The 55667-nt window shown below is 72.1% G+C and carries 54 protein-coding genes (1 of these 54 running past the window's edge); 23 read left to right on the top strand and 31 right to left on the bottom strand.

Going from position 1 to position 55667, the window contains the following annotated elements; genetic code table 11:
* Window positions 1-160 (bottom strand): transposase (locus ACIBW6_RS19380; RefSeq protein ID WP_399061514.1); only part of this gene is annotated, 160 nt, incomplete at its 3' end.
* A 189-nt stretch (window positions 161-349) separates the two neighbouring features.
* Here ACIBW6_RS19380 and ACIBW6_RS19385 point away from each other — a divergent pair.
* The 3 genes from ACIBW6_RS19385 (at window position 350) to ACIBW6_RS19395 (ending at window position 5412) form a co-directional block, all read left to right on the top strand.
* Entirely contained in the window at window positions 350-1708 is a 1359-nt protein-coding gene (locus ACIBW6_RS19385) for an LCP family protein (protein WP_399061088.1), read from the top strand.
* A 260-nt stretch (window positions 1709-1968) separates the two neighbouring features.
* Complete coding sequence (locus ACIBW6_RS19390) at window positions 1969-3666, top strand: LCP family protein (protein ID WP_399061090.1); 1698 nt, start codon at window positions 1969-1971, stop codon at window positions 3664-3666.
* A gap of 87 nt (window positions 3667-3753) precedes the next feature.
* On the top strand, window positions 3754-5412 hold the full coding sequence (locus ACIBW6_RS19395) for an LCP family protein (RefSeq protein ID WP_399061092.1): 1659 nt from the start codon (window positions 3754-3756) through the stop codon (window positions 5410-5412).
* Window positions 5413-5473: 61 nt separating this feature from the next.
* Here ACIBW6_RS19395 and ACIBW6_RS19400 read toward each other — a convergent pair whose 3' ends face one another.
* Window positions 5474-5944, bottom strand: coding sequence for a DUF2690 domain-containing protein (locus ACIBW6_RS19400; protein ID WP_399061094.1), 471 nt, complete (start codon window positions 5942-5944; stop codon window positions 5474-5476).
* A 261-nt stretch (window positions 5945-6205) separates the two neighbouring features.
* On the opposite strand from ACIBW6_RS19400, the gene ACIBW6_RS19405 reads away from it, so the two are divergent.
* The 3 genes from ACIBW6_RS19405 to ACIBW6_RS19415 all read left to right on the top strand — a co-directional run bounded on the left by ACIBW6_RS19405 (window position 6206) and on the right by ACIBW6_RS19415 (window position 8826).
* On the top strand, window positions 6206-6643 hold the full coding sequence (locus tag ACIBW6_RS19405) for a hypothetical protein (protein WP_399061096.1): 438 nt from the start codon (window positions 6206-6208) through the stop codon (window positions 6641-6643).
* Between the two features lie 44 nt (window positions 6644-6687).
* The gene (locus ACIBW6_RS19410) at window positions 6688-7107 is read left to right on the top strand and encodes a spore-associated protein A (RefSeq protein WP_399061098.1); all 420 of its coding nucleotides are present in this window, start codon (window positions 6688-6690) and stop codon (window positions 7105-7107) included.
* Between the two features lie 252 nt (window positions 7108-7359).
* The gene (locus ACIBW6_RS19415; protein WP_399061100.1) at window positions 7360-8826 is read left to right on the top strand and encodes an LCP family protein; all 1467 of its coding nucleotides are present in this window, start codon (window positions 7360-7362) and stop codon (window positions 8824-8826) included.
* A gap of 43 nt (window positions 8827-8869) precedes the next feature.
* Here ACIBW6_RS19415 and ACIBW6_RS19420 read toward each other — a convergent pair whose 3' ends face one another.
* Entirely contained in the window at window positions 8870-9409 is a 540-nt protein-coding gene (locus ACIBW6_RS19420) for an acyl-CoA thioesterase (protein ID WP_399061102.1), read from the bottom strand.
* A 107-nt stretch (window positions 9410-9516) separates the two neighbouring features.
* On the opposite strand from ACIBW6_RS19420, the gene ACIBW6_RS19425 reads away from it, so the two are divergent.
* The gene (locus tag ACIBW6_RS19425) at window positions 9517-10806 is read left to right on the top strand and encodes an LCP family protein (protein WP_399061104.1); all 1290 of its coding nucleotides are present in this window, start codon (window positions 9517-9519) and stop codon (window positions 10804-10806) included.
* A gap of 13 nt (window positions 10807-10819) precedes the next feature.
* Window positions 10820-11551, top strand: a complete 732-nt coding sequence (locus tag ACIBW6_RS19430; RefSeq protein WP_399061106.1) for an SDR family NAD(P)-dependent oxidoreductase — start codon at window positions 10820-10822, stop codon at window positions 11549-11551.
* A gap of 10 nt (window positions 11552-11561) precedes the next feature.
* Here the strand turns inward: ACIBW6_RS19430 and ACIBW6_RS19435 are convergent, their stop codons facing one another.
* Window positions 11562-12743: an acyl-CoA dehydrogenase family protein gene (locus ACIBW6_RS19435; protein WP_399061108.1), complete on the bottom strand. Its 1182-nt coding sequence runs from the start codon at window positions 12741-12743 to the stop codon at window positions 11562-11564.
* A gap of 178 nt (window positions 12744-12921) precedes the next feature.
* On the opposite strand from ACIBW6_RS19435, the gene ACIBW6_RS19440 reads away from it, so the two are divergent.
* On the top strand, window positions 12922-14250 hold the full coding sequence (locus ACIBW6_RS19440; protein ID WP_399061110.1) for a UDP-glucose dehydrogenase family protein: 1329 nt from the start codon (window positions 12922-12924) through the stop codon (window positions 14248-14250).
* A 223-nt stretch (window positions 14251-14473) separates the two neighbouring features.
* On the opposite strand, the gene ACIBW6_RS19445 is transcribed toward ACIBW6_RS19440, so the two are convergent.
* Window positions 14474-14989 (bottom strand): CGNR zinc finger domain-containing protein, encoded by a 516-nt coding sequence (locus ACIBW6_RS19445; protein WP_399061111.1) that lies wholly within the window; start codon window positions 14987-14989, stop codon window positions 14474-14476.
* A gap of 84 nt (window positions 14990-15073) precedes the next feature.
* Between ACIBW6_RS19445 and ACIBW6_RS19450 the strand changes: the two genes are divergently transcribed.
* A complete protein-coding gene (locus tag ACIBW6_RS19450; protein ID WP_399061113.1) occupies window positions 15074-15439 on the top strand; it encodes a VOC family protein in 366 nt (121 codons plus the stop codon).
* Between the two features lie 37 nt (window positions 15440-15476).
* On the opposite strand, the gene ACIBW6_RS19455 is transcribed toward ACIBW6_RS19450, so the two are convergent.
* The 4 genes from ACIBW6_RS19455 to ACIBW6_RS19470 form a co-directional block, all read right to left on the bottom strand.
* A complete protein-coding gene (locus ACIBW6_RS19455; RefSeq protein WP_399061115.1) occupies window positions 15477-16547 on the bottom strand; it encodes a membrane dipeptidase in 1071 nt (356 codons plus the stop codon).
* 123 nt (window positions 16548-16670) lie between these two features.
* A complete protein-coding gene (locus ACIBW6_RS19460) occupies window positions 16671-17858 on the bottom strand; it encodes a dipeptidase (RefSeq protein ID WP_399061117.1) in 1188 nt (395 codons plus the stop codon).
* Between the two features lie 17 nt (window positions 17859-17875).
* Window positions 17876-18418, bottom strand: a complete 543-nt coding sequence (gene purE / locus ACIBW6_RS19465; protein WP_399061119.1) for a 5-(carboxyamino)imidazole ribonucleotide mutase — start codon at window positions 18416-18418, stop codon at window positions 17876-17878.
* The gene (locus ACIBW6_RS19470) at window positions 18415-19554 is read right to left on the bottom strand and encodes a 5-(carboxyamino)imidazole ribonucleotide synthase (protein WP_399061121.1); all 1140 of its coding nucleotides are present in this window, start codon (window positions 19552-19554) and stop codon (window positions 18415-18417) included. The genes purE and ACIBW6_RS19470 overlap by 4 nt, the downstream gene beginning before the upstream one ends.
* Before the next feature lie 171 nt (window positions 19555-19725).
* Between ACIBW6_RS19470 and ACIBW6_RS19475 the strand changes: the two genes are divergently transcribed.
* The gene (locus ACIBW6_RS19475) at window positions 19726-20280 is read left to right on the top strand and encodes a GtrA family protein (RefSeq protein WP_399061123.1); all 555 of its coding nucleotides are present in this window, start codon (window positions 19726-19728) and stop codon (window positions 20278-20280) included.
* 203 nt (window positions 20281-20483) lie between these two features.
* Here ACIBW6_RS19475 and ACIBW6_RS19480 read toward each other — a convergent pair whose 3' ends face one another.
* Window positions 20484-21761, bottom strand: coding sequence for an ATP-binding protein (locus ACIBW6_RS19480; RefSeq protein WP_399061125.1), 1278 nt, complete (start codon window positions 21759-21761; stop codon window positions 20484-20486).
* Window positions 21762-21827: 66 nt separating this feature from the next.
* Complete coding sequence (locus tag ACIBW6_RS19485) at window positions 21828-22505, bottom strand: response regulator transcription factor (RefSeq protein WP_356494430.1); 678 nt, start codon at window positions 22503-22505, stop codon at window positions 21828-21830.
* Window positions 22506-23025: 520 nt separating this feature from the next.
* On the opposite strand from ACIBW6_RS19485, the gene ACIBW6_RS19490 reads away from it, so the two are divergent.
* A complete protein-coding gene (locus tag ACIBW6_RS19490; protein ID WP_399061127.1) occupies window positions 23026-24525 on the top strand; it encodes a peptide MFS transporter in 1500 nt (499 codons plus the stop codon).
* A gap of 79 nt (window positions 24526-24604) precedes the next feature.
* On the opposite strand, the gene ACIBW6_RS19495 is transcribed toward ACIBW6_RS19490, so the two are convergent.
* From ACIBW6_RS19495 to ACIBW6_RS19520, 6 genes are all read right to left on the bottom strand, one after another.
* Complete coding sequence (locus ACIBW6_RS19495) at window positions 24605-25981, bottom strand: hypothetical protein (RefSeq protein ID WP_399061129.1); 1377 nt, start codon at window positions 25979-25981, stop codon at window positions 24605-24607.
* On the bottom strand, window positions 25978-27096 hold the full coding sequence (locus ACIBW6_RS19500; protein ID WP_399061131.1) for a hypothetical protein: 1119 nt from the start codon (window positions 27094-27096) through the stop codon (window positions 25978-25980). Before ACIBW6_RS19500 ends, ACIBW6_RS19495 begins: the two co-directional genes overlap by 4 nt.
* Window positions 27093-27875 (bottom strand): hypothetical protein, encoded by a 783-nt coding sequence (locus ACIBW6_RS19505; protein WP_399061133.1) that lies wholly within the window; start codon window positions 27873-27875, stop codon window positions 27093-27095. The genes ACIBW6_RS19500 and ACIBW6_RS19505 overlap by 4 nt, the downstream gene beginning before the upstream one ends.
* A gap of 206 nt (window positions 27876-28081) precedes the next feature.
* Window positions 28082-28834 carry an LPXTG cell wall anchor domain-containing protein gene (locus ACIBW6_RS19510; protein WP_399061135.1) on the bottom strand — a complete coding sequence of 251 codons (753 nt, stop codon included), beginning with the start codon at window positions 28832-28834 and terminating at the stop codon, window positions 28082-28084.
* Between the two features lie 167 nt (window positions 28835-29001).
* Window positions 29002-29481, bottom strand: coding sequence for an ATP-binding protein (locus tag ACIBW6_RS19515; protein WP_399061137.1), 480 nt, complete (start codon window positions 29479-29481; stop codon window positions 29002-29004).
* Between the two features lie 200 nt (window positions 29482-29681).
* A complete protein-coding gene (locus ACIBW6_RS19520; protein WP_399061138.1) occupies window positions 29682-30053 on the bottom strand; it encodes an STAS domain-containing protein in 372 nt (123 codons plus the stop codon).
* A gap of 252 nt (window positions 30054-30305) precedes the next feature.
* On the opposite strand from ACIBW6_RS19520, the gene ACIBW6_RS19525 reads away from it, so the two are divergent.
* The gene (locus tag ACIBW6_RS19525; protein ID WP_399061516.1) at window positions 30306-31205 is read left to right on the top strand and encodes an RNA polymerase sigma factor SigF; all 900 of its coding nucleotides are present in this window, start codon (window positions 30306-30308) and stop codon (window positions 31203-31205) included.
* 135 nt (window positions 31206-31340) lie between these two features.
* On the opposite strand, the gene ACIBW6_RS19530 is transcribed toward ACIBW6_RS19525, so the two are convergent.
* On the bottom strand, window positions 31341-32192 hold the full coding sequence (locus tag ACIBW6_RS19530) for a helix-turn-helix transcriptional regulator (protein WP_399061139.1): 852 nt from the start codon (window positions 32190-32192) through the stop codon (window positions 31341-31343).
* An 87-nt stretch (window positions 32193-32279) separates the two neighbouring features.
* Here ACIBW6_RS19530 and ACIBW6_RS19535 point away from each other — a divergent pair, with 87 nt between their 5' ends.
* Window positions 32280-33104, top strand: a complete 825-nt coding sequence (locus ACIBW6_RS19535) for an SDR family NAD(P)-dependent oxidoreductase (protein ID WP_399061140.1) — start codon at window positions 32280-32282, stop codon at window positions 33102-33104.
* Window positions 33105-33128: 24 nt separating this feature from the next.
* Here the strand turns inward: ACIBW6_RS19535 and hutI are convergent, their stop codons facing one another.
* The 4 genes from hutI to hutU all read right to left on the bottom strand — a co-directional run bounded on the left by hutI (window position 33129) and on the right by hutU (window position 38683).
* Window positions 33129-34295: an imidazolonepropionase gene (gene hutI / locus ACIBW6_RS19540; protein WP_399061141.1), complete on the bottom strand. Its 1167-nt coding sequence runs from the start codon at window positions 34293-34295 to the stop codon at window positions 33129-33131.
* 91 nt (window positions 34296-34386) lie between these two features.
* Window positions 34387-35739 carry a formimidoylglutamate deiminase gene (locus ACIBW6_RS19545; RefSeq protein WP_399061142.1) on the bottom strand — a complete coding sequence of 451 codons (1353 nt, stop codon included), beginning with the start codon at window positions 35737-35739 and terminating at the stop codon, window positions 34387-34389.
* Window positions 35736-36947, bottom strand: a complete 1212-nt coding sequence (locus ACIBW6_RS19550; RefSeq protein WP_399061518.1) for an allantoate amidohydrolase — start codon at window positions 36945-36947, stop codon at window positions 35736-35738. The genes ACIBW6_RS19545 and ACIBW6_RS19550 overlap by 4 nt, the downstream gene beginning before the upstream one ends.
* A 77-nt stretch (window positions 36948-37024) precedes the next feature.
* Entirely contained in the window at window positions 37025-38683 is a 1659-nt protein-coding gene (gene hutU / locus ACIBW6_RS19555; RefSeq protein ID WP_399061144.1) for a urocanate hydratase, read from the bottom strand.
* A 122-nt stretch (window positions 38684-38805) separates the two neighbouring features.
* Between hutU and ACIBW6_RS19560 the strand changes: the two genes are divergently transcribed.
* The 5 genes from ACIBW6_RS19560 (at window position 38806) to ACIBW6_RS19580 (ending at window position 42555) form a co-directional block, all read left to right on the top strand.
* A complete protein-coding gene (locus tag ACIBW6_RS19560; protein ID WP_399061146.1) occupies window positions 38806-40182 on the top strand; it encodes a diaminopimelate decarboxylase in 1377 nt (458 codons plus the stop codon).
* A gap of 179 nt (window positions 40183-40361) precedes the next feature.
* Entirely contained in the window at window positions 40362-40775 is a 414-nt protein-coding gene (locus ACIBW6_RS19565; protein WP_399061149.1) for a hypothetical protein, read from the top strand.
* Window positions 40772-41539: a transcriptional regulator gene (locus ACIBW6_RS19570; protein ID WP_399061150.1), complete on the top strand. Its 768-nt coding sequence runs from the start codon at window positions 40772-40774 to the stop codon at window positions 41537-41539. Before ACIBW6_RS19565 ends, ACIBW6_RS19570 begins: the two co-directional genes overlap by 4 nt.
* Window positions 41540-41604: 65 nt before the next feature.
* Complete coding sequence (locus tag ACIBW6_RS19575) at window positions 41605-42156, top strand: roadblock/LC7 domain-containing protein (RefSeq protein WP_399061152.1); 552 nt, start codon at window positions 41605-41607, stop codon at window positions 42154-42156.
* A gap of 24 nt (window positions 42157-42180) precedes the next feature.
* Window positions 42181-42555, top strand: a complete 375-nt coding sequence (locus ACIBW6_RS19580) for a hypothetical protein (RefSeq protein WP_399061154.1) — start codon at window positions 42181-42183, stop codon at window positions 42553-42555.
* 55 nt (window positions 42556-42610) lie between these two features.
* Here ACIBW6_RS19580 and ACIBW6_RS19585 read toward each other — a convergent pair whose 3' ends face one another.
* Window positions 42611-43456 (bottom strand): helix-turn-helix transcriptional regulator, encoded by an 846-nt coding sequence (locus tag ACIBW6_RS19585; RefSeq protein WP_399061156.1) that lies wholly within the window; start codon window positions 43454-43456, stop codon window positions 42611-42613.
* Window positions 43457-43558: 102 nt separating this feature from the next.
* On the opposite strand from ACIBW6_RS19585, the gene ACIBW6_RS19590 reads away from it, so the two are divergent.
* The gene (locus tag ACIBW6_RS19590; protein ID WP_399061158.1) at window positions 43559-44329 is read left to right on the top strand and encodes an SDR family oxidoreductase; all 771 of its coding nucleotides are present in this window, start codon (window positions 43559-43561) and stop codon (window positions 44327-44329) included.
* 14 nt (window positions 44330-44343) lie between these two features.
* Here the strand turns inward: ACIBW6_RS19590 and ACIBW6_RS19595 are convergent, their stop codons facing one another.
* The 6 genes from ACIBW6_RS19595 to ACIBW6_RS19620 are packed head-to-tail and all read right to left on the bottom strand — an operon-like array spanning window position 44344 to window position 49676.
* Complete coding sequence (locus ACIBW6_RS19595; RefSeq protein ID WP_399061160.1) at window positions 44344-44778, bottom strand: hypothetical protein; 435 nt, start codon at window positions 44776-44778, stop codon at window positions 44344-44346.
* Window positions 44779-44835: 57 nt separating this feature from the next.
* Window positions 44836-46263, bottom strand: coding sequence for a purine-cytosine permease family protein (locus ACIBW6_RS19600; RefSeq protein WP_399061162.1), 1428 nt, complete (start codon window positions 46261-46263; stop codon window positions 44836-44838).
* Window positions 46264-46274: 11 nt separating this feature from the next.
* Window positions 46275-47219, bottom strand: a complete 945-nt coding sequence (locus ACIBW6_RS19605; protein ID WP_399061164.1) for an ABC transporter substrate-binding protein — start codon at window positions 47217-47219, stop codon at window positions 46275-46277.
* A gap of 11 nt (window positions 47220-47230) precedes the next feature.
* Complete coding sequence (locus ACIBW6_RS19610) at window positions 47231-47908, bottom strand: ABC transporter permease (protein WP_399061166.1); 678 nt, start codon at window positions 47906-47908, stop codon at window positions 47231-47233.
* A gap of 5 nt (window positions 47909-47913) precedes the next feature.
* Window positions 47914-48564 carry an ABC transporter permease gene (locus ACIBW6_RS19615; RefSeq protein WP_399061168.1) on the bottom strand — a complete coding sequence of 217 codons (651 nt, stop codon included), beginning with the start codon at window positions 48562-48564 and terminating at the stop codon, window positions 47914-47916.
* Entirely contained in the window at window positions 48561-49676 is a 1116-nt protein-coding gene (locus ACIBW6_RS19620; protein ID WP_399061170.1) for an ABC transporter ATP-binding protein, read from the bottom strand. Before ACIBW6_RS19620 ends, ACIBW6_RS19615 begins: the two co-directional genes overlap by 4 nt.
* Window positions 49677-49866: 190 nt before the next feature.
* Between ACIBW6_RS19620 and ACIBW6_RS19625 the strand changes: the two genes are divergently transcribed.
* Window positions 49867-51483 (top strand): aromatic amino acid ammonia-lyase, encoded by a 1617-nt coding sequence (locus tag ACIBW6_RS19625; RefSeq protein WP_399061520.1) that lies wholly within the window; start codon window positions 49867-49869, stop codon window positions 51481-51483.
* 153 nt (window positions 51484-51636) lie between these two features.
* The gene (locus ACIBW6_RS19630) at window positions 51637-52497 is read left to right on the top strand and encodes a MurR/RpiR family transcriptional regulator (protein WP_399061172.1); all 861 of its coding nucleotides are present in this window, start codon (window positions 51637-51639) and stop codon (window positions 52495-52497) included.
* Window positions 52498-52815: 318 nt separating this feature from the next.
* On the opposite strand, the gene ACIBW6_RS19635 is transcribed toward ACIBW6_RS19630, so the two are convergent.
* Complete coding sequence (locus tag ACIBW6_RS19635) at window positions 52816-53130, bottom strand: hypothetical protein (RefSeq protein WP_399061174.1); 315 nt, start codon at window positions 53128-53130, stop codon at window positions 52816-52818.
* A 133-nt stretch (window positions 53131-53263) separates the two neighbouring features.
* Between ACIBW6_RS19635 and ACIBW6_RS19640 the strand changes: the two genes are divergently transcribed.
* Complete coding sequence (locus ACIBW6_RS19640) at window positions 53264-55057, top strand: recombinase family protein (protein WP_399061176.1); 1794 nt, start codon at window positions 53264-53266, stop codon at window positions 55055-55057.
* 68 nt (window positions 55058-55125) lie between these two features.
* Here ACIBW6_RS19640 and ACIBW6_RS19645 read toward each other — a convergent pair whose 3' ends face one another.
* Window positions 55126-55667, bottom strand: the end of a protein-coding gene (locus ACIBW6_RS19645) for a cystathionine beta-synthase (RefSeq protein ID WP_399061178.1). Its footprint extends 847 nt past the window's final position; only the last 542 of its 1389 coding nucleotides appear in the window; the start codon falls outside the window, past its right edge; the stop codon is at window positions 55126-55128.

The following is a 55667-nucleotide window of genomic DNA, read 5'->3' on the forward strand; positions in this document are numbered from 1 at the left end:
CAGCCATCGGCTGCATCGACTTCCTGCGGCCGTCCAGCAACAGCCCCCGCAGATATAACGCACCCTTCGCCCGCTGGTCCCGACGCACCAGCGACGCGAACACCTCCGACGCGAACTCCTCCAACCGGCCCCGCACCGCGGCAAGCTCCCCAGCCCTCATACAGCCAGCGAACTACCACCCACCCACCACGACAAGACCACGTAACAAAGCACTACTAGGGCCTGTCCGCCGGACAGGCCCTAGCCCGTTCGGCTCAGCTCCCCCGGCCCGGGGGCGCGGCGGGGTCCATGGTCGTAGAGGCGCCTGTGCGTGCAGGCGTGTCTTCTACGTCGCCATGAGGGGACTCACGTGACCGACCCCGCAGCCCTGCCTCCGGAGCGCGACCGCGGGAGACCGCACGGGCCCGGCGGCGCGTCGCCCACCGGCGCCGGGCGCACCCGGCGGCGCAGGAGATGGCTGCGGTACGCCGCGGTCTGCGCGGCGCTGCTGGTGCTCGTGGCGGGCGGCACGGGCTGGATGGCGTACAGGAAGCTCAACGGGAACATCACGCAGGACGCGGACGCCGCCGCCGAACTCGCCCGCTACGAGAAGGAGCGGCCGAGCGTCCTCGTCGACGGGGCGCAGAACCTGCTGCTCATCGGCTCCGACTCGCGGGCCGGCGCCAACCGCAAGTACGGGCGCAACGACGGCACCCAGCGCTCGGACACCACGATCCTGCTGCACGTCGCCGCCGACCGGAAGAGCGCCACCGCCGTCTCCTTCCCGCGCGACCTGATGGTCGACGTGCCCTCCTGCCGGCGGCCGGACAAGAAGCGGACCGACCCGATGTTCGCCATGTTCAACTACGCCTTCGAGGTGGGCGGTTCGGCCTGCACCATCCGGACCGTGGAGAAGGTCACCGGGGTGCGCGTCGACCACCACATGGTCGTCGACTTCCAGGGCTTCAAGTCCATGGTGAACGCGGTCGACGGGGTCGAGGTGTGCCTGAAGAAGCGGATCGTCGACCCCGACGCGCACCTGCGCCTCGGCCCGGGCAAGCACGTCCTCGACGGCGAGCAGGCCCTCGGCTACGTGCGCGCCCGCAAGAGCCTCGGCAACGGCAGCGACACGGACCGGATGGACCGCCAGCAGCGGTTCCTCGGCGCGCTCGTCAACAAGGTGCAGAGCGACGGCGTGCTCCTCAACCCGGCCAAGCTCTACCCCGTGCTCGACGCGGCCACCTCCTCGCTGACCACCGACCCGGGGCTCGCGAGTCTGCGCGGGCTCTACGACCTCGTGCGGGGCATGCGCGGCATCCCCGCGGACCACATCCAGTTCCTGACCGTGCCGCGGCAGTCGTACGTCTACAACGCCAACCGCGACCAGCTCGTGCAGCCCGCCGCCGACCGGCTCTTCACCCGGCTGCGCACCGACGCGCCGGTCGTCGTCGCCAAGAAGGGCACCGCCGAGGCGCAGACAGAGGGCGAGCGCGCGTACGAGGAGGACGGGTACGCAGAGGGCGGATACGAGGAAGGCGGGGCAGGCGGGGAAGGCGGGTCAAGCGGGGCGGGCGGGTCAGGCGGATACGACGGCGACGGGTCCGCGGAGGACGGGAAGCCCGTCGTCCCCACCCCCGCCCTCTCCGCCGCCGCTGCCTCCGTCTCCGCGAGCCCCTCCCCCGCCCCCACTTTCCGCGGCGACACGGCCCGTCAGGACGACTGCCGGTGAGGCACTCCGGCCGCCTCAGGTAAAGCGAAAGTCATCACTAGGCACATAGGTTCAAAGAAATGAACCTAATTGACCGGTTGTAGGGGAGTGGAATTTGTCACCGCCGTCGCTCGACGCTGAACTGGGCGGATAGTGTGAGCGATCCGGTGCACCCGGCCATGCTGTCCTGGCGTAGTCGCGCACTGCTTACCGACTGACCGGGCGCCCGCTGTTGAGGGGGGCGAGGCGCCGCGTGGCCCCGACGGAGGATGCAGACAACCGTGGACGCGCAAGGCCGTGGGCGGGCTGACGACATCGATCCCGCAGACCAGTGGGTGCTCAACCCTCAGACTGGTGATTACGAACTGCGACTGACCCCTTCCGCTGGGGAGTCGAAGGTGCCGGGACCCCGTCGCACCGGGCCGCGGGGCGGGCCCCGTGACGACCGGCGCAACGAGCAGCGGGACGTGCCGCCGCAGCGCAGGCGGCGCGCGCCGCAGCCGCCGCCCGCGGGGGCGAACCGCCGCCGCTCGAAGACGAAGAAGAAGTCGACGGCCAAGAAGGTCCTGCTGTGGACGTCGGGCGGCGTGGCGTTCGTCGTCCTCGCCACCGCGGCCGGCGGCTACCTGTACTACCGCCACCTCGACGGCAACATCACCGCGCAGGACGTGGTCGGCGCCAAGGACGGCTTCAGCAAGGACGAGGCGTTCAACATCCTCGTCATCGGCACCGACAAGCGCACCGGCAAGGGCAACGAGGGCTACGGCGACAAGGGCAGCGTCGGTCACGCGGACACGAACGTGCTGCTGCACGTCTCCAAGGACCGGACCAACGCGACGGCGCTGAGCATCCCGCGCGACCTGATCGTGGACGTGCCGGACTGCCAGGCCAAGGACCCCGGGACCGGGGAGCTCAAGACGATCCCGGGCACGCCGAACGTGCGCTTCAACACCAGCCTGGGACAGAGCGACCGGGACGCCGGCTGCACGATGGCCACCGTCAAGGCGGTCACCGGGATCACCGTCGACCACTTCATGATGGCGGACTTCAACGCGGTGAAGACGCTGTCGAGCGCGGTCGGCGGTGTGGAGGTGTGTGTCGCCAAGCCCGTCGACGACCCGGACTCCCACCTGCAACTGCCCGCCGGCAAGAGCGTCGTCGAGGGGGAGAAGGCGCTCGCCTTCCTGCGTACGCGGCACAGTTTCGGCAACCAGGGCGACCTGGACCGCATCAAGGTGCAGCAGCAGTTCCTCGGTTCCCTCGCCCGGAAGATGAGTTCGGGCGACACCCTCACCAACCCGGGGAAGCTGACGAGTCTCGCCGAGGCCGCGACCAAGGCGCTCACCGTCGACAAGGGCATCGGGAGCCTGAGCAAGCTCAAGGACATCGCCCTGGAGATCAAGAAGGTTCCGCCGAAGAACCTGTCGTTCCTCACCGTGCCGGTCCGCGACAACCCGGCGGACGGTGTCGTGCACAAGACGGTCATCCTCCAGGAGTCGGCCGCGCCGCAGGTCTTCGACGCCATCAAGAGCGACGTGTCGCTGACCGAGACCAAGAAGAAGCAGAAGGCCGCCCAGGACGCGAAGCTCAAGGGCCCGAAGTCCGCGGCGGCCGACGTCCGGGTCGACCTGTACAACGGCAGCGGCAAGACGGGCGCCGCGCAGTCGACGCTGACCTGGCTGCAGAACAGCGAGGGCGTCGGCAAGTCCAGCCAGATGGGCAACAAGCCCGCGCAGGACAAGACGACGCTGGAGTACTCGCCCGACCAGGCCGACCAGGCCCGCCGGCTCGCCGACATCATGGGGCTGCCCGGTGCGGCGCTCAAGGAAGGCAAGAGCGAGACGAACGACCAGGGGCTGCCCGCGCTCGTCCTGATCCTCGGCAAGGACTTCAAGGGCGCGGGGACGCCCATCAGCGGCGGCACGGCGAAGGTCGACGCCGTCAAGACGACGGCCGACAAGACTGTTTGCGCCAAGTGACCAACCCAGGCCGCCCTTCGACTGTCTAACCAGGAGACAGCGGGGCGGCCTGGTCATGGCCGAGGGGCGGGGAGGGTGGGGCAGGACATGGGGCGAAGCGGTGTGCGCGGGGGCCATGCGGGGGTCGACGCACGGGAGGGTTCGGGCTCCGGTGAGCGGGGCCGGGGCGAGGACCAGCGGGAAGAGGCCCCGGCCGGCGGCGGAGCCGCGCCGCCGGGCCGCGGCTCCCAGGGCCACCGGCGCGCGGCCGGACGGCCCCGGCGGCGCAGGCACCGGATACTGCGCTGGACCGCGGGGATCCTCGCGGTCCTGGTGGTGGGCACGGCGGGCGCCGGCTACCTCTACTACCGCCACCTGAACGGCAACATCAAGAAGGACAAGCTCAACCTCGGCGAGAGCAAGGTCGCGAAGCCCACGCCGAACGAGGCGGGCCAGACACCACTCAACATCCTGCTGATCGGCTCGGACAGCCGGAACACGAAGGAGAACCTCCGCCTCGGCGGGCACAAGGAGAGCGTGGGCGCTCCCCCGCTCGCCGACGTGCAGATGCTGCTCCACGTGTCGGCCGACCGGAGCAACATGTCCGTGATCAGCATGCCGCGCGACACCATGGTGAAGATCCCCAAGTGCACCGCCCCCGACGGCAAGGTCTACGCGTCGTCCAGCTCTCTCATGATGACCAACGAGTCGCTGGGCCGCGGCGGCCCCGGTTGCACCGTCGCCACGTGGCAGGAGCTCACCGGCATCCACATCGACCACTTCATGAAGATCGAGTTCTCGGGCGTGGTGTCGATGGCCGACGCCATCGGGGGCGTACCGGTCTGCGTGAAGGAGAACGTCTACTCGCACACGACCAAGGGCGCGGGCTCCGGTCTCAAGCTGAGGAAGGGCACGACCGCCATCAAGGGGGAGGACGCCCTGCGGTGGCTGCGGACCCGGTACGGCTTCGAGGACGGTACCGACCTGGGCCGCACGCACGCCCAGCACATGTACATGAACTCGATGGTGCGCGAGCTGCGGGAGAACGCGACGCTCACCAACCCCAACCAGCTGCGCAAGCTCGCCGAGCAGGCCACCAAGTCCCTCACGGTGGACGAGGACATCGCCAGCGTCTCCAAGCTGTACGACCTGGCGAAGCAGTTGCAGAAGGTGCCCACCAAGCGCATCACGATGACGACGATGCCCACCGCGCAGTGGCCGCAGAACGTCAACCGGGTGATCCCCAAGGCCGACGACGCCGAGCAGTTGTTCACGATGGTCCGCGACGACGAGCCGCTCGACGGCAAGGCGTCCAAGAAGAAGCCGGACCTCACGTCGAAGGATCCGGCCGCCGCCGACGGCGCCATCCCGGTGCTCGTCCGCAACGGCACGGCGGCGGACGGCAGGCCTGCGACACTCCGGCGGGCGACGGCCGTGGTCACGGCGCTCCAGGGCAAGGGCTTCGCCCAGGCCAAGGTGGACCCGCAGAACCAGCCGGAGGCGAAGACCGTCATCGTCTTCCCGAGCGCCGATCTCGAAGGTGACGCGCAGGCCGTGGCGAAGGCCCTCGGGCTGCCGCTGACCTCGGTGCGCAAGTCGAGCGAGTCGTCCGGGGTGACCCTGGTCGTGGGCGCGGACTGGCGCAGCGGCGACACGTACCCGAAGTCCGCGGCGGCCGGTGAGGACAAGGCCCCGGAGTCCTCCCGTCCGCTGAACGGTGACGACACCGGCGCCTGCATGGAGATCCAGAAGGGCTACACCTGGTGACCGCGCCTGCGCCCCGCCGGACCCGGGTCCGGCGGGGCGCAGGCCACTGGCGTGCTCCGGGTCAGTAGGAGCCGGTACGCGTGTTCGCCATGCCCGCCGCCGAGTCGATCGCGGCCTGCGCGAACGAGGTCAGGCCCTTGTCATAGACCATGGGCGTGTAGCACTGGGTCTGCCCCTTGTTGATGGTGCAGCCGTACTGGCGCCCGTCGTTGTTGCGAATGATGTAGGCGTGCGCGCAGTCGTAGCCGGCGGAGGCGTTCCCGCAGGCCGACTGGGTGTAGTCGAGCGTGAGGCGGGCCCAGCCGGTGTGACACTTCAGGCTGTAGCGCATCTCGATGACGCCGAATCTCGAGTTGGCGTTCTTCACGACCGCCGACTGCACCGTCGTGGCGTCGCTCCCGCACCCGGCAGCGGTCGGGTCCTGGCCGTCGTACGTGTACGCCTGGGCACCCCCCGTACCGGCGATCAGGGCGATCCCGAGCCCCCCGGCCACCACACCTGCACGAGCGAAGTTCCTCATCCTGGAACGCACTTCGACCCCTCCTGGACATGCGTGAGTAGCCCGCGGCCGGTCCGCCGCGGACACCTGAGAGTGGAAAGCGCGGTCATCTGACCATCCGCATGCTGCCTGGTCAACTGCCTTTTGCGGGGCGGTAGTCGGGGCCCGGAGCCAGGGTCGCGGAATCGGCCATACCGCAGCGCTATCAAGCCATGCACACGCCAAGATCTTGGTCGGGCGACGGCAGGGTGATGAACTCGCGCCGCCGATCTTCACGCCGTACGAAGGACTTCGATGCGCAAGAAACTCGCCGCTGTGACCGTCTCGGCCCTGGCCATGGTCCTCGCGCCGCTGGCCACGACCGCCGACGCGTCGACCAAGAGCGACGTGGTGAGCACCGCCCGGTCCGCCTGCGGCTCCGCGTACAGCACCACGGTCGCCGCGGCCGACCAGGGAGTGCCCGGCAAGTACTACTGGTACGTCCTGCTCTACAACCCGTCCAACGGCTACAACTGCGCGATGCAGATCAAGGACAGCAAGAACGGCGACTACAACAAGGCGAGTTACATCGGAGTGGGCATCCGCGTCGCCGGCGGCAGCTGGCACGAGGACAAGGGCAACTACACCAAGTACGCGGGCCCGGTCTACGTCCACGCTCCCAACGAGTGCGTCTACCTGCACACGCAGGAGCCCGGCCACGAGTGGTGGAGCAACGCCATGGCCTGCAGCTGACCGCCCCCGCCCTCCCCTCGATCGACGCAGAAGGAGCAACCACCATGCGCATCCGACGTCTTGGCGGCATCGCCGCGACCCTGGGCCTGGCCGCCGCGGGCCTCGCCTTCACGGCCACGCCCGCCGCGGCGGCGACCTACAACGGCGCCTGCGGCTCCGGCTACGGCGTGATCGGCTCCAAGGACGTGGGTTCGGGGGTCGCCTACATCACCTACAACAGCTCCAACGGGTACAACTGCGTGGTCACGGTCAACGACTCGCCCGGTACGTCGAAGTACCTCGACGCCCGCCTGCGGATCCACCGGACCGACACGGTGTGGAAGTCGAACGAGATGGACGCGGGCACGTACAGCAGCTACGCGGGCCCCGTCTACGCCTACGCCAAGGGCAAGTGCATCGACTACGGCGGCGAGGCGGGCAGCAACAGCTACGTCCAGATCGACTACGGCGTGCACTGCGGCTGAGCCGCGCCTGCCGCGGAGCGGGAGACGGCCCTTCCGGGGAACGGGAGGGCCGTCTCCCGCTCCGCGTCCGTCAGGCCGGGGTAGGGCCCGTCGGTTCGGCACCTTCGCAGGCCCGGGGGTGAGGCTCTCGCCGTTCGCGTTACCGCCAACGGGGGACACCGGCGCGCGCCGCCCGGCCCGCTCCCCCGGTCCGCAGATCGTATCGGCCTACGGTGCTCGCGTCCCACGCCCGCCGACGCGGAGGTGCCCCGCATGCCCACGCCGCCCCGCTCCCCCGGCCGCCCGAGCCGATCGCCCCGGCCCCCGGGGGCCGCCCGCCCGGCCGAGCCGCTGCGCCGGCGCAGACCCCGGTGGGCGATGCGGCTGGCGACGGGGTTCTCGGTGACGGTGCTGGCCGCGGCGGGGGTCGGGCACGCGCTCGTCTCCGGCCTGGACACCGGGATCGTCCGGATCGACCCCTTCAAGGACATGAAGAACCGCCCCGCCGCCGGGCACGGCATGAACGTCCTGCTGGTCGGCACCGACGGCCGCGACAAGATCACCGAGGCGGAGCGGCAGAAGTACCGGCTCGGCGGGGCGCCCTGCCACTGCACGGACACGATCATGATCGTGCACATCTCCGCCGACCACGAGCGCGCCTCCGTGGTCTCGCTGCCCCGCGACTCGTACGCCATGATGCCGCCGCACACCGACCAGAACAGCGGCGACGAGCACCACGCGCACCCGGTGAAGATCAACGCGGCGTACGCGGAGGGCGGGCCGCAGCTGACCGTCCGTACCGTCGAGAACATGACGCACGTCAAGATCGACCACTATCTGGAGGTCGACTTCACCAGCTTCATGAAGACGGTCGACGAACTGGGCGGCGTCGAGGTCTGCACGGCCCATCCGCTCCAGGACGCCTACACCGGTCTCGACCTGGGCGCCGGTACGCACCGGCTGGACGGCGGCCAGGCGCTGCAGTACGTCCGCTCCCGGCACACGGACGGCGCGGGGGACCTCGGCCGGATGCAGCGCCAGCAGCGGTTCCTGGCGTCGCTGATCTCCCGGACGGCGTCGTCGGGGGTGCTGCTCAACCCGGTCAGGTTCCGCGAGGTCGCGCGCACGCTGCTCAGCTCCGTCCGTGCGGACCAGGGGTTCGGGACGCGGGAGATGGTGGACCTGGCGCGGGCCATGCGGTCGTTCACCCCGTCGTCGTCCGAGTTCACGACGGTGCCGATCGGGGACATCAGCTACGAGGTCGAGGGCATCGGCTCCACCGTGAAGTGGGACCCGGCCAAGTCGGAGAAGCTCTTCCAGGCGCTCCGGGACGACCGCCCGCTCGACGTACACCGCAACCGCAAGAAGGCGACCATCGTCGACGTCTCGCCGCAGCAGGTACGGGTCCGGGTGGAGAACGCGACGATGACGGCCGGGCTCGGGCAGAAGGCCGACGCCGCGCTGAAGGCGACGCACTTCCGGACGACCGGGGCGCCGGTGAACGCGGTGGACCGCACCGCGAAGCGGACGGTCGTGCTGTACGACCCCGGGTGGGACCGGTCGGCCTCCGCGCTGGCCACGGCGCTGCCCGGGGCGCGGATGGTGGCGGTGCCGGGGCAGGGGCCGGTGCTGAAGGTCCGGGTGGGGGCGGACTACTCCGGGGTCCGGCGGGTCCGGGCCGAGGAGACGGATCAGGGGGAGTCCGGGGTGGTCACCGGGGACGAGGTGGCTTGCGACTGAGGGGCGCCCCCCGGGGCGGAGCCCCTCGGCCCGGACCCGGGGATCAGTCGTGGTCGGGGTGCTGGGCGCGGAGTTCCTTGATGGCCCGGCGGCGGGCCAGGCGGTGCTGGCGGCGGATCTGGGCCTCTTGGTAGCGGCGCCGGTCGCGGTCGGTCTCCGGGATGACCGGGGGGACCGTGCGAGGCTTGCCGTCGGCGTCGACCGCGGCGAAGACCAGGTACGCCGAGCCGACCTGCTGCGCAGGCGTCGACTCGTTCCAGCGCTCCGCCAGGACCCGTACGCCGATCTCCATCGAGGTCCGGCCGACCCAATTGACCTGGGCCTTCACGTGCACGAGGTCGCCCACGCGGACCGGCTCAAGGAACGCCATCTCGTCCATGGAGGCCGTCACGGCCGGTCCGCCGGAGTGCCGTCCGGCCACCGCGCCCGCCGCGTCGTCCACGAGTTTCATGATCACGCCGCCGTGCACCGTACCCAGGAGGTTGGTGTCGTTGTGCGTCATGATGTGCGACAACGTCGTGCGGGAAGCCGCGGTGGGCTTGCCCGGAATGTCGGATTCCGTGCCGTGGGCCTGGTCTGTCATGCCACCTACCCTATGCGCGGCCGGAATGTGTCAGCTCTGCAACAGCCATGGCCCGATTCACCGACCGCTCTTGTAAGGCACACAGGGCCGCACGGCACACTTGCCCCATGAGCGATTGGCCCCAGGGGCGGAGCGACCGGCAGGGCGGCGGCAGCCGTGACGGTTATGGCCGTGGCAGCGCGAGCGCACGCCCCGAAGGGGCCCGTGTGATGCCGCACGTGCAGCGGCCCGTACCGCAGCAGCAGCCCCAGCCCGGCTACGACGACGGGTACGACCCGTCGCCCGGCCAGGGCTACGACAGCGGGTACAACACCGGCCAGGTCTACGGCCAGCCCAGCCGCGCCTCCGGCGGCGGTGGCGGTGCCGGCGGCGACGGCTACGGGCCGCCCGCGGGCCGCTCCGCGCGCCCCGCGCCGAACTGGCGCAAGCGCATCAAGTGGACCGCGATCACCGTGGTCACCGTGGTCGTGGTGACGAGCGTCTCCACGTACTTCTGGGCCGACTCCAAGCTCCACCGGGACGTCGACCTGTCCAAGGTCATCGACCGCCCGGAGGCGGGCGACGGCACGAACTACCTGATCGTCGGCACCGACAGCCGCGAAGGCATGTCCGACGAGCAGAAGAAGGAGCTGCACACCGGCTCCGCCGAGGGCAAGCGCACGGACACGATGATGATCCTGCACGTCGGGGGCAACGGGGACACGCTCGTCTCCCTGCCGCGTGACTCGAACGTCACGATCCCCAGCTTCAAGGGCGCCGAGTCCGGCAAGCTCTACCCGGGCACCGGCCGCCAGGTGAAGCTGAACGCGGCCTACGCCGAGGACGGCCCCGAGCTGCTGGTGCGCACCGTCGAGTCCAACACCGGGCTGCACATCGACCACTACGCGGAGATCGGCTTCGGCGGCTTCGCGAGCATCGTGGACGCGGTCGGCGGCGTCGAGATGAACCTGAAGGACGGCTTCAAGGACAAGTGGTCCGGCGCCGACTTCAAGGCGGGCAAGCAGACGCTGACGGGCCAGCAGGCCCTCGCCTTCGTCCGTACGCGGCACGCCTTCGCCGCGTCCGACCTCCAGCGCACCAAGAACCAGCAGGCGTTCCTCGCGGCGCTCGCCCACAAGGTGGCGTCCCCGTCGACGATCATGAACCCGTTCAAGCTCTACCCGACGCTCGGCGCGGGCCTGGACTCCCTCGTCGTCGACAAGGACATGAGCCTGTGGAACCTGGCCTCCATGTTCATGGCCATGAAGTCGGTCTCCGGCGGTGACGGCGACGGCACGTCGATGAACATGCCGACGAACGGCTCGGTCGGCGGCAACCTCCTGTGGGACAAGGCCAAGGTCAAGCAGCTCGTCGACCAGTTCAACAACGACGAGAAAGTGACCGTGACGGGCAGCTGAGGAGACCCCGGTCATGACCACCGCCCTCGTGCTCGGCGCGGCCGGCGGCGTCGGGCGGGCCGTCGTCGCCCGGCTCGCCGCCGGCGGGACGGACGTCGTCGCCGTCGACCAGGACCCGGCGGTCCGTCGACTGCCGGGCGTGGCCGCCTCGTTCGCCGGCGACGCCACCGATGCCGAGGTACTCGCCCGCGCCTTCGACGCGGCGCCCGAACCGCCGTCGGTCCTCGTCCACGCCCTGTTGTGGGAGCTGCGCGCACCCCTCTGCGAGGTGACGTCCGCCCAGTGGCACCGGGTCTTCGACGTGGGTCTCGTCTCCGCGTGGCAGGCCGCCGCCGAGCTGGTCCGGCGCAAGGCCGACGGGGCGGCCGCTTCGGTCGTCCTGGTGGGTTCGGTGCACGCGCACGGCGCCGTGCCCGGCTGCGCGCCGTACGCCGTCGCCAAGGCGGGACTCGGTGCCCTCGCCCGCGCGGCGGCCACCGAGTGGGGGCCTCTCGGCGTACGGACGAACGTCGTCGAGCCGGGGTTCGTCGCCGTCGCGCGCAACGCCCACCGCTGGCAGGACCCCGGTGAGCGGGCCCGCGTCGAGGCGGCCTACCCGCTCGGCCGCCTCTGCTCCCCCGCCGAGATCGCCGAGGTCGTCGCCTTTCTGGCGGGACCCTCGTCCTCGTACGTCAACGGGGTCTGCCTCCCCGTCGACGGCGGGGCGCTGGCGGTCCTCCCGGAGGTCGACCGCCAACGGCCGTGAGGTAGTTGGGTTACGGCAGGTTGCGCGCCATGACGATGCGCTGGACCTGGTTCGTGCCCTCGTAGATCTGGGTGATCTTCGCGTCGCGCATCATGCGCTCCACCGGGTAGTCGCGGGTGTAGCCGTAGCCGCCGAGGAGCTGGACCGCGTCCGTGGTGACCTCCATGGCGACGTCCGAGGCGAAGCACTTGGCCGCGGCGCCCTGGAAGGTGAGGTCGCCCTCGCGGCCGCCCGCGGCGACCCGCTCCGACTTGGCCGCCGCCGCGTACGTGAGCTGGCGGGCCGCCTCGATCTTCATGGCCATGTCCGCGAGCATGAACTGGATGCCCTGGAAGTCGGCGATCGGCTTGCCGAACTGCTTGCGCTCGCGGACGTAGCCCTTGGCGTAGTCCAGGGCGCCCTGGGCGACGCCGAGCGCCTGCGCGGCGATGGTGATGCGGGTGTGGTCGAGGGTCTTCATCGCCGTGGCGAAGCCGGTGCCCTCCTCGCCGATCATGCGGTCCGCGGGGATGCGGACGTTGTCGAGGTAGACCTCGCGGGTCGGCGAGCCCTTGATGCCGAGCTTCTTCTCCGGGGCGCCGAAGGAGACGCCTTCGTCCGACTTCTCGACGACGAAGGCGGAGATGCCCTTCGAGCGCTTGTCGGGGTCGGTGACGGCCATCACCGTGTAGTACTCGGAGACGCCGGCGTTGGTGATCCAGCGCTTCACGCCGTTCAGCACCCAGGAGTCGCCGTCGCGCACCGCGCGCGTCTTCATGCCCGCCGCGTCCGAGCCGGCGTCCGGCTCGGAGAGGCAGTACGAGAACATGCCGTCGCCCTTGGCCAGCGGGCCCAGGTACTTCTTCTTCAGCTCCTCGGAGCCGGAGAGGATGACGGGCAGGGAGCCGAGCTTGTTGACGGCCGGGATGAGGGAGGAGGAGACGCAGGCGCGGGCGACCTCCTCGATGACGATGACCGTGGCGAGCGCGTCGGCGCCGGAGCCGCCGTACTCCTCGGGGACGTGGACGGCGTGCAGGTCGTTGGCGACGAGGGCGTCGTGGGCCTCCTGCGGGAAGCGGGCCTCCTCGTCGACCGCGGCGGCGTACGGCGCGATCTTCGTCTCGGCCAGCGCGCGGATGGCCTCGCGGAGCATGTCGTGCTCCTCGGACGGGCGGTACAGGTCGAACTCCGGGGTGGAAGCCGATCCGGCCAAGGTGACTCACGCTCCAAGCGATGCTAATTACCGTTAAGTAACCCGAATTTTAGGTGCCTGCCCACGCGAGGGATACGTGAGCTGTGCGACAGCGGGGAAGTTGCCCGCTGAAGGCCCTGCGTAAGCCCCGACTATGCTCGATCAGCGCACGCAGCACCCTTACCTCTGGAGCCCCGCTATGGCCCCCCTCAAGATCACCGTGATCGGTACCGGTTACCTCGGTGCCACACATGCCGCGGCCATGGCCGAACTCGGTTTCGAGGTGCTCGGCCTGGACGTCGTGCCCGAGAAGATCGAGATGCTCACGCGGGGCGAGGTCCCCATGTACGAGCCCGGTCTCGAGGAGCTGCTGCGGCGGCACGTCGCCGGGATCGAGGGGTCCTCGGGCCGGCTGCGCTTCACGATGGACTTCGCGGAGGCCGGGAACTTCGGTGACGTGCACTTCGTGTGCGTCAACACCCCGCAGAAGCACGGCGAGTACGCCTGCGACATGAGCTACGTGGACTCCGCCTTCGCCTCGCTCGCCCCGCACGTGCGGGCGGGCGCGCTCGTCGTCGGCAAGTCGACCGTGCCGGTCGGCTCCGCGCAGCGGCTCGCCGCGCTGCTGCCGGAGGGCGTGGAGCTGGCGTGGAACCCGGAGTTCCTGCGCGAGGGCTTCGCCGTCAACGACACGCTCCACCCGGACCGCATCGTGATCGGCGTCGGCAGCGAGCGGGCCGAGAAGCTGCTGCGGGACGTGTACGCGACGCCGCTCGGCGAGGGCACCCCGCTCGTGGTGACGGACTTCCCCACGGCCGAGCTGGTCAAGACGGCGGCGAACTCCTTCCTCGCCACCAAGATCTCCTTCATCAACGCGATGGCCGAGGTCTGCGAGGCCGCGGGCGGCGACGTCGCGAAGCTGGCGGAGGCGATCGGCTACGACGACCGGATCGGGCACAAGTTCCTGCGGGCCGGGATCGGGTTCGGCGGCGGGTGCCTGCCGAAGGACATCCGGGCGTTCATGGCGCGCGCCGGTGAGCTCGGGGCCGACCAGGCGCTGACGTTCCTGCGGGAGATCGACTCCGTCAACATGCGGCGGCGCGGCGCGATGGTGGAGATGGCGCGGGAGGCGCTGGGCGGCGGGGCGTTCCTGGGCAAGCGGGTCGCGGTACTCGGGGCGGCCTTCAAGCCGGACTCCGACGACGTACGGGACTCGCCCGCGCTGAACGTGGCCGGGCAGATCCACCTCCAGGGCGGCCAGGTGACCGTGTACGACCCGAAGGGCATGGCGAACGCGCGGCGGCTCTTCCCGACGCTGGGGTACGCGGAGTCGGCGCTCGACGCGGTGCGGGGGGCGGATGTGGTGCTGCATCTGACCGAGTGGCGGGAGTTCCGGGAGCTGGATCCCGCGGAGCTGGGGGCTGTTGCTTCGGCTCGGGTGATCCTGGACGGGCGCAATGCGTTGGACGCTGGCGCTTGGCGGGGGGCCGGGTGGACGTATCGGGCTATGGGGCGGCCCTCGGCGTAGGGGGGCGTTGTGGGGGGCCTGGTGTGGGGGTGCCCCGGGTTTGGGGTGCGCTCTCGGTCGGGGGCTTCTGAGGTTGCGCGGCTGACTGTTCGTTGTGGCTGGGCGCGCCGTTCCCCGCGCCCCTGACGGGGCTCTCTTCGGCCGGCATCTGATCGTGCGTTGTGGCTGGGCGCGCCGTTCCCCGCGCCCCTTACGGGGCTTGTCTGGCCGTTCCCCGGGGCCCTTACGGGGCTTGTCTGGCTCGGTAGCGGCGCATTTTGGCTCTTGCTCCGCAGACTGACATCGAGCACCAGCGGCCTCGGCCCGCGGGGCTGCGGTCGTAGAAGGCCCACAGGCAGTCCTCGGCCTCGCAGGCCTTGAGGCGGGTCCAGGTGCCCTGCGTGGTGGCCTCCGCGATGGCCGCCGCGATCCTGGTGGGCAGCGGGGCGTCGGCGGTCAGCGGGACCAGGGCCGCCGAGCCGTCGTGGTCGTCGACCGCCACCCGCAGCGGGGCCCGCGCGAGCAGCCGGCTCAGCGGGGTCACCGAGCGGTGCGGCGGGTGGCCCGCGTGGGCCAGGCACGCGGCGCGCAGGGATTCGCGCAGCTCTCGTACGTCGTCGGTCTGCTCGGCGGTGAACCCGAAGCGGGCGCGGTCCGCCGCGGAGTCCAGCGTGTCGGCACCCGTCGTGGTGTCGAGCAGCGTGTTCACCAGAGCCTCGATCAGGGCCAGGCCGCCGGGCGCGGGTGCGCGCTCATTCATGGTTGCGACGTTACCTCTGGTGCGGCACCATGCGGTAACGGCGTTACCGGTTGATGCCCTATAGGGGTAACACGAGGAGAAGTCATGGCCATCGCCAAGCTCGATGTCATCGCCCTGGACTGTCCCGAGCCGCGGGCGCTCGCCGATTTCTACGCGGCGGTGCTCGGCGGCACCCTCGCCGACGACGAGGCGGAGAACGGCTGGGTCGTGCTGCGGACGCCGGGCGGGAAGCTGGCGTTCCAGGAGTCGCCCGGGTACCGGCCGCCGGTCTGGCCGTCGGCCGAGCACGGGCAGCAGCTGCACCTGGACCTGACCGTGACGGACCTGGACCGGGCGGAGAAGGAGGTGCTCGCGCTCGGTGCGACGCTCCTGGACGCCGGGGACGGCACGCGCTCCTGGCGCGTTTACGCCGACCCGGTCGGGCATCCGTTCTGCCTCTGCGCCTGCTGAGCCCGGCACAGGGGGCGCGGCGGGGGCCGTCGGCGGGTCAGCAGCGGGTCGCCGGCGGCTCCTGGCGCTGCCGCGCGGCCCGCGCGGTGAACTCGGTGCCGCGCAGCACCCGTTGGGCGTTGCCCCAGGTGAGCAGCGCGATGTCGCTCTCCGGCCAGCCGCGGTCGAGCAGCTCGGTGACCAGCGCCGGGTAGCCGGTGGCGTCGCCGAGGCCCTCGGGGTGCGGCTCCCCGCTGTCGTGGGTGCCGGAGAGGCCGACGGCGTCGGGGCCCGCGACGCGGCGCACGTGGTCGAGGTGGTCGGCCAGGTCGCGCAGGGCGGGCCCGGTCCGCTCGGCCGAGCAGGGCACCAGGCACAGGCCGCGGTTGGCGCCGAGCACGGTCAGCAGTTCGTCGGAGGCGTTGTCCGGGTGGCCGTTGAGGGCGGCGGCGCCGGAGCGCGTCAGGACCACCGGGGCCTTGGAGATGTCGATGACGCGGACCGCGGTCGCCGCGGACGTCCCCGTCAGGTCGATGAGCATGCCGAGCCGGTTCAGCTCCCGGACCATCTCCTCGCCGAGGGGCGTCAGGCCGGTGTCGTGCGGGGCCCACCGGGCGCCGCTCAGCGTGAGGGCCCGCAGCCCGAGCGCGTGCAGGGCGCGCAGGGTGCCCAGCGAGTCGCCGGCGGCGGCGGCCGGGGCCGGGCCGATGACGACGGCGATCCGGCCGTGCGCGCGGGCGTCGGCGGTCTCGGAGGCGGAGCCGGCCAGCCGCAGGCCCTCCGGGTAGCGGTGCACGACCCGCTTGACCAGGTCGATCTGTTCCAGCGCCGAGGTGACCGGGCGCTCCGGGAGGAGGTGCAGCGCCCACAGCTGGGCGCCGACACGGCCCCTGCGCAGCCGCGGCAGGTCCGTCTGGACGGCGTACTCGCCCGGTCCGAGGTCGTACCAGGGCAGCCGGCTCAGGGTGCCGGGCAGGCCGCAGTAGCCGTCCGCCACGGGATGGTGGGCGAGGAGGTCGAGGGCCGGCTGCGGATCGGGTCCCTGGGACGGGGCTCCGACCGGCGCGCAGGGGGCGTCGAGCTCGCCCGCTTCCGCGGTGGCGTTCAGTTCGTCCTGCAGGTCTGCCATGACACGGCTCCGGCCAGAAGGGTGGGGACAGGCGTCCACCCACCGTGGCACGGGTCCCGGGCCCGCTCGCGGCGAGCGGGCCCGTTCGGGGGACCCCTGCGCCGAACGGGCCCGGGGGCCGGCTCAGCCGTCGAGCTGCTCCAGCGTCGCGTTCGACGGTCCGCGCCGACCCTGGAGGTCGCGGGCCACGTCCTGCGCCGCGCCCAGCACCCGCACCGCGTTGCCCCACGTCAGCTTCGCGAGGTCGGCGGTGGACCAACCGCGGGTGAGCAGCTCGGCGATCAGGTTCGGATAACCGGAGACGTCGCCCAGGCCGTCCGGCGTGAAGGCCGTGCCGTCGTAGTCGCCGCCGATGCCGATGTGGTCGACGCCGGCGACCTCGCGCATGTGGTCGAGGTGGTCGGCGACCGTGGCGGCGGTGGCGACCGGGCGGGGCGTGGACTCCTCGAAGGCGCGGTGCAGCTTCATCGCCTCGGGCGAGGAGTCCAGGTGGTGGAAGCCGTGCGCGCGCAGGTTGTCGTCGGCGGCCGCGGTCCAGTCGACGGCGGCCTGCAGGACGAACTTGGGCACGAAGGTCGCCATCGCCACTCCCCCGTTGCCGGGGAGCCGCTCCAGGACGTCGTCGGGGATGTTGCGCGGGTGGTCGCAGACGGCGCGGGCCGAGGAGTGCGAGAAGATCACCGGCGCCTCGGTGGTGTCGAGGGCGGCGCGCATCGTGGTGGCGGCGACGTGCGAGAGGTCGACGAGCATGCCCTCGCGGTTCATCTCGCGTACGACCTCGCGGCCGAAGGCCGAAAGGCCGCCGACGCCGGGCTCGTCGGTCGCCGAGTCCGCCCACGCGATGTTGTCGTTGTGGGTGAGCGTCATGTAGCGCACGCCGAGCGTGTACAGCGCCCGCAGGGTGGCCAGCGAGTTGTTGATCGAGTGGCCGCCCTCGGCGCCCTTGAGGGAGGCGATACGGCCCTCCGCCCGCGCCGCTTCCATGTCGGCGGCGGTCAGTGCGGCCCGCAGGTCGCCCGGGTAGCGGGCGATCAGCTGGTCGACGCAGTCGATCTGCTCCAGGGTGGCGCTGACCGCCGCGTCGCCGGTCAGGTCGGTGCGCACGTACACCGACCAGAACTGGGCGCCGACGCCGCCGGCTCGCAGCCGGGCCAGGTCGGTGTGGAGGTGCGCGCTCTGGTCGGTGGCGATGTCCCGCGCGTCGATGTCGTAGGTGACCTGCTCGCGCAGCGCCCACGGCAGGTCGTTGTGCCCGTCGACGACGGGGAACTCGGCGAGTACCGCCCGGGCCCGCGCCAGTGCGTCCGTCATACCGCTCGTCCCCTCGCTCACTTGCCGAAGCCGAAGCCGGCGCCGGCGCTCTCGACCTTGTTCCGCAGGCGCTTGCCCTTCTCGGTGGCCTGGTCGTTCAGCTCCTGCTGGAACTCGCGCATCCGGCCGAGGAGTTCCTCGTCGTGCGCGGCGAGCATGCGCGCGGCGAGCAGCCCCGCGTTGCGCGCGCCGCCGACCGAGACGGTGGCGACCGGGACGCCCGCGGGCATCTGCACGATGGACAGCAGCGAGTCCATGCCGTCGAGGTACTTCAGCGGCACGGGCACGCCGATGACCGGCAGCGGCGTCACGGAGGCGAGCATGCCGGGCAGGTGGGCGGCGCCGCCCGCGCCCGCGATGATCGCCTTGAGGCCCCGCTCGGCGGCGTGCTCGCCGTAGGAGATCATCTCGTGCGGCATCCGGTGCGCGGAGACGACGTCGACCTCGTAGGGGATCTCGAACTCGGCGAGGGCCTTCGCCGCCGCCTCCATGACGGGCCAGTCGGAGTCCGACCCCATGACGATGCCGACGACGGGACCGGAGTGGCTCGCGGCGCTCATTCGGTGATCGTGCCCTTCAGGTATCCGGCTGCGTGACGGGCGCGGTCCAGGACCTCGTCCAGGTCGTCGCCGTAGGTGTTGACGTGGCCGACCTTGCGGCCGGGCTTCACGTCCTTGCCGTACATGTGGATCTTCAGCTGCGGGTCGCGGGCCATGCAGTGCAGGTACGCGCTGTACATGTCCGGGAAGTCGCCGCCCAGGACGTTCGCCATGACCGTCCACCTCGCGCGCGGGCGCGGGTCGCCGAGCGGGAGGTCGAGGACGGCGCGGACGTGGTTGGCGAACTGCGAGGTGATCGCGCCGTCCTGGGTCCAGTGGCCGCTGTTGTGCGGACGCATCGCCAGTTCGTTGACGAGGATGCGGCCGTCAGGGGTCTCGAAGAGCTCGACGGCGAGGTGGCCGACGACGTCGAGCTCCTTGGCGACGCGCAGCGCCAGCTCCTGGGCCGCGCCCGCGAGCGCCTCGTCGAGGCCGGGCGCGGGGGCGATCACGGTGTCGCAGACGCCGTCGACCTGCTGGGACTCGACGACGGGGTAGGCGACGGCCTGGCCGTGCGGGGAGCGCACGACGTTGGCCGCCAGCTCCCGGACGAAGCCGACCTTCTCCTCGGCGAGGACCGGGACGCCCGCCTTGAAGGGCTCGCCCGCCTCCGCCTCGGAGCGCACGACCCACACGCCCTTGCCGTCGTAGCCGCCGCGCACCGTCTTCAGGACGACGGGGAACCCGTCGCCCTCGGCGGCGAACGCGGCCACGTCCGCCGCGTCCCGCACGAGGCGGTGGCGCGGGCAGGGCACGCCGAGCGCGGTGAGCTTCGCGCGCATCTCGCCCTTGTCCTGGGCGTAGAGCAGCGCGTGCGGGCCGGGGCGCACGGGGATGCCGTCCGCCTCCAGGGCCCGCAGGTGCTCGGTGGGCACGTGCTCGTGGTCGAAGGTGATCACGTCGCAGCCGCGCGCGAACGCGCGCAGCGTGTCCAGGTCGCGGTAGTCGCCGACGACGACATCGCCGACGACCTGGGCCGCGGAATCCACTGGAGTGTCACTGAGGAGCTTGAACCTGATGCCGAGCGGGATGCCCGCCTCGTGTGTCATACGAGCGAGCTGACCCCCGCCGACCATGCCGACTACCGGGAACGTCACGCCTCCAGGGTATCGGCCGTTCGACCGGCGCCCGCACGGCCTCCACCTTGGAGGTTCCTCCAGGGACGGCGCCGCCGGGCGGCCCGGGGAGCGCTTGGTTAGCATGGCGGGGTCGGTTCTCACGGGCCGCGCGACCACATCGACGGGGACGACGGGGCTGAGGCGACCACTATGAAGGCGACCACCGGCCGACGGCACGGGCGGCGAGCGAGCCGTCCGGGACGCCTGCGCGCGCTGCGGACCCGCTTCGACGCCCTGGGCCGCGAGATCGCCAAGTTCGGTGTCGTCGGCGCCCTGGGCGTCCTCGTGAACTTCGCGGTCTTCAACCTGATGCGGCACGGCACGGACCTCCAGGTCGTGCGGGCCAGCGTGATCGCGACCGTGGTCTCCATCGTCTTCAACTACGTGGGGTTCCGGTACTTCACCTACCGCGACCGCGACAAGAGCGGACGCGCGAAGGAACTGACGCTGTTCCTGCTGTTCAGCGTCGTCGGCCTGGTGATCGAGAACGGCGTCCTGTACGTGGCGACGTACTCCTTCCACTGGGACAGCCAGTTGCAGAGCAACGTCTTCAAGTTCCTCGGCATGGGCCTCGCGACCCTGTTCCGCTTCTGGTCCTACCGGACCTGGGTCTTCAAGGCGCTGCCCGCCCGGGAGACGGTGGCCCGTGCGGAATCGTTCCTGGACGAGCCGGACGCGCCGCCCGTGCACCGCGTCAAGCCGTGAGCCGCAGGCTCAGCAGGCCCAGGGGGCTCTAGGGCCTGTCTGACAATTCCCGTCTGCCCCACGACGCCTGGCACGCACTCTCGCCGCACCGGGCACAAGGCCAAGTACGTCCAGTACGAGGCCTTGCGCCCGGCACGCCGAGAGCACGCACCAGACGCCGCGGGGCCGCCCTCCGGGCGACGACGGGAATTGTCAGACAGGCCCTAGCGGACCGTCTCGGGGTCCAGGTCGTCCGCCGGCTTCTTCAGCGGGGTGCGCGACAGGAACAGGCCGAAGACCGGCGGGGACGCCTGGAGCATCTCGAGGCGGCCGCCGTCGGCCTCGGCGAGGTCGCGGGCGACGGCGAGGCCGATCCCGGTGGAGTTCCGGCCGCTGATCGTCCGCTCGAAGATCCGCGAGCCCAGCTCGGAGGGGACGCCCGGCCCCTCGTCGGTGACCTCGATGACCGTCTGGTTGCCGGTGACGCGGGTGCGCAGGGCGACGGTGCCGCCGCCGTGCATCAGCGAGTTCTCGATCAGCGCGGCGAGGACCTGGGCGACCGCGCCCGGCGTGCCGACCGCCGTGAGGTGCTGCTTGCCGGAGGAGACGATGGCCCGGCCCGCGCTGCGGTAGGCGGGCCGCCACTCCTCCAGCTGCTGCTTGATGACCTCGTCGAGGTCGAAGGTGACGGCCGAACCGGTGCGCGGGTCTCGGGAGTTGGTGAGCAGCCGCTCGACGACGTCGGTGAGCCGCTCGACCTGCGCGAGCGCGATCGTCGCCTCTTCCCGCACCTCGGCCAGGTCGTCGGTCATGGTGATCTCCTCCAGGCGCATCGACAGCGCCGTGAGGGGGGTGCGCAGCTGGTGCGAGGCGTCGGCGGCCAGCCGCCGCTCGGCGGTCAGCATGCGGGCGATGCGCTCGGCGGAGCCGTCCAAGACGTCGGCGACCCGGTCCAGCTCGGGGACGCCGTAGCGCTTGTGCCGCGGGCGCGGGTCCCCGGAACCGAGCCGCTCGGCGGTGGAGGCCAGGTCGGTGAGCGGGGAGGCGAGGCGGTTGGCCTGGCGCACGGCGAGCAGCACGGCGGCGACCACCGCGAGCAGCGCCACCCCCGCGATGATCAGCAGGGTCCGGCCGACCTCCCGGGTGACGGCGGAGCGCGGCTCCTCGACGGTGACCTTCTCGCCCCGCTCGCCGACGGCGGTGTACGTGATGACGTCGCCCTCGGGCTCGGAGCCGAGGGCGATGGGGGCGCGGCCGGGGATGACGACGGTCGCGTAGCGGTCCTCGATGGCGACCTGGTCGGCGAGGATGCCGCCGTTCACCTGCTCGCCGCTGAGCAGCCGGCTGTCCACGATGGAGGCGAGCCGGACCGCCTCGGACTCGACGCGGTCCTGGGCGCTGTTGCTGATGGTCCGGGTCTCCACGATGACCAGGGAGACGCCGAAGACGGCGATCACGACCAGGACCACGGCGAGGGTCGAATTGATGAGTCGGCGGCGCATGCCCCCTAGTCTCCCGGATGCGCACCCGGCGCCCGGTGCGCCGTCACGGGGCGGCGCCGCCCGCGCTCAGCTCTTCTCGAACCGGAAGCCCACGCCGCGCACCGTGGCGATGTACCGCGGGTTCGCCGCGTCGTCGCCGAGCTTCTTCCGGAGCCAGGAGATGTGCATGTCCAGGGTCTTGGTCGAGGACCACCAGGTGGTGTCCCACACCTCGCGCATCAGCTGGTCGCGGGTGACGACCCGGCCCGCGTCGCGCACGAGGACCCGCAGCAGGTCGAACTCCTTCGCCGTGAGCTGGAGTTCCTCGTCGCCCATCCAGGCGCGGTGCGACTCGACGTCGATGCGCACGCCGTGCGTGGCCGGGGTCTCCTTGGGCTCGGCTGCGCCGCGGCGCAGCAGCGCCCGGACGCGGGCGAGCAGTTCGGCGAGGCGGAACGGCTTGGTGACGTAGTCGTCGGCGCCGGCGTCGAGGCCGACCACCGTGTCGACCTCGTCGGCGCGGGCGGTGAGGATCAGGATCGGCACCGTGTGGCCCTCGGCGCGCAGCCGGCGGGCGACTTCGAGGCCGTCCATGCCGGGCAGCCCCAGGTCCAGGACGACGAGGTCGATGCTTCCCTGCAGTCCGGCGTCGACGGCTGTGGGTCCGTCCTCGCGGACCTCGACCTCGTAACCCTCCCGGCGCAGGGCGCGGGCCAGCGGCTCCGAGATGGACGCGTCGTCCTCGGCGAGCAGTACACGGGTCATGCAGTGATGGTAGTCCGCGCCGCGGGACAGCCGCGGGGTGATCGGCAAGAGCGCACCGCGAGGGGAAACGGAACGCTCACCTCCGGGTTCGCCTCCTTGGCCTCTGGGGTGCGATCCTGGGGAACTCCTTCGAATCAGCGCGGCGGTTCCACGGAGGCCTGTGATCCATCTCTCAAGTCCTTCCATATGCACCACTGTCGTGTCGTATGGTGACGGAACGCCTGATGCACTAATGGGGGACCTTAGGAGCGCACTGCGCACCGAAGGTCCCTTTCCTGTGTGAGCTGACCGCGGTCAGCATCGAAAGGAACGACCTGTGGCCGGGCTCCGCACGCGACGACGCGCGCGGGGCGTGGATCCCGGGTCCGCCGTACCTCGTCCCGCGCGACCCTGTCGTACGGGCACATCCCCCCGGGCGTGGGGAGGACGGTAGGACTCCGGTGCCGGCCGACCCCCACCCGGGCGCTCGCTTCACCCCCACAAAGGAAGCGGCGGCGTCCCGAGCGAGCAAGGAACCACCATGGCGTCCAGCCTGACGAAGGAAGCCCCGGCGCCCGTCGCCGGCGGCAAGACCTTCCTTGGCCACCCCCTCGGCCTGGCCTTTCTGTTTCTGACGGAGATGTGGGAGCGCTACAGCTTCTACGGCATGCGGGCACTGCTCGTCCTGTACTTGTCGGCCGCGGTGGTCGACGGCGGCCTCGGTCTGAACGCCGGCACGGCGGTCGCCATCTACTCGGTCTACAACGCCCTGGTGTACCTGCTCGCCCTGCCGGGCGGCTGGCTCGGCGACCGGGTCTGGGGCCCGCGCAAGACCACCGCGGTCGGCGCCGCGATCATCATGGTCGGCCACTTCATGCTGGCGCTGCCGTCGGCCGGCACGTTCTACGGCGGTCTCGTGCTGATCGCCGTCGGTTCGGGTCTGCTCAAGGCCAACATCTCCACGATGGTCGGCCACCTGTACCCGGCGAAGAACGACCCGCGCCGTGACGGCGGCTTCTCGATCTTCTACATCGCCATCAACCTCGGTGCCTTCGTCGCCCCGCTGACGATCGGCACGGTCGGCCAGAAGGTCGACTGGCACCTCGGCTTCGCCATGGCCGGTGTCGGCATGGCCCTCGGCCTGCTCTGCTTCGTCTTCGGCTTCCGCTTCCTGTCCGCCGAGTCGACGGTCGTGCCGTCGCCGCTGTCGGTGGCCGAGCGGACCGCGATCTGGAAGAAGGCCGGCCTGTGGGCCGCGGTGGCCGTCGTGTTCTACGGCGTCGTCGGCGGTGGCGGTCTGTTCACCGTGAACTGGATCCTGTGGCCGCTGACCGTCCTCGGTCTGGTGCTGCCGGTCTGGTACCTGGTCAAGATGAAGCGCGACCGCGAGCTGAGCGCCACCGAGCAGTCCCGGGTCTCCGCGTACATCTGGTTCTTCGTCGTGGCCGCCGTGTTCTGGGGCATCTTCGACCAGTCCGGCTCCACGCTGAACCTGTTCGCCAACGACAACACCGCCAACTCGCTGTTCGGCTTCGACTTCCCGTCCAGCTGGTTCCAGTCGCTGAACTCGCTGTACGTGATGGCCTTCGCGCCGGTCTTCGCCTGGCTGTGGCTGGCGCTGAACCGCCGCGGCAAGGAGCCCAGCTCCCTCTCGAAGTTCGCCAACGGCGTCTTCCTGATCGGCCTGTCCTTCTTCGTCATGATGCTGGCCCAGGCCGCCGCCTCCGGCGACGCCAAGGTCACGCCGCTGTGGCTGTGCGCGGTCTACCTGATCCAGACCATCGGCGAGCTGACGCTCTCCCCGGTCGGCCTGTCGCTCACCACCAAGCTGGCGCCGCAGAAGTACGGCTCGCAGATGATGGGCGTGTGGTTCCTCGCCGTCACCGCGGGCGACTCCGTCATCGCGCTGCTCCAGCTGGTCGGCGCGCCGACCGACAGCCAGTGGTGGTTCGCCTCGCAGGGTGCGCTGGCGGTCCTCGCCGGTGTCGCGGTCTTCATGTTCCGCCGCAAGGTCAAGCCGCTGATGGGCGGCGTGCACTGACCGCACGTCCCCGCTGACGCCGAAGGGGCCCGGCCGCATCGAGAGGTGCGGCCGGGCCCCTTCGCCCGTACCGGGAGGGTCACCTGCCGCGCGCCGCCCGGCGCTTCGGCAGGAACGTGAAGACCGCGCCGCCCAGCAGGATCACCGTGCCGGCCACCAGGCCGAGGGCGCGCAGGGCGCCGTCGTTCGAGGCGCCCGTCTCGGCGAGGCCGCCGCCGCCCGCCGCGGAGCCGCCGGCCGCGCCGCCCGCCGAACCGGAGCCGGACCCGGAGCCCGAGCCCGAGCCGCCGGTCGCGCCGCCCTCCACCGCCTTCGTGTCCAGCTCCAGGGAGACCTCGGTCCTGGTCGGCGTACAGGTGGTCGTCGTGCCCAGCGCCTTCACCGTCAGGACGCCCGGCGACAGGGTCGACTTCCCGTCCGCGCCCGGCTTGTACGTGCCTGTCAGGTCCGGGATCGTCATCGGGTCGCCGGACTTGATGGGCTCCTTGTTCGTCGGGCCCTCGACGTTCACCGTGCCCTTGTCGGCGCCGCCCAGCTTCACCGCCATCGACGGCTTGACCGCGTCGGCCGGGATGTCGGCGGGGCTGTCCATGACGGACGCCTTGAACTTCACGGTGAGGGCGTAGGCCCCGCCGTCCTTCTTGGCGTCTATCTGCACCGGGGACGTGGCGTTCTTGTCGCCGATGGGCGTCTTGCAGGCGTAGGGGATCGACACCTCCTTGCCGGTGAAGTCGCTCTGCCCGCCACCGCCCCCGCTGCCGCCGCCGGCGCCGGCCGTGGTGGTCCCGCCGGCGTCGGTGCCGCCGGTGTCCGTACCGCCCGCCGCGGTGCCCCCGGTGTCCGTACCGCCGGCCGCGGTGCCCCCGGTGTCGGTGCCGCCCGCCGCCGCGCCGCCGGTGCTCGTGCCCGCCCCGTCCGTCACCTTGACCGTCACGGCGGGCGCGACGGCCTCCTTGGGCGTGCACTTGGTGTCGGTGGAGATCGGCTTGCTGACGTTGATGGTGTACGCGTCCGGGGTCAGCGTCACGTCCCCGGCCTTGGTCAGCTTCAGCTTGCCGGTCATGTCGGACAGCACCATCGGGCTGTTCTTGGGGATCGCCGGGTTCTTCCGGGCGCCCTGCACCTTGAGGTCGCCGCTCTGCGCGCCGCCGACCTTGACCGTGCCCGTGGGCTGCACGGTGTCGGCGTCGAGGTCGAGGACGTCGGGGTTCTTCGAGGCGGCCTGGGTGGTCTTCCACACGACGTCGATCTCGTCGCCGACCTTGGCCGTCGCCGGCGCCGTGACGTCGGCCACCGTGGTGCCCTCGACCGGCGGCAGCCCCGAGATGGCGGGCGGCACGCACTCCGTCTTGAACGAGGACCCGGCCGCCTGCGCCGGGACGGCGGCCAGCCACAGGCCCGCTCCGGACAGGACCAGGGCACAGCCGGCCGCACCGGCTCTCCGTTGCCTTCTCACGTGTTTCCCTTCGTCGTTCGGCTGGTGTCGGGCGGTGCGGAGAGCTGCCCGGCCGCGGGCCCGCCCGGACCGGTGTCCGGGGCGAACCAGGGCAGGGTGTCCTGGGCGGGGGCGGCGGTGTCCGCGGGCCCCCGGGCGGGCGCGGCCGGCGCGCGGCGCGGGAGCCGCACCTTCGGCAGCCGCACGGTGAGCTCGGCCAGGTGCTGGGCGCCGCGGTGCCGGCCCTGGCCGTACCGCTCGCGCGGCCGCAGCCGGTCCACGACCGCCATGCCGATTCGGAAGACGGCGGCCGGGACGACGACGCAGAGCAGGAGCCAGAAGAGGGTGACGCCCCAGGGCCTGCCGACGCCCCAGGGCTGCTCGGCGAGGACCTTCCCGCCGTACTTCAGCGACACCAGGTAGCTGCCGTGCGCACCGGCGTCCAGCTCGACGGGGAGCTCGATCCGCGCCTTGCGGCCCGGCGCGATGGTGCCGCGCCACTGCTGTTCCTCGTAGACGGGCGCGAAGACGCCGTGCGCGGTGCCGACCTGGAAGACCGGGTCCTTGACCGGGCTCTGGCCGACGTTGCCCACGGTGAACGTGAAGGTCCGCGCGGGCGGGGCGCCGAACCAGGTGAGCACGCCGCTCGACCCGTCGAGGCGGGTGTCGGCGACCATGGCCAGCTGCCCGGTGCCGGACGCCGCGGGCAGGGCCGCCACCGGATGCCCCGCGACTTTCAGCACGGCGTCCGCCTGCGCCTTCGCGCCGCCGGTCACGGTCGCCACGTGGACGACGCACGGACAGGGCACGGGCGGCTCGGCGACCGGCAGCTTCCGGCTGAATGCGCCGCGGGCGTCGGTGGTGACGGCGCGGCCGTCGGCGTTGGCGCAGGAGTTCGTGCCGCCGATGACGCCGCGCGCGGGGCTGGAGCGGCCGCAGACCAGCATCATCAGCAGCGCCCTCGCCCCCCAGCCGGTGCCCTTGACGGTGACCGAGCCTCCGGTGCCGGCCTGGGACGCGGAGAGGGTGACGGCGGGGGTGTCCGCGGCCCCGGCCCACGGCGCCGCGCCCGCGAGGAGCGCGGCCAGCAGGGCGAGGACGGTCAGCAGCCGCGTGGCCGGTGCGCAGCGGGTCATGACACGCTCCCAGGGTTGCCGGTGCTGGGGCGGACCCGGCGCCGGCGGCGTACGAGGCGGTGGGCGGCGTACCCGGCGCCCGCGAGCGCGGCGAGGGCGGCGCCGAGGGGGGCCCAGGGCACGAACCGGGCGTTCGCCGTCGCCGTGTCCCGCGCGCCGTCGCCGGCCGTCACCGTGACCCGCACCTCGACGGCGTCCAGCGCCGGGGCGTCGCGCCAGGGTTCGCTGAGGCTGGCCCGGCGGCCGGGCGGCAGCCGCACCGGCAGGGTCCTGGCCTTCCGGTCGAGGACGGTGCCGAGGACACCGTCGGCGGTGACCGCGAGGCGGGGCGCCAGCGTGGTGTTGCCGCGGTTGACGACGTCGTACGTGATCCGGTCCCCGGCGACGACCCGTACGTGCTCGACGGTGAGCGCCGCCAGGGTGGGGCCGCTGACCCGCAGGTGGACGCTGAGCCGGGAGGTGTGCCCCGCGCCCTCGGCCACGATCGTGCCCGGGTGGTCGCCGGGGCTCGCGCCCGCCGGGACGGTCAGCGCGAACGGCACCTCGGCGCGGGTGCGGGCGGGGACCCGTACGGACGGCTCGGCGAACACGATCCGGGCGCCACTGGCGCGCAGCCTGATCCGCACGGCCCCGGCACTCGGATTGCTGACGGCCACCTTGTCCTCCAGGACGCTGCCGGGGGCGCCCTCGGCGTAGACGTACGGCCGGGAGCCGCTCACCGCGGCGGGGGCCAGCGTCCAGCGGCCGGCCGCGGCCTCCCCGGCCCCGCCGCCCAGCACGCTCCCCGCGACCAGGGCAGCGGCCAGAAACCGGACCCCGCGGCGGGCTGGCGACCTCCCCGGACTCGTATCCGCCATCAGGTCCCGCCTCGGGACGCGAGGCAGCGGGGCCCGCGGCCGGGCTCCGGGGCGCGAGCGCCGTGGGACCCGGACTCTCGTCGACGACTGCGGCGGCATCGTGGTCGCTCGCGCAGTTCCCCGCGCCCCTAGCGGGGCGCCCCCTGGTGCCGCCGGCTCAGCCACAGGGCTCCACCCGCTCCGGCCAGGAGCACCGTGCCGCCCAGCGTGCCGAGCGCGACCGCCGAGTCCTGCGGGCCGGTCTGCGGCAGCTGCCCGCTGCCGGAGGAGCCCGTCCCGGACCCGCCCGTGCTCCCGCCGCTCCCGCTCCCGCTGCCGCTCCCGCCGGAGCCGCCCGAGCCACCGGAGCCCCCGGACCCGCCCGCCGCCGTCACGGTCAGCTCCAGCGACGGCTTCGGATTGTTGGCGGGCGTGCACGTCGTCGTCGTACCGAGCGCCTTGATGGTGAGGACCCCGGCGGTGAACGTCACCTTGCCGCTCTTCTTCGGCGTGTAGGTGCCGGACAGGTCGCTGATCTTGATGGGGGTGTTGGCGGGGATCGCCGCGGCGTTGGCCGGGCCGGAGACCGCGAGGGTGCCGCTCTCCGCGCCGCCCAGCCTGATCACCGCGCTGGGGTTCATCGCGCCCTTGCCCAGCTCGACCGGGCTGGAGGAGACGCCCTTCTGGAACGACATGGTGATCTTGTAGCCGCTGCCGCTCTTGACGCTCTTCATGTCGATCGGGGAGACGGCTGCCTTGTTCCCGATCGGCGTCTTGCACTGGTAGTTGACGTCCTGCACCGTGGCGTGGGCCCCGGGGGCGGCCATCAGCACCGCGGAGCCGGCCAGTGCCGCGCTGAGCGCGTACGCGGCGGTTCGTTTCTGGTACGTCCGGTACGACACCTCGAGATCCCTTCAGACCGACGTTTGCTGACGGTTCATCAGATGCGGGTGGCTCAAGGTACGCCCGGGGCCTTGCCGAGGGAAGACAAAGAGCACGCCGGATCGGAGACGATCCGGCGTGCTCTTTGCAGCGCGGGGTGGCGGCGGCCGCGACGGGCCGGCCGGGCTCAGCCGGGGGTGCCCAGCTCCGCCCAGACGGTCTTGCCCGCGACCCCGTCCGTGCGGGTGACGCCCCAGTCGAGGCAGAGGCGCTGGACGATGAACATGCCGTGGCCGCCGGGGCGGCCCGCACGGTGCGGGGTGCGGGGCTCGGGCTGGCCCGCACCGTGGTCGGTCACCTCGATGCGCAGCACTTTGTTGTCGAGGGAGACGGTCAGCATGTCCGGGCCCTCGGCGTGCAGGCAGGCGTTGGTCACCAGCTCGGAGACGACGAGCAGCACGTCCTCCGCTGCGGCGCGGCGATCCGCGCTCGGGGCGGGCAGCCAGCCCCACTCGTGCAGCGCTTCGCGGGAGAAATCGCGGGCCAGCGGCACGATACCGCTGGCGCCGGCGAGGCTCAGCGTGCGGACCTGACGGCCGCCGGGAGCCGGGGCGTCGCCCGACTCGGGGCCGTGGTCGCCCGGCGAGTAAGGCCGGGTGGCGCTCATCAGCACTTCACCTCACCGATTTACCAATTCAGCTTCACTTCAGGACTCAGGGTTGCAGGGGCGGTCGGGTGTCTCCTGCCCTGCCGAACGACGAGAACACCCATCGATTCGGTGCGGACCCTGTGACGGTGATAACGCCTCGATCACAGAGAGACAACTGGAGCGTAACTTCTCCGGCCCGGAGCCGCGGGGTCATCCGCTCACTCCGCCGCGAGCGCCGCCGCGAGGTCTTCATGCACCGTGAAGACGGCTTCCGCGCCGGTGATCTCGAAGACCCGCGCCACCACCGGCTGCATTCCGGCCAGGTGGACCCCGCCGCCCGCGGCCTCGGCCTTGAGGCGGGCACCGAGCAGCACGTTCAGCCCCGTGGAGTCGCAGAACTCGAGACGCGCGCAGTCCACGACCAGCCGGGAAACCCCGCTGACCAGGCATTCTTCCAGGGGTTCGCGCAGTAGATCAGCGGTGTGGTGATCCAGCTCACCCACCGGGGTGACGACGGCACTGGAGCCCTCGTGCCGCACCTCCACCAGTAGCCGGCCCCGATGCGCGCTGCCGACTGTCCCGCGGTCCATGACGTCTCTCTCTCGCTGCCTTCGACGTGCCGATTGACGCCCTCGAACACTACGCCTTCTCCACGGCCCCCGGTACCCGAACAACCCCTAAGAATCGGACATTTAGGGGTATAGCGCACTTGCGGCCCGGCGACGAAACCGGGTAGGCCTAGTAAGGACGGAAAACGAACTCGCCGGCTTTGGAGGCGCCGCACTTCCGAAAGTGCACGTATTGGCATCGGCAGCCATATGCCGAGAACGATGGAGGACATCATGTCACCCCGGCTCGACGAGTCGCGTACTGACCTGGCGACGTCGACACCCGCACCGGACCGCCGCTCCGACCTCGAGCCCGACGCTCTGGAAGGACTGGAGGGGCTCCCGGAGATCCCGCCGTTCGCCGAGGTGGGAGCGCTCGACGCCCGCGCCCTTTCCAAGACGCTCTTCGAGCGCCTGGAGTCCCTCGACGAGGGCACCCACGAATACTCCTACGTCCGCAACACGCTGGTCGAGCTGAACCTCGCCCTCGTCAAGTTCGCGGCCTCCCGGTTCCGCTCCCGCAGCGAGCCGATGGAGGACATCATCCAGGTCGGGACCATCGGCCTGATCAAGGCCATCGACCGCTTCGAGCTGAGCCGTGGCGTCGAGTTCCCCACCTTCGCGATGCCAACCATCGTCGGTGAGATCAAGCGCTTCTTCCGCGACACCTCCTGGTCGGTGCGGGTCCCGCGGCGCCTTCAGGAACTCCGTCTCGACCTCGCCAAGGCGGGCGACGAGCTCGCCCAGCAGCTCGACCGGGCACCCACGGTGGCCGAGCTCGCCGCGCGCCTGGGCCTGTCGAACGAAGAGGTCGTGGAGGGGATGGCGGCGTCGAACGCGTACACCGCCAGTTCGCTCGACGCCCAGCCCGAGGAGGACGACTCCGAGGGCGCGCTCGCGGACCGGATCGGGTACGAGGACCACGGACTCGAGGGCATCGAGTACGTCGAGTCCCTGAAGCCGCTGATCGCCGAACTTCCGCCGCGGGACCGCAAGATCCTCTCGCTGCGTTTCGTCGCCAACATGACGCAGTCCGAGATCGGCGACGAGCTGGGCATCTCGCAGATGCACGTGTCCCGGCTGCTGTCGCGCACGCTCGTCAAGCTGCGCAAGGGGCTGACGGTCGAGGAGTGATCCTCCGCTCCACGCCACGGGCCGCCCGCCCGTCGTCCGCAGCGACGACGGGCGGGCGCACTGTTCTCGGCGACGGTCTCCGGCCCGGCCGATGCCGTCGGCCCGTCCACTCGTCCGCCCGTCCGCCCGTCCGGGTCAGCCGGGTACGTCCATCCGCTGGGTGCCGATGACCGACAGCAGGCGCAACGCCTCCTCCGACGCGGAGCCGGGCGTGGCCGTGTAGATGACCACCCGCTGGTCGCGGTCGGCGATGTCCAGGACGTCGCAGTTGACCGCGATGCGGCCGACCGCGGGGTGGTCGAAGGTCTTGCAGAGGGTGGGGCGGGCGGCCACCTCGTGGTCGGCCCACAGGCGGGCGAACTCCTCGCTCCCGGCGAGCAGTTCGCCGACCAGCGCCCGCACCTCGGGGTCGTCGGGGTAGCGGGCCGCCGTCACCCGCAGGTGCTGCACGGACGTCCGGCTGAACTCCTCCGCGTCCGACACCCCGTACAGCCGTCCGCCCTGCGGGTGCGGGCCGAGGAACGTCCTGCGCACGAGGTTGCGGTTCCGGCGGCCGAGCGTGGAGAAGTCCTCCATCAGGGCGGCGGCCAGCGCGTTCCAGGCGATGACCTCGTACGTCGCCGACATCACCAGGGCCGCGGAGGCCGGGAGCCGTTCCAGCAGGTCGACGATGCTCCGCCGGACCTCCCGGGAGGGGCCGGACGCGGGGCCGGGCGGGGTGCCGGCCAGGTGGTGGAGGTGGTCGCGCTCCACGTCGGACAGGCGCAGGGCGCGGGCCAGCTGGGCGAGCACCTCGCGGGAGGGGTGCGGGGCGCGGGCCTGCTCCAGGCGCGTGTAGTACTCGGTCGAGATGTACGCGAGCTGCGCCACCTCCTCGCGGCGCAGGCCCGGGGTGCGGCGGCGCGGTCCCACGGGCAGGCCCACGTCGGCGGGGGCGATGCGTTCGCGCCGGGTGCGCAGGAAGTCCGCGAGTTGTCGTCGGTTCACCCGCCCAGTGTGCGGGGCGGCCCGGGGCGCATCCAGGTACCACCGGTGCCTGGCTGTGGGGGCGCCCCCGCGACCAGGCTCGACGGCATGAACACCACACCGAGCCCCGCCACCCCGGCCCCCGCCCCCTCTTCCTCCCTCTCCCCCTCCCCCTCCGGCCTGCTCGCCGGCAAGGTCGCCTTCGTCAGCGGCGCCGGGCGCGGCATCGGGGCGGCCGCCGCCCGGCTCTTCGCCGAGGAAGGGGCCCGGGTCCTGCTCACGGCCCGGACGGAGAGCCAGCTCCGAACGGTCGTCGCGGAGATCAGGGCCGCGGGCGGCACCGCGGACCACGTCGTCTGCGACCTCGCCGACGGGGACGGCGTCCGGGCCGCCGTCCAGCGGGCGGTGGAGCTGTACGGGCGGCTCGACGTGGCCTTCAACAACGGCGCGACGGGGCAGCCGCCCGGCCCGATGGACACGCTCTCGGAGGCCGACTTCGACGCGGTGGCCGCCGTGAACCTCAAGGGCCCGTGGCTCGCGATGCGGGCCCAGGTCGCCGCCGTCCGCGCCACCGCCGGCCGTGGCGCCATCGTCAACACCTCCAGCGTGGGCAGCCTGCTGGCCAACCCGGCGCTGCCCGTGTACGGCGCGGCGAAGCGGGCCCTCAACAGCCTCACCGCGTCCGCCGCCGTCACGTACGGTCCGGAGGGCATCCGCGTCAACGCCGTCGCGCCGGGCACCACGCTCACGGAGATGCTCCGCGAGTGGGACGACCGCTCCCCCGGCACCATCGACCACCTCAACTCCCAGACCCCGCTGGGCCGCGCGGCCGACCCCCGCGAGATCGCCCAGGCCGCCGCCTGGCTGCTCAGCGACCGTGCCTCCTACGTCACGGGGACGGTCCTGCGGGTCGACGGGGGCATGTGGGCGTGAGGACTCGCCGCCCCGGCGCCGGGGTCAGTTCACCCGCACCCCGCGTCGCCAGACCTCGTCGACCAGTGGGACTCCCGGCCGGTAGGCCAGGTGTACGTGGCTGGGGGCGGCCAGGAGGGTGAGGTCCGCTCGGGCGCCGGGGGCGAGGTGGCCGATGTCCGTGCGGCGCAGCGCCCGGGCGCCGCCCGCCGTCGCGGACCAGAGGGCCTCGTCGGGGGTCATGCCCATGTCCCGTACCGCGAGGGCGATGCAGAAGGGGACGGACGAGGTGAAGGACGAGCCCGGGTTGCAGTCCGTGGAGAGGGCGACCGTGGCGCCCGCGTCCAGGAGGCGGCGGGCGTCGGGCCACTCGGCGCGGGTGGAGAACTCGGCGCCGGGCAGCAGCGTCGCCACCGTGTCGCTGTGGGCCAGGGCGTCGACGTCCGCGTCCGTCAGGTGCGTGCAGTGGTCCGCGCTGGCCGCGTCGAGCTCGACGGCGAGCTGGACGCCGGGGCCGTAGGAGAGCTGGTTGGCGTGGATGCGCGGGTGCAGGCCCCTGGCCTTGCCGGCCGTCAGGATCGCCCGCGCCTGGTCGCCGTCGAAGGCGCCCTTCTCGCAGAACACGTCGATCCAGCGGGCGTGCGGGGCGCAGGCGTCCAGCATCTCGCCGGTGACCAGCTCCACGTACCCGGCCGGGTCCTCGGCGAAGTCCGGGGAGACGATGTGGGCGCCCAGGTAGGTGACCTCGTCCGTGTGGGCCGCCGCGACGCGCAGGGCGCGGGCCTCGTCCTGCGTGGTCAGGCCGTACCCGGACTTCGTCTCGAAGGTGGTCGTGCCCTGGCGCAGCGCCTCCGCGAGGTAGCGGGTGAGGTTCGCCTCCAGGTCGGCGTCGGTCGCGGCGCGGGTCGCGGCCACCGTCGTGCGGATGCCGCCGGCGGAGTAGGCGCGGCCTCCCATGCGGGCGTTGAACTCGGCCGTGCGGTCGCCCGCGAAGAGCAGGTGGGAGTGGCTGTCGACGAAGCCCGGGATCACGGCGGCGCCCTGGGCGTCGTGTGAGGTGTCCGCGGCCGGGGTCCTCGCGCTCGGGCCCACCCAGGCGACCCTGTCGCCCTCCAGCACGAGGGCGGCGTCCTTGATCTGGCCGAGAGGGCCTTCGCCCAGTTCGGGGTTGTTGGTGACCAGAGTTGCGATGTTGGTGATGGCGGTGGTCATAGTTCTGGTTCCTCTTCCCTGAGGTCACGGGGCTCCGCCCCGGGCCGCGCCCCTCAATCGCCGGGGGGCTTGAATCGGGCTGAGCCCCGTGTCAGTGGAGTGCCGCGATCGCCGTGCTCAGGGCGTTCGCCACGTCCCCGACCACGACGTGCGCGCCGTCGCGGACGATCTGGCGACCGCCCGCGATCACGTCCGTCACATCGGCCGCGCTCGCCGCGAACACCGCCGTCTCCGCGCCGAGCCGCGGCGGCGCGCCCGCCGTGCGGACCGAGTCCAGGGCCACGGTCACGAGGTCCGCCGCCGCGCCGGGCTCCAGGACGCCCGCGTCCTGCCGGCCGAGGGCCGCGTGGCCGTCGACCGTGGCCGCGCGCAGCAGCGCCGCCGCCGTCCAGTGGCCCCGGGTGCGCGAGCGCAGGCGCTCGTTCAGCTCCATCGCGCGCGCCTCCTCGAACGGGTCGATGACGGCGTGGCTGTCGGAGCCGAGGGAGAGCGGGGAGCCCGCCTGTTGCAGGGCGACCGCGGGGCCGATGCCGTCGGCGAGGTCGCGTTCGGTGGTCGGGCACATGCAGGTGCCGGTGCCCGAGCCGCCGATGAGGGCGATGTCGGCCGGTGTGAGGTGCGTGTTGTGGACGCCTGTCGTGCGGGCGCTCAACACCCCGTGGTCCGCCAGGAGTTGGGTGGGAGTACAGCCGTGGGCGGCCTGGCACGCCTCGTTCTCCGCGGTCTGCTCGGAGAGGTGGACGTGCAGGGGGGCCTGCCGGTCGGCGGCCCACTGCGCGACCGTCGCGAGCTGGGCGGCCGGGACCGCGCGCACGGAGTGGATCGCCGCGCCGATCCGGGCGTGCGGGCGGTCCTTGAGCAGCGACGCGCGTGCGGCCCAGGCCTCGGCCGTGCCGTCGGAGAAACGCTGCTGGTGGCGGTCGGGTGCTTTGCCGAAGCCCGACGAGAGGTACGCCGTGTCGAGCAGCGTGATGCGGATGCCCGCCTCGTCCGCGGCGGCGATCAGCGCCTCCCCCATCGCGTTCGGGTCGGCGTAGGGGGTGCCGCCCGGGGCGTGGTGGAGGTAGTGGAACTCGCCGACGGCCGTGACGCCGGCCAGCGCCATCTCCGCGTACACGGCCCGCGCGAGCGCGTGGTACGTGTCGGGGGTGAGCCGGTCCGCCACCGAGTACATGGTCTCGCGCCAGGTCCAGAAGGTGCCGGAGCCGACCTGGACCGTGGAGCGCAGTGCCCGGTGGAAGGCGTGGCTGTGGGCGTTGGCGAGGCCGGGCAGGGTGAGGCCGCGCAGGACGACGGCGCCCGGCGGGGGCGCCGCCACCCCCCTGCGGACGGCCGTGATCCGGCCGGTGCCGTCGGCCCCGGACACGTCCACCGCCACGCCCGGCTCCACCGCGGGGTCGAGCCAGGCGTGTTCCAGCCAGTACGTCGTGTGCTCCGCGGTCACTTGCAGGCCAGCCCTTCCAGTACGTCGGCCAGTGCGTGCACGCCCGCCAGGCAGTCGTCCTCGGTGGCGGTCTCGGCCGGGGAGTGCGAGATCCCGGTCGGGTTGCGTACGAACAGCATGGCGGTGGGGACCGACGAGGCGAGGATTCCCGCGTCGTGTCCCGCGCCCGTGCCCAGGACGGGGACCGTGAGGTCGGCGGCGGCCGCCTTCGTGCCGAGGATGCGGGCGAGTTCGTCGCGCAGCGCGTGGTCGAAGTCGACGACCGGGGTGAAGGACTCCCGGGTCAGGGACACGTCGATGCCGTGCGCGTCGGCGTACTCCCGGGCCGCCTGCTCGATGGCGGTGACGGTCCGGTCCAGGGCGTCCTGGTCGGCCGCGCGCGAGTCGAGCCACCCGCGGACCAGGGACGGGATGGCGTTGACGCCGTTCGGCTCGACCGCGATCTTGCCGAAGGTGGCGACCGCGCCCGCGAGCTGTGCCTCCCTGCGGGCCGCGAGCACCGTCTGCGCGTAGGGCAGCATCGGGTCCCTGCGGTCGGCGAGGCGGGTGGTGCCGGCGTGGTTGGCCTCGCCGTGGAAGTCGAACCGCCAGCGGCCGTGCGGCCAGATGGCGCTGGCGATGCCGACCGCGTCGCCGGACAGGTCGAGCGCGCGGCCCTGCTCCACGTGGAGTTCTACGAACGCGCCGATCCGCGCCAGGCGTTCGGGGTCCGGGCCGATCGTCTCCGGGTCGTACCCGGCGCGCTCCATGGCCTGCGGCAGCGTGACGCCGTCGCCGTCCGTGAGGGCGTACGCCTGCGCGCGGGTGAGGTGGCCGCCGCTGAGCCGGGAGCCGACGCAGGCGAGGCCGAAGCGGGCGCCCTCCTCGTCGCCGAAGTTGGTGACGGCCAGCGGCTTGGTGAACTCCGCTCCCCTGCGGCGGAGTTCGTCCAGGGCGGCGAAGGAGGAGACGACGCCGAGGGGGCCGTCGAAGGCGCCGCCGTCGGGGACGGAGTCCAGGTGCGAGCCGGTGACGACGGCGTCCCCCGCCTGCGGGTCGCCGAGCCAGGCCCACTGGTTGCCGTTGCGGTCCAGTTCGTAGGTCAGGCCGCGGGACTCGGCCTGGGCCCGGAACCAGGCGCGGCAGTCGGCGTCGGCGCCGGTCCAGGCGTGGCGGCGATATCCTCCGGAGTCCGCGTGCCGGCCGATGGGACGTAGGTCGCTCCACATCTCCAGGAAACCTGGGGCCGAGGTCACGGGGCTCTGCCCCGGACCCCGCTCCTCGATCGCCGGAGGGACTTGATCAGTCACTCGCCCTCCCGCATCGGGACCCGCACCCCGCGCTCCGCCGCGACCTCGGCCGCGTGGTCGTAACCCGCGTCCACGTGCCGGATCACACCCATCGCCGGGTCGTTGGTGAGCACGCGCTCGATCTTCTGGGCGGCCAGCTCCGTGCCGTCGGCGACGCAGACCTGACCGGCGTGGATGGAGCGGCCCATGCCGACGCCGCCGCCGTGGTGCAGGGAGACCCAGGACGCGCCGGAAGCCGTGTTGACCAGCGCGTTCAGCAGCGGCCAGTCGGCGATCGCGTCGGAGCCGTCCTTCATGGCCTCCGTCTCGCGGTACGGGGAGGCCACCGAGCCCGAGTCGAGGTGGTCGCGGCCGATGACGACGGGCGCGGAGAGTTCGCCGGACGCCACCATCTCGTTGAACTTCAGGCCCGCCAGGTGGCGTTCGCCGTAGCCGAGCCAGCAGATGCGCGCGGGCAGCCCCTCGAAGGAGATGCGCTCGGCGGCCATGTCGAGCCAGCGGTGCAGGTGCTTGTTCTCCGGGAACAGCTCCTTGATCGCCTTGTCGGTCTTGGCGATGTCCTCCGGGTCGCCGGACAGGGCGGCCCAGCGGAACGGGCCGAGGCCCTCCTCGAAGAGCGGGCGGATGTGCGCCGGGACGAAGCCGGGGAAGTCGAAGGCGCGCTCGCAGCCGGCCTTGCGGGCCTCGTCGCGGATGGAGTTGCCGTAGTCGAAGACCTCGGCGCCCTTGTCGAGGAAGCCGATCATCGCCTCGACGTGCAGGCGCATCGAGTGCCGGGCCTTGTCGGTGAAGCCGGCCGGGTCGGCCTCGCGCTCCTTGTCCCAGTCCTCGACGGAGATGCCGACGGGCAGGTAGGCGAGCGGGTCGTGGGCCGAGGTCTGGTCGGTGACGATGTCGATCGGGGCGTCGCGGCGCAGCAGTTCGGGGAAGACCTCGGCGGCGTTGCCGACCACGCCGATGGACAGGCCGCGGCGCTCGTCGCGGGCCTGGACGGCGAGTTCCAGGGCGTGGTCGAGGCTGTCGGCCTTGACGTCGAGGTAGCGGGTGCCGATGCGGCGGTCGATGCGGGTCTCGTCGACGTCGACGCAGATCGCGACGCCCTCGTTCATGGTGACGGCGAGCGGCTGGGCGCCGCCCATGCCGCCGACGCCCGCGGTGAGGGTGATGGTCCCGGCGAGAGTGCCGCCGAACTTCTTCCGCGCCACCGCGCCGAAGGTCTCGTACGTGCCCTGGACGATGCCCTGGGAGCCGATGTAGATCCACGAACCGGCCGTCATCTGGCCGTACATGGTCAGGCCCTCGGCCTCCAGCTTGCGGAACTCCTCCCAGTTGGCCCAGTCGCCGACCAGGTTGGAGTTGGCGAGGAGCACGCGCGGCGCCCACTCGCTGGTGCGCAGGACGCCGACCGGCTTGCCGGACTGGACGAGGAGCGTCTCGTCCGCCGCCAGCGTCTTCAGCGTGCGCACGATCGCGTCGAACGCCTCCCAGGACCGGGCCGCCTTGCCGGTGCCCCCGTAGACGACCAGCTTGTCGGGGTGCTCCGCGACCTCGGCGTCGAGGTTGTTCATGAGCATCCGCAGGGCGCCTTCCTGCTGCCAGCCGAGCGTGGTCAGCTCGGTGCCGCGCGGGGCTCGTACGGGGCGTGGTCCTGACATCGGCGGCCTCCTGGGTGGTTCCTGGGTGCGTCATCGTGATGCGGTTATTCACATCCTGGTCATCTGAATAGAACTAGTCAATACATTCCCAGCGGCGCACTCCGGATGGTTGTCTGGACCACATGGCTTCCAGCGACGTTCCCACCGGTCCGACCACCGTCCTCCGCGCCCTCTCGACCCGCCGTGACCAGGCCGTACGCGCCGCGGTCGAGCAGGGACTCGTCGGTCCCGCGGCGCCCGTCGCCGGGCTGCTCGACGTCACCGGCATCCGCGCGTCCGCCGCCGCGCTGCACGCCGCCTTCGACGCGGTCACCGCGCCCGGCACCGAGGTGCTGCACGCCTTCGCGGTCAAGGCGACGCCGCTCGTGCCGCTCCTGCGCCTGCTGCACGAGGCCGGCATCGGGGCCGAGGTGGCGAGCCCCGGCGAGCTGGCCCTGGCCCGCGCGGCCGGGGTGCCGCCGGCCAGGACCGTCCTGGACTCCCCCGCCAAGACCGGCGCCGAACTGCGCGAGGCCCTGGCCCTGGGCATCGCGGTCAACGCCGACAACCCGCAGGAGCTGGCCCGCCTGGACGCCCTGGTCGCCTCCGCGCCGACCCGCTCGCCGCTCGGCGTGCGCGTGAACACCCAGGTGGGCTCCGGGTCGATCGGCGCCACGGCGACCGCGACGCCGACGTCCAAGTTCGGGGTGGCGCTGCGCGACGCGGGGTCGCGGCAGTGGCTCGTGCGCGCCTTCCTGGACCGGCCGTGGCTGACCCGGCTGCACACGCACTCCGGGTCACAGGGCGTCCCCCTCGACCTGCTCGCCCAGGGCGTACGGGCCGCGTACGAACTCGCCGAGGAGATCAACGAGGCGGCGGGCCGCCGGCAGATCGACACCCTCGACATCGGCGGCGGGCTCAGCGTCAACTTCGACTCGGACGAGCAGACACCGACGTACGCCAGGTACGCGAAGGTCCTCGCCGAGGTGGTGCCCGGCCTGTTCGACGGTCGCTACGGCATCGTCACCGAGTTCGGACGCTCGCTGCTCGCCAAGCACGGCACCCTGCTCGGCCTCGTCGAGTACGCGAAGGAGAGCGGCGGCCGCCCGATCGCCGTGACCCACGCGGGCGTCCAGGTCGCGACGCGGACCGTGTACGCGCCCGCGTCCTGGCCGCTGCGGATCGCCGCCTACGACGCCCAGGGGCGGCCCAAGTCCGGCCCGGCCGTCGCCCAGGACGTGGCGGGCCCCGCCTGCTTCTCCGGCGACCTGCTCGCCGAGAACCACAGCCTGCCGCCGCTCGCGGCCGGTGACTACGCGGCCGCCCTCGACACCGGCGCGTACTACTTCGCGCAGCACTACTCGTACAACTCGCTGATCCGGCCCGGGGTGTACGGCTTCACGGCCGGTGGCGACGCGGACGGTGGGGTGCGGTTCGCGACCGTGCGGGCGCCGCAGACCGTCGAGGAGATCGTCGCGGAGTCGGGCGGCGACCGGCGGAGCGCGCTGCTCGATCTCTGACGCCGGCGACCCGTCCGCGAACGCTCCCGCTGCGAGCGAGGCCGACGGATTTTAGACCTCTTCCGCATGTTCCACCGGAAAATGCCAGAACGCTCACCAGGTCGCCGCACGGTGCGTAGCTTCTTCGTCACGCAAGCCCAGCTTTGCACGGTGTGACGATCGAGTGGGGAGTTTCAGGCGTGCCCGGAATCGACGAGTGCCTGCTCGAGGCGATGCGCCTGCCGGGGGCGCGCGGCGCCTCCGTCGTCGACTGGACCAGCGGACTCGCCCTGGGCACCGTCGGGGACTCGCCCAACGGGGACCACGAGGCCACCGCCGCGGAGGCCGCCGAACTGGCCCGGCTCGCCGCCGAGCACCGGGCCTTCGCCCCGGCCGAGGGCAGCGACTGGTCGCCGGGGTCCGCCGCCGACAAGGCGCCGCCCGTCGAGGACGTCATCGTCACCAACCGCGACGGCTACCACCTGCTGCGCTTCGTCCGCACCAGCTTCGACAGCAGCGTCTTCCTGCACCTGTGGCTCGACCGGGACGAGGGCAACCTCGCGCTGGCCCGGCTGCGCCTGGCCGACATATCCGACCGGCTGGTGCTGGGATGAGCGCCGCGCCCGCGAGCGCCTCGCCGATGCTCGGCCGGCTCGCCGACGAACGGGCCACCGGGGCGCTGATCCGCGAACACGGCACCCTCTACCTGGCCGACGGATGCGTCGTGCACGCCGAGTCGCCCGCCACCCCCGGCATGGACGTGCTGCTCACGGCCGGCGGCGCGATCCAGGCCGACCGCTGGTGGGAGGCGGTGGACCGGGCGGGAGCCCGCCAGTGCGTCGGCCGCTATCTGGTCGAGCAGGGCCGCCTCTCGGACGGCGCGCTCGAACTCTGCCACCTGGGCGCGCTCTTCGACGCCGCGTACTTCACCCTCGCCCCCAGCAGCGGCCCGACCCGCTTCCGGTACGGGGTCTCGCACTGGTTCGGCGCGGTGCGCCCGGTGCCGGTCGCGGCCGTCGAACGCGAGACCCGGCGCCGCCGCGAACTGCTCCAGCGGATCTGGCCCGAGCCGGACACCGACACCGCGCCGCTGACCCGGGCCACCGACCGCGAACTGCCCCTGCCGGCCCGCAGACGCCGCGTCCTGGACCTGGTCGACGGCGCGCGCACCGCCTCGCAGATCGCGCTCACCCTGGGCAGGCCCGCCTTCCACACCCTGGTCGACCTGCGCCGCCTGGCCGCGGGCGGCCTGGTGACCACCGCTCCCCCGGAGCCCGCCACCTCGCCGCCGGTCCCGCAGTGGCTGGCGCACGCCGCCGTCGAGGACCCCGACGTGGCGCTGCTGCGCCGGCTGCGCGCCGCACTGGAGGCCCTGTGAAGCGCCTGCGACGCACCGGACGGCCCGGCTCCGCATCGTCCGACCCTTCCGGAAGGAGACCGCCGATGGCCGACGAGGCCGAAGTCCTCGGCGAACTGCAGAGGCTGAGAGTCCGGGTCCCCCAGGTCACCGGGGCGCTCGCGGCCAGCGTCGACGGACTCGTGCTCGCCCGGGACGCACCCGGCGTCGAGCCCGAGGGCGTGGCCGCCCTGACCGCCGCCGCGCTCGGCGTGGCCCAGCGCCTGTCGGACGCCACCGGGCAGGGCGGCTTCCGTGAGCTGCTGGTGCGCGGCACCGACGGCTATGTCGCCACGTACGCGGCCGGGGACAGCGCCGTGCTCACCCTGCTCGCCGAGGACCGGATCAACGTGGGGCGGCTGCACCTGGAGGGCCGCCGCTCCGGCAGCCGGATCGGCGAACTCGTCGAGGCGGCCGCCGCCCTGGAAGCGGCGCCCCGCGGCCGTGGCCGGTCCCGGGCCCGCACGGCGCCGGCCCGCCCCACGGCCCCGCCCGCCGTGCCCGCCCCGCCGCCCGCCGCCACCGACAGCGGGCTGCCCGTCCGCACCCCCAAGACCGAGCTTCCCGAGCCCAGATTGCAACCCCGGACGGCCCGTTAGGGCCGCAGGAAAGGACCCACCACCATGGCCAACACCGAGACCGCCCTCAAGGACGCCGTCGCCTCCATCGAGGGCGCGAGCGCCGCGGCGCTCGTCGACTACAACAGCGGCATGGCCCTCGGCACCATCGGCGGCTCCAAGAGCTTCGACCTGGAGGTCGCCGCCGCGGGCAACACCGACGTGGTCCGCGCCAAGCTGCGCACCATGGAACACCTCGGCCTGAAGGACGAGATCGAGGACATCCTCATCACGCTCGGCACCCAGTACCACCTGATCCGGCTGCTGAAGGGCCGCGGCGGCAACGGGCTGTTCCTGTACCTGGTCCTGGACTCCGCGCGCGCCAACCTGGCGATGGCCCGCCACCAGCTGCGCCAGATCGAGGCCGAACTCGACGTCTGAGCGGGGCGGCCGGCCCTCGCGCGTGTACGTGCGTGCGGGGGCCGGCCGGCCCGGCTCAGCGCGGCGCCGCGGCCCAGCTGCCCAGCAGCCGCAGCCGTTCCTCGGTGACCGAGCCGGGTTCGGGCGTGTACACCACCAGCGCCTGGTCGCTGTCGCCCGCCACCGACAGCGTCTCGTAGGGCAGTACGAGGTCGCCCGCGACCGGGTGCCGCATGCGCTTGGTGCCGTACGTCTTCGCGCGCACCTGGTGGTCCGCCCACAGCCGCCGGAAGTCCTCGCTGGCCAGCGACAACTCGCCGATCAGCGAGGCGAGTCGGGGGTCGCGGGGGTGGGCGCCCGCGTCGAGCCGCAGGTAGGCCACCGTCTCGGCGGCGACCGCGGGCCACTGCGGGTACAGCTCGCGCGCCGCCGGGGCGAGGAAGACCTGGCGCGGCATGTTGCGCTCCTCGGGGGCCAGCGCGGAGAAGCCGAGCAGCGCGTCGCCGAGCGCGTTCCACGCCAGGACGTCCATGCGGCGGCCGAGCACGAAGGCCGGGGCCCGGTCGATCGTGTCGAGGAGCAGCCGCAGCCCCGCCCGCACCTGCGGCGCGGGCGCCCGGCCGTCCTGCGCGCGGCGGCCGCCCGGCGCGGGGCGGGCGACCGCGCGCAGGTACGTCCGCTCGGTCTCGTCCAGGCGCAGCACCCGCGCGACCGCGTCGAGCACGGCGTCCGAGACGGAGCTGCCCCGGCCCTGCTCCAGGCGGATGTAGTAGTCGACGCTGACCCCGGCGAGCTGGGCCACCTCCTCGCGCCGCAGCCCCGGCACGCGGCGGCGGCCGTGGCCGGGCAGCCCGACGTCACCGGGCCGGATGCGGGCGCGCCGCGACCGCAGGAAGTCCCCTATGTCACCAGGCTCGTTCATGGCCCGATCCTAGACACCGGGCCACCGCCCGATCCTGGTACCGGCAGACCCAGGAAAAGCTCTGCCCTGGGTACGCGGCGCGGGCCGGCGCACGCTACTGCCATGACGCACACCACGTACGACTCCCTCTCCGGCCGCACCGCCCTCGTCACCGGAGCCGCCAGCGGCATGGGCGAGGCCACCGCCCGGCTGCTCGCCGCGCAGGGCGTCCGGGTCGCCCTGCTCGCCCGGCGCGCGGACCGCCTCACCGACCTGGCCGCGAAGATCACCGCCGACGGCGGGCAGGCCCTCGCCGTGCCCACCGACCTCACCGACCAGGACTCCGTCGACGCCGCCGCCGAGCGCGTGCGCACCGCCTACGGCCGCGTCGACCTCGTCGTGAACGCGGCGGGCGTGATGCTGCCCAACCCGGTCACGGACGGCCGCGCCGACGAGTGGCAGCGGATGCTCGACACGAACGTCACCGGGGTCCTGCGCGTCATCCGCGCCTTCACCGGCGACCTGATCGCGACGGCCGCCGCGGGCGGCACCGCCGACCTGGTGAACATCTCGTCCATCGGCGCGCACGTCCCGTTCCCGAACTACGCGGTGTACGGCGCGACGAAGGCGGCCCTGACGTACCTGTCGCAGTCGCTCCGCACCGAGCTGGGCCCGCGCGACGTCCGCGTCACCAACATCGAGCCGGGGCTCACCGACTCCGAGCTCGCCTCCCACGTCGACAACGCGGAGCTCTCCGGCCAGCTGGACGGCATGTTCGAGGCGCTCACCGGGCTCGCGTCCGAGGACGTCGCGGACCTCATCGCGTACACGACGAGCCGGCCCCGCCACGTGAACCTGCGCCAGGCCGTCCTGCTGCCCACCCGGCAGGCGTGACGGCCCGGGGCGGGCTACTCCTGCCAGTCGGAGTCGCGCTGCTCGCGGCGCCTGCCGAACCGCGAGCCCCAGGCGCCGGTGTGCAGCGCGTTGACGCCGACGATGCCGCCCCAGGCGATCAGCAGGCCGGGCAGGTGCGCGTTGACCACGGCGATCGCGGAGAGCGGGATGGCGAGGACGAGGGTGACGACGGCGAAGCCGAAGCGCTCGCCCCAGCCCTCGCCCGGGGAGCGGCCCGCGCGCGCGTCGCGCGCGACGACCATCTGCTGCTCGGCGAGCTGCCGGCGCACCCGCCGGTCCACGCTGGAGTCGAGGCGCTGCTCGACCTTGTCGAGGAAAGAGTCGACGAGCGCGGTCTCGTACTCTTCGCCGAGTTCCCTGCGGGCGTGCAGGGTGGCGTCGAGTTCCTTCTTGAGTTCGGCGTCACGTGCCTGTTCGCGGGCTTCCATACCGCATCACGGTACGGAGCCGCGGCCCGCGGGTCAGTGGGGTTAACCCCCCTCTTGTCAGGGGGCCACCCCCTGGCGGGCGGCGGCCGGCTCGGCCGGCGGCGCGTGCAGGATCGTCTCGCGCGGCACGTGCGCGGTGTCGTTCCGGGCCAGCAGCCAGTACAGGGCGGCCGGGACGAGGAGCCCGACGATCCAGGACACGTCCGCGCCACCGAGCGGGCCGACGAGCGGCCCGGTGTAGAAGGAGGTGGCCAGGAACGGGAACTGGGAGACGAGCCCGACCGCGTAGACGACGAGCGCCTTCCAGCGCCAGGCGCCGTAGCGGCCGTTGGGGTCGGCGAGGGCCGGGATGTCGTAGCGCTCGCGCGAGATCAGGTAGTAGTCGACCAGGTTGATGGCGCTCCACGGCGTGAAGAACGTCAGCAGGAACAGCAGGAAGTCCTTGAACGACGACAGGAAGCTGTCCTTGCCGGCGAGGGCGACGGCCGTGCCCGCGACCATGATGACCGCGATGTACAGGGTCCGCCCGCGCTGCGACAGGACGCGCTGGCCGCGGAAGCCGCTGACGCCCGTCACCATCGCCATGAAGCCGCCGTAGGTGTTCAGGACGTTGACGGTGAGCTTGCCGAGCGCGATGACGAAGTAGAAGACGGAGGCCACGGCGCCCGCGCCGCCCAGCGAGACGACGTAGCCGACCTGGTCGTCGAGGAACGCCTCCCCTGCGCTGGCCGCGACAAGCACGCCGAACGTCATGGACCACTGCGAGCCGAGCGCCGAACCGGACAGCGTCCACCAGAACGTGGCCTTGGCGCTGGTGTCGCGCGGCAGGTAGCGCGAGTAGTCGGCGACGTAGGGCCCGAACGCCAGCTGCCAGGACGCGGAGAGCGAGACGGCGAGCAGGAACATGGGCAGCGAGAAGTGCGCGTCGCCCAGCAGGTCACCGAGGTCGACCCGGTCCAGGAGCCGGATGCCGAGGTAGACGAAGGCGAGCGCGCAGATGACACTGGCGACCCGGCCCAGGACATGGATGACGCGGTAGCCGACGACCGCGAGGACGGCCGTCACCAGCGCGAAGAGGATGATCCCGGTCGAGTCGTCCGTGTGCACCAGCTGCGCGGTCGCCTGCCCGGCCAGCACGCTGCCGCTGGCGAAGAAGCCGACGTACATGAGGATCACGAGGAGCAGCGGCACCACGGCGCCCTTGACCCCGAACTGCGCCCGGGACTGGATCATCTGCGGCAGCCCGAGCCGGGGGCCCTGCGCCGAGTGCAGCGCCATCACGGCGCCGCCGAGCAGGTTGCCGAGCACCAGCCCGATCAGCGACCAGAGGACGTCACCGCCGAAGACCACGGCGAGCGCGCCGGTGACGACGGCGGTGATGTGCAGGTTCGCGCCGACCCAGAGCGTGAACTGGTTGAAGGCGCGCCCGTGCCGCTCGCTGTCCGGGACGACGTCGATGGAGTGCTTCTCCACTACCGCTGCCATGCGTTGACCTCTTACTTCTTGCTCAGCCCGTGGGCGCGCGCGTAGTCGTTCGCGACGTCCTCGGGGTCTTTCTTGTCCTTGTCGACGAGCCGGTTCAGCTCGGTCAGCTGCTCGGTGGTGAGTACGTTGCCGAGCCGGGCCAGCGCCTTGCGGACGGTGGAGTCGGCCTTGCGGTCGGCGATCAGCGGGACGACGTGCTGACCGGGGACCAGGTTCTTGGGGTCGGTGAGCACGACCCAGTGGTTGGCGGCGATGTCGGTGTCGGTGGTGAACAGGTTCGCCACGTCGACGTCGCCCTTCTTCAGGGCGCCCTTGACCAGCGGTCCGGAGGAGTCCAGGGACTTGAACTCCTTGAACTCGACGCCGTACACGTCCTTCAGGCCGACGGCCCCCACCTGCCGCTTCTTGACCTCCGGCGCGGCGCCGATGGTGAGCTTGCCGTTGTGCTGCGCCAGATCCGCGAGCGACTTGAGCCGGTACTTCGCGGCGGTCTCGCGGGTCACGACGAAGGCGTCCGAGTCCTCCGCCATCCCGTAGGGGAGGATCTGCAGCCCGGCCGGGAGGGCCATCGCGAGGGCGTTCTGCATCTCGCCCTCCTCGGTGGCGTCGGCCTTGGTGTCGAGGTAGTGCAGCAGGGCGCCCTGGTACTCGGGGAGCAGGTCGATGTCGCCGCCCTTGAGCGCGGGGATGAGGATCTCGCGGGTGCCGAGGTTGGGGCGCACGCTCGTCTTGACGCCGGCGGCTTCGAGCGCGGCGGCGTACAGGTACCCGAGGACCTGGTTCTCGGTGAAGTTGGCGGTGCCGATGGTGACGCCGCCCTTGCTGGAGCCGCCGCCGGAGCCGCCCGAGCCGCCCCCGTCGAGGGAGGTGATGCCGCTGGAGCAGGCGGCGAGCGCGGGGACGGAGGCCGCGGCGACCAGGCCGCCGAGGACGGCGCGTCGGTTGAGGTGGGTCATCTTGGGTGCTCCTAGGCGGACTTGAGCGCGGCGGGACGGTGACGGAAGAGGAGACGCTGGAGCCCGGAGAGGGCCAGGTCGAGGACGACGGCGACCACCGCGACGAGGACGGCCCCGCCGAGCACCTGCACGAGGTCCCGCTGGGCGAGCCCGTCGAAGACGTAGCGGCCGAGCCCGCCGAAGGAGACGTACGCGGCGATGGTGGCGGTCGCGACGACCTGGATCAGCGCGAGCCGCAGCCCCGTCATGATCAGCGGCAGCGCGAGCGGCAGCTCGACCTGGAAGAGGACCTGGTGGGCGCGCATGCCCTGGCCGCGCGCGGCGTCCCGCACCTCCGGGTCGACGGCGGTCATCCCCGCGTAGGTGTTGGTCACGATGGACGGCACGGCGAGCGCGACGAGGGCGATGTAGACGGGCCACATCGACAGCCCGCTGGCGAGGAAGACCAGGACCACCAGGCCCACGGTGGGCAGCGCCCGCCCGAAGGACGACAGGTTGATGGCGACGAACGCGCCGCGGCCGGTGTGCCCGATGAGCAGGCCGACGGGCAGGGCGATCGCGGCGGCGACGAGCGTGGCGATCAGCGAGTACTGGAGGTGCTCGGCGAGCCGGTGCCCGATGCCGTCGGGCCCGGTCCACTGCTCGCCGCTGACCAGCCAGGAGCCCAGGTTCTTGAAGAGTTCGTACATGGCGGTCAGGCCTTCCGGGTCCGGGTGCGGGTCCAGGGCGTGAGCAGCCGCTGTACGGCGACGAGCAGCGCGTCGGCGACCAGCGCGAGCAGCAGCGTCAGGACGACGCCCACGATCACCGGCGTCGGGAAGTTGCGCTGGAACCCGTCGGTGAACAGCTGCCCGAGGCCGCCGTCACCGATGTAGGTGGCCACGGAGACGAGCGAGATGGACATGACGGTCGCGATCCGCACGCCCGCCATGATCACCGGGAGCGCCAGCGGCAGTTCGACGGTGAGCAGGGTGCGCAGCGGCCGCGTCCCCATGGCCTTCGCGGCTTCCTTCGTCTTCTGCGGCACGGAGTCGAGGCCCTCGACGGTGTTCCGCAGCAGGACCACGAGGGTGTAGATCGTCAGGCCGATGACGGTGGTGGTCCGGGTGAGCCCGGAGACCGGCAGCAGCAGCACGAAGACGGCGATGGACGGGATCGTGAACAGGACGTTCGACATCCCGAGCAGGAACCCGCGCAGGGCCCGCACGCGGTGCGCGAGCACGGCGAGCGGCAGGGATATCAGCAGCCCGAGCAGGACGGCGGTGAGGGCGGCCTGGAGGTGGGAGAGGGTGAGGGTGGTGAGGTCGGACCCGTGCGACCCGATCCATTCCCAGTCGATGGTCATACGGCGCTTCCCGTCTGCCCCGCCGAGGTCGCGTCCGCGTCCGCGGGCTCGTCGTGGCCGGTCGCGCCGTTCCCCGCGCCCCTGAGGGCGTCCGCGTGCGCGGCACCGGACCGCTCGTGGATGTCGTCCCGGGAAGAGACCCCGGTGAGCGTCCCGTCCGCGTCGACCCGGACCACGAGGCCGACGGGCGACGCGACGGACTCGTTCAGCGCGGAGAGCAGCGAGTCCGAGTCACGCAGGGGCCGGGCAGGCGCCTGGGCCCCGCTGTCCCGGTCCCGCCAGTGCAGAGGCTTGCGGGCCGCATCCAGCACCAGCTCCCAGGGGCCACCGTCCGGCACGGGCGACTGCGGCACGTCGGCCAGCGCGCTCAGCGACAGCAGCTTCAGCCCCCGCTCGGCCCCGAGGAAGTCCGCCACGAACCGGTCGACGGGCCGGGCCAGCAGCTCCGCGGGCGCCGCGCACTGCACCAGGTGCCCGCCCTCGCGGAACACGGCTATCCGGTCCCCGAGCCGCACCGCCTCGTCGATGTCGTGTGTGACGAAGACGATGGTCTTGTTCAGTTCCTTCTGCAGACGCAGCAGTTCGTCCTGGAGCTGGCTGCGCACCACGGGGTCCACCGCCCCGAACGGCTCGTCCATGAGCAGCACCGGCGGGTCCGCGGCGAGCGCCCGCGCCACCCCGACCCGCTGCTGCTGGCCGCCGGAGAGCTGGTGCGGGTAGCGCTTGCCCATCTCGGCCGCGAGCCCGACCCGCTCCAGGAGGTCACCGGCCGCGGCCCGGGCCTTCTTGCGGCCCCAGCCGAGCAGCAGCGGCACGGTGGCGACATTGTCGAGGACGGTGCGGTGCGGGAAGAGGCCGGCCTGCTGGATGACGTAGCCGATGGACCGCCGCAGCTCGGCGGCGTCCTGGTCGAGAACGTCGCGCCCGCCGACCCGGATGGTGCCCGAGGTCGGGTCGACCATCCGGTTGATCATGCGCAGGCTCGTCGTCTTGCCGCAGCCGGAGGAGCCGACGAAGACGGTCACGCCCCCTTCGGGCATGGAGAGGGTGAGGTCGTGCACCGCCGTCGTGCCGTTCGGGAACCGCTTGTGGACCGCTTCGAACTGGATCATGGAGCGCCTCTGGAGTCCTCTTGCCCGGTCTGCATATCGTCATGCAGAGTTCTTGGTGCGTGAATAACTTGTCAATGGCCCCGCGTAAATCACCGGTAAATCCCCTCGGGCTGCCCGAAATGTGAGACGCGGCCGCCCTGTCAGGGGCGATTCAGCACGGTTCGAGGAGGAATGGCGCGTGACGTCCAAGATGGTGGGCCCGACCCCGGCGGACCCGGACCGACCCGAACCGGCGGACCCGACCCGGCCCGGACCGGCGGACCCGACCCGACCCGGACCGGCAGATCCGGCGACGACGGCCCCGGCCCCGCCCTCGGCCCCGACGCCGATACCGACGGGACCCGCCCCGACACCGCCCCCCGTCGTCGTCCTCGACGGCCACGGCCTCCCGGTCACCGACGTCGTCCGCCTCGCCGACGCGAGCGCCCGGCCCGTCCCCGGCACCGAGGCCATGAAACGCGTCGAGGAGTCCTGGAACGCGGCCCGCGAGATCGCCGCCTGGGGCCGCGTCTACGGCCGCTCCACCGGCGTCGGCGCCAACCGCAGCGAGGACGTGCCCACCGACGCCGCCGCCGACCACGGCCTGCGCCTGCTGCGCAGCCACGCGGGGGCGATCGGCGACGAACTGCCCGAACGCGAGGTCCGCGCGATGCTCACGGTCCGCGCCAACCAGATCCTCGCGGGCGGCGCGGGCCTGCGCCCCACCGTCGTCACCGCCCTGTGCGAGGCCCTGGAGAACGGCGCGCACCCGGCGGTCAACGAACACGGCTCGGTCGGCACCGGCGACATCGCCGCCCTCGCCCAGATGGGCCTGGCCCTCGCCGGCGAACACCCCTGGCGCGGCAAGGGCACCGCGCCGGACGCCCAGCCGCTCGACAACAACGACGCGCTGGCCCTGATCTCCAGCAACGCCCTCACCCTCGGCCAGTCCGCCCTGGCCCTGCACGAACTGCGCTCGCTGCTGACCGCCACCCAACTCGTCGCCGCCCTCAGCCTGCTGGCCGTCGACGGCTCCTACGAGGCCTACGCGCTCCCGGTCCACGAGGCCCGCCACCACAAGGGCTCCTACGACGTGGCCGCACAGATGCGCGCCCACCTCGGCGCCCCCGACCGGCCCACCCCGCCGCTCGGCCGCATCCAGGACCCGTACGGCTTCCGCTGCGTGCCCCAGATCCACGGCCCGGCCCAGGACGCGGCGGACGCCCTCGAAGCGGTCCTCACCGTCGAGATCAACGCGGCCGCGGAGAACCCGCTGATCTCGCCCGAGGACATGACCGCGTACCACCACGGCGGCTTCTACATGGCCCAACTCGCCCTGGCCCTCGACCACTTCCGGCTCTCGGTCACCCAGGTCGCCCGCCTCTCGACGTCCCGCCTGTCCACCCTCAACGAACCGGCCTACACCCGCCTGCGCCCCTTCCTCGCCGACGGCGAACCGGGCGCGTCCGGCGTGATGATCCTGGAGTACGCGGCCGGCGCCGCCCTCGGCGACCTGCGCGCCTTCGCGGCCCCCGCCTCCCTCGGCCACGCCGTCCTCTCCCGCGGCGTCGAGGAACAGGCCAGCTTCGCCTCCCTGGCGGCCCGCCAGACCCTGCGCCTGTGCGCGGCCTACCGTCAGGTCGTCGGCTGCGAACTGGTCGCCGCGGTCCGGGCCCTGCGCCTGCGCGACCACCGCCCCGACCCCTCCCTGCCCGTCGGCCGCGCCTTCGCCCTGGCCGACGCGGCCCTGGAACCGGCCCTGACGGACCGCCCCCTCACCCAGGACGTGGCCCGGGCGGCCGCCCTGCTGGACCACTTCACCGAGTGAGACCGGCCCCGCGCGCCACCTCGACCGCGCGCCACCGGAGGTACGGGCACGGTGACGCCACCGCGGAACCCCTGGCGCCCCCGCCCCCGGCCTGAATAAAATCATGCACAGTCATGACGCGATGAATGAACGGCCGGGCACGGACGGGGAGACATGAGCGAGCACACGACGAACGGCGCCGCGGGCCACAGCCCCGCCGCCCGCCTCCAGCACCTCTTCGAGAACCACCGCCTCACCCCCACCCAGCGGCGCATCGCCCACTGCATGGTCCGGCGCGCGGCCGACGTGCCGTTCCTCTCCTCCGTCGAGCTCGCCGAACTCGCCGGCGTCAGCCAGCCCTCCGTCACCCGGTTCGCCGTCGCCCTCGGCTTCGACGGCTACCCGGCGCTCCGCCGCCACCTGCGCGAAGTCACCCCCACCGCACCGGCCGCCACCACCCAGGCCAACGAGTACCAGCAGGCCGTCGAGGCCGAGATCGCCAACCTGCGCCACCTCGCCGACCTCCTCGCCGACCCCGAACCGGTCGAACGCGCGGGCCGCCTCCTCGCCGCCTCCCAGCCCCTCCTCGTCCTCGGGCTGCGCGCGGCGGCCTCCCAGGCCTACGGCTTCTCCTACTTCGCGGCCAAGGTCCACCCCGATGTCCGCCTCCTCGACGAGGGCGGCACGATGCTCGCCGACCGGATCGACGCGGCCGTCCGCGCCGGCGCCACGACCCTGCTCTGCTTCGCCCTGCCCCGCCACCCCCGCGAGGTCGTCGACGCCCTCGCCTACGCCAAGTCGGCCGGCCTCACGGTGGTCTCGGTGGCCGACTCCGCGTTCGCGCCCGTCGCCAAGGACTCGGACCTGCTCCTGCCCGCGGCCGTCGGCACCGGACTCGCCTTCGACACGGCCTGCGCGCCGATGCTGCTCGGCCGCGTCCTCCTGGAGGCCATGTGCGACGGCCTCCCGCAGGCCCAGGCCCGCCTGGAGGAGTTCGACGTACGCGCGGCGGAGCGCGGCCTGTTCGTGGAATGAGCCCCACGCACGATTACGCGGGGACCGCCGCACCCCCTGTGACGGGGGGCGGGACGACGGCGGTCCCCGCGGGGGCGCGACACCGGCCGAGCCGACTGCCACGCCCAGGGCGTCCATGGAGATCCGGGAGCCGCTCCGGAAGTTCCCTGACGCCGCTCACTGCCGCCCGGACCGGGGAGCCGCTCCCGCCCCTGACGACATCCACCACTGTGCCGGGCCCGTGTTAAGCCGGTGCTGCGCGCATGTGACGTGCCCGTACCGTTTACGCGAACCTGCTGGCGAAGCCGCGCCGGTGGCCCCGCACCCAGAGGTCAGGGCCTACTCCGCGACACCAGGCTGCCGAGCGGACTTTCGCGGCTGCCGGTCCGGTCCGCGTCCGCGCACGTGCCTGGTCCGGAAGAACTCCAGGAATGGGTCCGCGTCCATGGCCTGGGCGTTGGCGATCTTCCGATAGGGGTGCGCACGATCCGGTCCGAAAGGCCAGTCCGGGGCGGTATTGGCGATCTTGCGCACCCCTTCGCGGGTCATAGAGGGCACGATGCCGAGCTGGACGAGCAATGCGGCCCCGCTGGTGAAGGTCACCAGAGCCGGGATCTCGACCCCGACACCACGATCCGTCGATGCGTCCGGCATGGGCTCATCACCTCCAACTAGTTGGCAGTTTGCCAACTTCTTGCCTACGATTCCCTCTTGGACGACCGACCTGTCCCGCACACACAGGCAAGGGCCGAGCGGCAGTCCACCTGCTCCATCGGGAGGAACAGCCATGGCCAATGCTATCGACGCAGGCTCGTGCTCGAACGATGACGGCGGCCCGAAGGCCGGTCGCTCAGGACACACGCCCCGTGGGCTGCGCTGGTTCATCTACGTCCGCGTATCCACGGCCCGCGAGACCATGGTCTCGCCCGCCATCCAAGAGTTCGCCTGCCGCAGACTCGTCGACGAGGAGCACGGTACGGTCGTTCAGGTCATCTCCGATCTCGACCTCAGCGGCGCGGATTTCGCGCACCGCAAGATCGACTGGATGATCGACCAGATCCGGCACGGCCATGCCGACGGTGTCGTGCTCCACACCTGGGATCGCTTCGGCCGGGACTTCCTCGAATCCAAGGCTCGACTGCGGGAGTTGGAGAACGAGGCGGGCGGCATCGCTCGTGCGGCCGCCGAGGACATCGACGCCTCGACGGACTGGGGCGAGTACAACCGCGATCAGTTATTGCTCCTGGCGGAACTCCGCCACAAGCAGTTCTCCAAGAACTGGCGGGACGCCCAGGACCAGCGGAAGCGAGCAGGCCTTCCTCATTCCGGCCGAGTGGTCTTCGGCTACCGCACCTGCCTGGTATGTCCGCCCCGCGGCCAGTGCGGACCCTGTGCGGCCAAGAGCCCTGGCAGGCACTGCCGTGTCTGCCCTCGTCAAGAGCGCTGCGAGCAATGCGCCGACGGGGTACTCGTCCCCGATCCGGCCGTCGCATCCGCCTACCGTGAGGTGTACGAACGGGTAGTTTCCGGCGCGCCCCTGGACGGACTCGCCAAGGAGATGCAGGAGCGAGGCATCCGCTCGACATTCGGACGGAAGATCACCGGCACCGGGTGGCTGTCCATCCTGGATTCCGGGTTCGCTGCCGGTCTGTGCCGCTATCACTCCGAACACCAACGCATCGAGGCCCGGCGGGAAGGCCGTTCGCTCAGCGGCAACAGCGCGCCCTGGGCGTACGACACCTGGTTGCAGGGAAGCCACGAGCCGATCGTGTCCCAGGACTTCTTCTGGAACCGATACGTCCCGTGGCGAAAAGAGCGGCACGACGCCGCTGGGGCCTCTGCGAGCAGGAAGTACCTGCTTACCGGGCTCGTCTTCTGCGCTCACTGCGGACAACGCTGCCGCGCGGGAGTGGATCATCTCCGGGGTGGGGGCAAGTACACCCACATGCGGTGTGGAAGCGCACTGCGCTTCCGCGGAGTGTGCCCTGGCACGTCAGTCGCCATACACACTCTGGAGAGCACGGTGCACGGCTGGCTCACGACCCGGGGGGCAGCCGCGCCGGCCGCCGCCACGCACCCGATCGGTGAAGAGCAGTCCGAAGGCCAGGTCCGCCTCCTCCAACGGTTGTCAGCGGAACTTGCGAAGGAGCAGCAAGCACTCGTGCGCCTTCTCGACCTCTACGAGGATCCCGATGGTGGTCTGGACAAAGCGGATTACCTCCGGCGCAAGGCGGCACGCGAAGCACGCGCCGGGATCATCGACGAAGGCATTCGACACCTGCACCGGCAGCTCGCGGACTCGACGCAGCCTTCACCAGAGATCTTCACAGACCTCACTCGACGATGGGGGGAGGTGGACCTGCCGCAACTGCGCCCCTTGCTCGTCCAAGTCGTCGCCAAGATTTTCGTTCGGCAGGGCAGCCGATGGGACACGGACCGCGTGCTGGTCGTCCCCACCGGGGCGGACGAGGCGGCTCTGCTTGCCGAGTGGCGAGCTCGCTGGCCCGACAGAGCCCGCGCCGTCGATGCCCGGGTGGACACGACCGAGATCTACCCCTGGCGCAGACACGAACTTCCATAGTCCATCGGAACACGCTCCGCGGGCAGACTTCACCGCGGAGCGTGACCGGACGGCGTGCAGTGCCTTGGCTACGAGTGCGTGCTGGCGTAACCCAGGAGATCCTGAGCAGTCAGCACGCCCACAGGCTGACCACCGTCCATGACGACAGCAGCCGCGGAGACAGCCAGGGCACCGTTCAGCCGCAACAGTGGTTCACCCGCGCCGACCGTCGGAAGAGGCGCGGACATGTGCTTCTCGATGGGCTCGTCCACCGCTGCCGCTCCCGCGATCACAGCGGTCAGCAGTTCTCGTTCCGAGACGGAGCCGACCAGCTCCGCGGCCTTGATGTCGGCGTGGGCCGCGTTGGAGTCACCGGGAGACTTCACGACGGGAAGCTGGGACACGCCGTATTCACGGAGCACCCGCACCGCCTGACCCACCGTCTCGTCCGGGTGCACATGCAGCAGCGACGGCATTCCACCTTCCTTGGCGCGAAGCACGGCTCCGACGGACGGCCCCGGCTCCTCCAGGAACCCGTAGGACGACAGCCACTCATCGTTGAAGATCTTCGAGAGATACCCGCGCCCGCTGTCCGGCAACAGCACCACCACGATGTCGTCCGGGCCCAGCC

The organism is Streptomyces sp. NPDC049813, from assembly GCF_044465085.1.
Lineage (GTDB): Bacteria > Actinomycetota > Actinomycetes > Streptomycetales > Streptomycetaceae > Streptomyces.

Bases quoted from the DNA above. Each gene is read 5' to 3' on its own strand.
- ACIBW6_RS19395 (WP_399061092.1), top strand. From the start codon at position 3,754: ATGGGGCGAAGCGGTGTGCGCGGGGGCCATGCGGGGGTCGACGCACGG.
- ACIBW6_RS19405 (WP_399061096.1), top strand. From the start codon at position 6,206: ATGCGCAAGAAACTCGCCGCTGTGACCGTCTCGGCCCTGGCCATGGTC.
- ACIBW6_RS19410 (WP_399061098.1), top strand. From the start codon at position 6,688: ATGCGCATCCGACGTCTTGGCGGCATCGCCGCGACCCTGGGCCTGGCC.
- ACIBW6_RS19415 (WP_399061100.1), top strand. From the start codon at position 7,360: ATGCCCACGCCGCCCCGCTCCCCCGGCCGCCCGAGCCGATCGCCCCGG.
- ACIBW6_RS19420 (WP_399061102.1), bottom strand. From the start codon at position 9,409: ATGACAGACCAGGCCCACGGCACGGAATCCGACATTCCGGGCAAGCCC.
- ACIBW6_RS19425 (WP_399061104.1), top strand. From the start codon at position 9,517: ATGAGCGATTGGCCCCAGGGGCGGAGCGACCGGCAGGGCGGCGGCAGC.
- ACIBW6_RS19430 (WP_399061106.1), top strand. From the start codon at position 10,820: ATGACCACCGCCCTCGTGCTCGGCGCGGCCGGCGGCGTCGGGCGGGCC.
- ACIBW6_RS19440 (WP_399061110.1), top strand. From the start codon at position 12,922: ATGGCCCCCCTCAAGATCACCGTGATCGGTACCGGTTACCTCGGTGCC.
- ACIBW6_RS19445 (WP_399061111.1), bottom strand. From the start codon at position 14,989: ATGAATGAGCGCGCACCCGCGCCCGGCGGCCTGGCCCTGATCGAGGCT.
- ACIBW6_RS19450 (WP_399061113.1), top strand. From the start codon at position 15,074: ATGGCCATCGCCAAGCTCGATGTCATCGCCCTGGACTGTCCCGAGCCG.
- ACIBW6_RS19455 (WP_399061115.1), bottom strand. From the start codon at position 16,547: ATGGCAGACCTGCAGGACGAACTGAACGCCACCGCGGAAGCGGGCGAG.
- ACIBW6_RS19460 (WP_399061117.1), bottom strand. From the start codon at position 17,858: ATGACGGACGCACTGGCGCGGGCCCGGGCGGTACTCGCCGAGTTCCCC.
- purE (WP_399061119.1), bottom strand. From the start codon at position 18,418: ATGAGCGCCGCGAGCCACTCCGGTCCCGTCGTCGGCATCGTCATGGGG.
- ACIBW6_RS19475 (WP_399061123.1), top strand. From the start codon at position 19,726: ATGAAGGCGACCACCGGCCGACGGCACGGGCGGCGAGCGAGCCGTCCG.
- ACIBW6_RS19480 (WP_399061125.1), bottom strand. From the start codon at position 21,761: ATGCGCCGCCGACTCATCAATTCGACCCTCGCCGTGGTCCTGGTCGTG.
- ACIBW6_RS19485 (WP_356494430.1), bottom strand. From the start codon at position 22,505: ATGACCCGTGTACTGCTCGCCGAGGACGACGCGTCCATCTCGGAGCCG.
- ACIBW6_RS19490 (WP_399061127.1), top strand. From the start codon at position 23,026: ATGGCGTCCAGCCTGACGAAGGAAGCCCCGGCGCCCGTCGCCGGCGGC.
- ACIBW6_RS19500 (WP_399061131.1), bottom strand. From the start codon at position 27,096: ATGACCCGCTGCGCACCGGCCACGCGGCTGCTGACCGTCCTCGCCCTG.
- ACIBW6_RS19515 (WP_399061137.1), bottom strand. From the start codon at position 29,481: ATGAGCGCCACCCGGCCTTACTCGCCGGGCGACCACGGCCCCGAGTCG.
- ACIBW6_RS19520 (WP_399061138.1), bottom strand. From the start codon at position 30,053: ATGGACCGCGGGACAGTCGGCAGCGCGCATCGGGGCCGGCTACTGGTG.
- ACIBW6_RS19525 (WP_399061516.1), top strand. From the start codon at position 30,306: ATGTCACCCCGGCTCGACGAGTCGCGTACTGACCTGGCGACGTCGACA.
- ACIBW6_RS19535 (WP_399061140.1), top strand. From the start codon at position 32,280: ATGAACACCACACCGAGCCCCGCCACCCCGGCCCCCGCCCCCTCTTCC.
- hutI (WP_399061141.1), bottom strand. From the start codon at position 34,295: ATGACCACCGCCATCACCAACATCGCAACTCTGGTCACCAACAACCCC.
- ACIBW6_RS19550 (WP_399061518.1), bottom strand. From the start codon at position 36,947: ATGTGGAGCGACCTACGTCCCATCGGCCGGCACGCGGACTCCGGAGGA.
- hutU (WP_399061144.1), bottom strand. From the start codon at position 38,683: ATGTCAGGACCACGCCCCGTACGAGCCCCGCGCGGCACCGAGCTGACC.
- ACIBW6_RS19560 (WP_399061146.1), top strand. From the start codon at position 38,806: ATGGCTTCCAGCGACGTTCCCACCGGTCCGACCACCGTCCTCCGCGCC.
- ACIBW6_RS19570 (WP_399061150.1), top strand. From the start codon at position 40,772: ATGAGCGCCGCGCCCGCGAGCGCCTCGCCGATGCTCGGCCGGCTCGCC.
- ACIBW6_RS19575 (WP_399061152.1), top strand. From the start codon at position 41,605: ATGGCCGACGAGGCCGAAGTCCTCGGCGAACTGCAGAGGCTGAGAGTC.
- ACIBW6_RS19580 (WP_399061154.1), top strand. From the start codon at position 42,181: ATGGCCAACACCGAGACCGCCCTCAAGGACGCCGTCGCCTCCATCGAG.
- ACIBW6_RS19585 (WP_399061156.1), bottom strand. From the start codon at position 43,456: ATGAACGAGCCTGGTGACATAGGGGACTTCCTGCGGTCGCGGCGCGCC.
- ACIBW6_RS19590 (WP_399061158.1), top strand. From the start codon at position 43,559: ATGACGCACACCACGTACGACTCCCTCTCCGGCCGCACCGCCCTCGTC.
- ACIBW6_RS19595 (WP_399061160.1), bottom strand. From the start codon at position 44,778: ATGGAAGCCCGCGAACAGGCACGTGACGCCGAACTCAAGAAGGAACTC.
- ACIBW6_RS19600 (WP_399061162.1), bottom strand. From the start codon at position 46,263: ATGGCAGCGGTAGTGGAGAAGCACTCCATCGACGTCGTCCCGGACAGC.
- ACIBW6_RS19605 (WP_399061164.1), bottom strand. From the start codon at position 47,219: ATGACCCACCTCAACCGACGCGCCGTCCTCGGCGGCCTGGTCGCCGCG.
- ACIBW6_RS19610 (WP_399061166.1), bottom strand. From the start codon at position 47,908: ATGTACGAACTCTTCAAGAACCTGGGCTCCTGGCTGGTCAGCGGCGAG.
- ACIBW6_RS19615 (WP_399061168.1), bottom strand. From the start codon at position 48,564: ATGACCATCGACTGGGAATGGATCGGGTCGCACGGGTCCGACCTCACC.
- ACIBW6_RS19620 (WP_399061170.1), bottom strand. From the start codon at position 49,676: ATGATCCAGTTCGAAGCGGTCCACAAGCGGTTCCCGAACGGCACGACG.
- ACIBW6_RS19625 (WP_399061520.1), top strand. From the start codon at position 49,867: ATGGTGGGCCCGACCCCGGCGGACCCGGACCGACCCGAACCGGCGGAC.
- ACIBW6_RS19630 (WP_399061172.1), top strand. From the start codon at position 51,637: ATGAGCGAGCACACGACGAACGGCGCCGCGGGCCACAGCCCCGCCGCC.
- ACIBW6_RS19635 (WP_399061174.1), bottom strand. From the start codon at position 53,130: ATGCCGGACGCATCGACGGATCGTGGTGTCGGGGTCGAGATCCCGGCT.
- ACIBW6_RS19640 (WP_399061176.1), top strand. From the start codon at position 53,264: ATGGCCAATGCTATCGACGCAGGCTCGTGCTCGAACGATGACGGCGGC.